Raw genomic sequence first — 57,384 nt, 5'->3', positions numbered from 1 at the left:
GCCACGCGTTCGGTTGCTTCGACTTCGTCGACAGACGGGAAGTCGTTGGCCGGCAACGTTGCCAGGGTGAAGCGGCTGCGCCCGGCCTGGACGGTGATCTTGTCACCGGCCTGCGAGACGGTGATCCGGCTGCCGTCGGGCAGGGCGCGGATGATCTCGAACAGCTTGCGGGCGGGGATGGTGGTCTCGCCGTCCTGGGCATCTTCCACCGCGATCCGCGACACCATTTCCACTTCCAGGTCCGTACCGGTCAGCGAGAGCTGTCCGTTCTGGACCTGAACCAGGAAATTAGCCAGAACCGGCAGGGTCTGGCGGCGTTCGACCACGTTGACGACTTGTGCCAACGGCTTGAGAAAGGCTTCGCGCTGCAGTGTGAAACGCATGTGGTTCCGTGCCCCTATGCTTTAAAAAAATGTGGAATAAATCAAAAGCTTGGTGGTGCTGGTAGGGCCAGAATCGCGGGAAAACACGACTAAGCCTTTGTAAACAATAGGGTTTTTGACCGCGAAACCCTCTGCATTACTAGCCCCCAAGGGGTGGGGAAAGGTGTGGATAACTTTACCGTCGAATCAGCCGGCTTTTTTATCCACACCCTATACCTCGCTTACTACCGGATTCTGCACCGTTTTATGCGATGACGCCTTAGCGGCGTACATGCATCATTCGCTCAACTTCCGGATCAGCTTGTCCCAGTCTTCCCGCAACTTGCCGTCCGCTTCCATCAACGTCCGGATCTGCCGGCAGGCATGCAGCACCGTGGTGTGGTCCCGGCCGGCAAAGGCGTCGCCGATTTCCGGCAGGCTGTGCTCGGTCAGTTCCTTGGTCAGGGCCATGGCGACCTGACGGGGACGGGCCAGCGACCGGGTCCGACGCTTGGACAGCAGATCCTTGATCTGCAGCCCGTAGTAGTCGGCCACGGTTTTCTGGATGTTGGGAATGCTGATCGCCTGCTGCTGGGCGCGAAGCAGGTCGCGCAGGGTTTCCTGGGCGAAATCAGTGGTGATCGCACGGCCGGTGAAGTTGGCGCGTGCGGCCAGGGTATTCAACGCACCTTCGAGGTCGCGGACATTGGAGCGCATCTTCTTGGCAATCAGAAACGCCACATCGTCGGGGATATCGGTGCCACGCTCGCGGGCCTTGGCCAGCACGATCGCTGCACGCGTCTCGAAGTCCGGCGGCTCGATCGCCACGGACAGGCCCCAGGCCAGGCGCGACTTCAGCCGTGCTTCCAGGCCCTCGACTTCGCGCGGGTACCGGTCGCAGGTCAGGATGATCTGCTGCTTGCCGTCGAACAGGGCGTTGAACGTATGGAAGAACTCTTCCTGGGTACGGTCCTTGCCGGCGAAGAACTGGATGTCATCGATCAGCAGCGCGTCGACCTGCTGGAACTGGCGCTTGAACTGGTCCATGGTTTTTTCCTGCAGCGCACGGATCATCGCGCTGAAGAACTGTTCCGAACGCAGGTACAGCACCTTGGCCGCCGGGTTGGCCTGACGCATCGCATTGCCGGCCGCGAACATCAGGTGGGTCTTGCCCAGGCCGGTCCCGCCGTACAGCAGCAAGGGGTTGTGGGCGCGGTCGCCCGGCTTCTGCGCCGCCTGGAACGCCGCGGCCAGCCCCAGCTGGTTGCTGCGGCCTTCCACGAAGTTGGCGAAGGTGTAGTGCGAATCCATGTTGCCGGCGAACGGCACCAGGGGTTCGGCCGGCGCCGCCGGTGCGGACAGGCCCGGAATCGGCGCGATCTGCGCCTCTACCGGACGCGGACGCGAGCCGATTTCAAGAAAAACGTCGCCGAAACCGGCGAAGTGCGCCAGCAGCTCCTTGATGCGCGGCAGATACAGCTCGCGCACCTGGTCGACGATGAAGGCGTTTGGCGCATAAAGCACCAGGCTGTCCGCGCGCAGATCTGCCTGCAGCGGCTTCAACCAGGTGTGAACATCCTCGGGCGGAAACTCCGCTTCAAGGCGTTCGAGAGAACGAGACCAGGCATCCATCGGCAATAATCGTCTGGGGCCAGCGGATAGGCGAACAAAAGCGCCGCACCGCAGGCCGGAAGGGGGGAAGAATGGATGGCGCAGACTACCACCGACGAGGGGGGCCGGGAATGGTTGTCCCAAAGTTATTCACAAAACGATCCACAGCTATTGCACAGCCCGGTGAATTCCCGTAGTGACAGACACTTGACGGGACCTCGATGAGGTCTATAGAATTTCCGGTTCTTTCCGTCCCCTTCATATAGAGGCCCGCATGGCCACCAAGCGCACTTTCCAACCCAGCAACCTCAAGCGTAAGCGCGACCATGGCTTCCGTGCCCGTATGAAGACCGCTGACGGCCGCAAGATCCTGTCGCGTCGCCGCGCCAAGGGCCGTAAAGTCCTGAGCGCTTGATTGCAATGCCGCTTTCCGCGGCAGACGCAATCCTGACTGTGAGCAGTTCCGACCCGCGCAAGCGATTTCCTCGCTCTGCGCGGGTTCGTACGCGTGCCGAATATACAACGGTCTTCAACGGCGCCCGCCGTGTGTCCGATCCGCTGATGACCCTGCACTGGCTGAAGAGCGATACGCCAGCCAGGTTGGGTCTTGCCGTGTCGCGCAAAGTCGATCCCCGAGCCGTGGGTCGCAACCGAGTGAAGCGTGTGTTGCGCGATGCCACACGCCACGTACGGCCGTGGATGAGTGCCGGCGATTACGTCGTCGTTGCCCGCAGTGCCGCCCGTACCGCCAGCAATTCAGATATCCGCCAGGCCTTTGAACGCCTGCTGCGCCGCCTTGGCGCATTGCCCATGCCGGGCGCGGACGGCACAATGCCGCCGCCCCTGGGCGTTGCACCCCTTTCCCAGTCCGAGCCGGCATTGCGTGCCGGCCCCGTCGAGCCTGCACGCTGATGAACCAGACCCGCGTTTTCCTGATTTTTGCCTGGCTGATGGTGGCCGTGTTGCTGTGGATGGAGTGGGGCCGCGATAAAGCCGCGCCGCCGACCCCGGCCGTGGCCACCCAGACCACCCAGGCCAGCGTGCCGGGTGCGGCTGCCGGGAGCATCCCCGGTGCGCCCGTGCCCCAGGCTGACGGCTCCCTGCCGGCGGCACAGCCGGCCGCGCAGACCGAGGCCGGTCCGGCCCGCGTGACCATCACCACCGACGTGCTGCGTCTGGTGCTGGACGGTGGCACGGTGCTGGATGCCGAGCTGCTGCAGTTCCCGCAGACCAAGGAAGAAGGCAGCCCGCCGGTCCGCCTGCTGACCGAAGAGGCGACCCACCCGTACCGCGCGGTGAGTGGCTGGATCAGCGAAGACAAGACCATGCCGGTGCCGGCCGCCAACGGCTTCAAGCTGGTCGGTGAGAACCACGACTTCGTGCTGGCCAAGGGCCAGGACGAGGTCACGGTGCCGTTCGAATGGACCGGCCCGAACGGCGTGACCATCCGCCGCACCTACTCGCTGGGTCGCAATGAGTACGCGATCACGGTGAAGGATGAAGTGGTCAACGGCGGCAGCGCCCCGTGGAGCGGCTACGTGTTCCGCACCCTGGACCGCACCCCGACCATCCTCTCGCGCAGCATGACCAACCCGGACTCGTTCAGCTTCAACGGCGCGACCTGGTTCAGCCCGCAGGACGGGTACGAGCGCCGCGCGTTCAAGGATTACCTGGACGACGGCCATCTCAATCGCACCATCACCGGCGGCTGGCTGGCGATGCTGCAGCACCACTTCTTCACCGCGTGGATTCCGCAGGCCGACCAGGCCGCGCAGTACTCGCTGGCGCAGAACAACGGCCGCGACCAGATCGAAGCGCGTGGCCCGGCCTTCACCGTGGCCCCGGGCCAGCAGGTCAGCACCGAAGCCCGCCTGTGGGTCGGCCCGAAGCTGGTCAACCTGATCGCCAAGGAAGACGTGAAGGGCCTGGACCGCGTGGTCGACTACAGCCGCTTCTCGCTGATGGCGATCATCGGCCAGGGCCTGTTCTGGGTCCTCAACCAGGTCCACAAGGTCGTCAACAACTGGGGCTGGGCGATCGTCGGCCTGGTGGTGCTGCTGAAGCTGGTGCTGTATCCGCTCTCGGCCGTGCAGTACAAGTCCGGTGCCAAGATGCGTCGCTTCCAGCCGCGCATCGCGCAGCTCAAGGAACGCTATGGCGATGACCGCCAGAAGTTCCAGACCGCGATGATGGAGCTGTACAAGAAAGAGAAGATCAACCCGATGGGCGGCTGTCTGCCGATCCTCATCCAGATGCCGATCTTCTTCGCGCTGTACTGGGTGCTGGTGGAATCGGTGGAACTGCGCCAGGCCCCGTGGCTGGGCTGGATCCAGGATCTGACCGCACGTGACCCGTACTTCATCCTGCCGGTGATCAACGTGGCGGTGATGTGGGCCACCCAGAAGCTGACCCCGGCGCCGGGCATGGACCCGATGCAGGCCAAGATGATGCAGCTGATGCCGCTGGTGTTCGGCGTCATGATGGCCTTCATGCCGTCCGGTCTGGTGCTGTACTGGGTCGTCAACGGTGGCCTGGGCCTGCTCCAGCAGTGGTGGATGACCAAGCGTCATGGCAGCGATCCGCTGCCGGTCGTCACCGCCAAGAAGTAAGCCACACAGGAGACCCGCCGCAAGGCGGGTTTCCTGCATCTGCGGCCCGGCCAACCGTGCGGTCCGTAGAATGCCCCCTGATTCCCCGCACGCTGCAGTGAGCCCGACATGACCCATGCCCCCGACACCATCGTGGCCATCGCGACCGCGCCCGGCGCGGGCGGCGTCGGCATGCTGCGGCTGTCCGGCCCGCAGGCGCGGCCCATCGCCGAGGCGATCGGCGTGCGCGCGATGCAGCCGCGGCACGCGCATTACGCGCGCTTGCGCGATGCGGCCGGCGAGGTGATCGACGACGGCATCGCGCTGTGGTTCCCGGCGCCGAACAGCTTCACCGGCGAAGAAGTGGTGGAACTGCAGGGGCATGGCAGCCCGGTGGTGCTCCAGCAACTGGTCGCGCGCTGCATCGCACTGGGGGCTCGGCAGGCGCGGCCGGGTGAGTTCAGCGAGCGGGCCTTCCTCAACGGCAAGCTCGACCTGGCCCAGGCCGAGGCGATTGCCGATCTGATTGCCGCCAGCGATACCCGCGCAGCGCGCGCGGCACGCCGCTCGCTGGACGGGGTCTTCTCGCGCCGCGTGGACGAGGTCGCAGAACAGCTTGTTCTGCTGCGGATCCACGTGGAGGCGGCGATCGACTTCGCCGACGAACCGCTCGACACCCTTGGCGGCGCGCAGGTCCGCAGTGGCCTGGTCACCGCGCTGCAGGCGTTGATCCGGCTCCGCGAGGATGCCGAACGCGGGCGCAAACTGCGCGACGGTCTGCATGCCGTCCTGGTCGGGCCGCCGAATGCCGGCAAGAGTTCGCTGCTCAATGCACTGGCCGGCAGCGAGCGGGCGATCGTCACCGACATCGCCGGGACCACCCGCGACACCCTGCGCGAGACCATCCGCATCGATGGCCTGGAACTGACCCTGGTCGACACCGCCGGTCTGCGCGAAGGCGGCGATGCGATCGAGCGCGAAGGCATGCGCCGGGCGCGCGCGGAGATGCAGCGCACCGACCTGGCCATCGTGGTGGTCGATGCGCGCGAGCCGCAGGCCGGCCGCGACGCAGTGGGCGACAGCATCGCGGACGTGCCGCAGCAGCTGTGGATCCACAACAAGAGCGATCTGCTGGCCGCGATGCCGTCCGACGCTCCTGCGGACGTGGTACATGTCTCGGCCGCGACCGGCCTCGGGCTGGATCAACTGCACGCACGCCTGCGCGCGCTGGCCAGCGGCAGTGCCGGCGACAGCGTGGACGGTGAGTTCTCCGCGCGTGCCCGCCATGTGGAGGCGATCGGCCAGGCGATCGGCCATGCCGAACGCGCCGAATCGGAGCTGGTCCACGAGCACCTGGAGCTGGCGGCGGAGGAGCTGCGCCTGGCCCATGAGGCGCTGGGCGAGATCACCGGACGGATGAGCGCCGATGACCTGTTGGGGCGGATTTTCTCGAGCTTCTGTATCGGGAAGTAGGCGGAGGCCTTTCTTCGCGCTGTCACACCCTTGCAGCAGACTGACCGTGATCTTTATCGACAGGGATTTGCAGTGTCCAAGCAGTTGTGGGGATGTGTGTTGCTGGTGTCGCTGGCCGTGGCACCATCGGTGGCCATGAGCGCTGAATCGTCTTCCTCCACGCCGGCCAAGGCCGCCGTCTACGGCCACCGCGGTGCCAGTGCGCTGCTGCCCGAGCACACGCTCGCCGCGTACGCGCAGGCCATCGCCGATGGCGCCGACTACATCGAGCCGGACCTGGTGATGACCAAGGACGGCGTGCTGGTATCGCGCCACGAGAACGAGATCGGCGGCACCACCGATGTGGCCGCGCACCCGGAGTTCGCCAGCCGCAGGACCGTCAAGAGCATCGACGGCGAGCGCATCGAAGGCTGGTTCACCGAAGACTTCACCCTGGCCGAGCTGAAGACGCTGTACGCCCGCGAGCGCCTGCCACAGCTGCGCAGCACCGCCTTCGACGGCCAGTTCCGCATCGCCACGCTGGATGAGATCATCGCCTTCCTGGTGCAGCAGGCCGGCCGCGCCAACCGCGGCATCGGGCTGGTACCGGAGATCAAGCACGGCACCTACTTCAGGAGCATCGGCCTGCCGATGGAAGACAAGGTGGTCGCCGCGCTGCAGGGCAACGCCTACACGCGCGTGGCGCCGGTGACGATCCAGTCCTTCGAGGTCGGCAACCTGCGGTACCTGCGCGGCAAGCTCGGCCGCGACAGCAACATCCGCCTGCTGCAGTTGCTCGGCGATTCCAAGCAGCAGCCCGGTGACGTACTCGCGGCCAAGGGCAGCCAGCGCTATGCCGACCTGATCACCCCGGCGGGACTGCGCGATGTGGCGACCTACGCCGACGGCATCGGCCCGAGCCTGCGCATGGTCATTCCACTGGATGCGCAGGGGAAGCTGGGCACCCCGACCTCGCTGGTGCGCGATGCACATGCAGCCGGGTTGATGGTGGTGCCGTATACGTTCCGGCCGGAGAACTCCTTCCTGGCCGCGGAGTTCCGCAGCGGCGAGCCGAATGCCCGCAATGCCGAAGGCTCGGTGGCCGAGATGCGGGCCTACCTGGCCACCGGCATCGATGCGTTCTTCACCGATGACCCGGCGCTGGGCCGGCGTGCGGTGGATGGGGATGGGGATGGCACGACCGCAGCCAATCCCTGAGCGTGTAGAGCCACGCCATCAGATGCGTTGCCGGTCAGTCCAGCGATGACCCTTCATCGCGCCGCCGGAACGGCAGCACCACGAAGTCGCGGCCCTCGCGCGGTTGCCACAGCACCGGCACGCCGGTCGGGGAGGGCGGCTCCAGATCGGCATCGCGCGCTGCCTCGATGTCATCCTCTTCCTCGTCCTCCCAGCTGTAGCGCTTGCGCGGCGCCATCGGGTCGGAGAGGCGGAACAGCAGCGCGCTGATGATGCCGGCGAAGGCACCGCCCATATGCGATTGCCAGGACACGCCCGGCTCGTGCGGCAGGATGGTCAGCAGCATGCTGCCGTAGAACAGGAAGGCGATCAGCCCGGCCGCGATCGCTGGCCGGTCGCGGCGCAGCAGGCCGAGCACGAACACCAGGAACATCAGGCCGTGGGTGATGCCACTGGCGCCCAGATGGCGGCTGCCCAGATCGCCGAGCAGCCAGGCACCGAGCCCCGAGCCGACCCACAACAGGGGCAGCGCGCGCACGGTGGCTTTGGGATAGACGCTGCCGGCCAAGGTGCCGAGGATCAGCAGGGCCGCCGCATTGGCGCCCAGATGCTGGATCGAGCCGTGCAGCAGCGGGGCACCGAGAATGCCGAGCAGGCCGGCCTTGTCCAGCGGGGCAACCGCCCACGGACGCCAGTCGACATGGCCCTGGGCGGTATACACCGCGACCAGCAGCAGCACGAAGGCCAGGCTCAGGTTGAACGCCCGCAGTACACCACCACGGTCGTTGCGGGACGGAACCGGCGGCGCGCCGGTGGGCTGGGGCAGGTTGGCGTTCATACCCTCAGGGATGGCGTCGCCCCGGATGAACACAAGGGCAACGTCGTGGGAGAGAGAGGTACCGCCTGCGGGACAATCCCGCAGGCGGCACGGTCGGTCAGGCGTGGCCGCCTTCCTTCGGCGGATTCTTCAGGCTCAGCACCACGGTCGCGGCGATGATCACCGCCACCACACCCAGCGAGATCGGGGTGGGGATCTTGAAGAGGTCGATCAGCATCATCTTGATGCCGATGAAGGCCAGCACCAGGGCCAGGCCGTACGGCAGCAGGTGGAAGCGATCGGCCATGCCGGCCAGCAGGAAGAACATCGCGCGCAGGCCCAGCACCGCGAAGACGTTGGAGGTCAGCACGATGAACGGGTCGGTGGTGATCGCGAAGATCGCCGGGATGCTGTCCACCGCGAAGATCACGTCGGTCACCGCGATCAGGATCAGCACCACGAACAGCGGCGTGAACCAGCGCTTGCCATCGCGCATGACGCTCATCGCGTTGCCGGCATAGTCGGGCAGCAGGCGCAGGTGCTTGCGCATCCAGCGCAGGGCGGGGTTGGTCTCAAGATCCGGCTCGCTGCCGGCCGAGAACCACATCTTCCAGCCGGTGAAGAGCAGGAACGCGCCGAACACATAGAGCAGCCAGTGGAACTTGGTCAGCAGCACGCTGCCGGCGAAGATCATGATGGTACGCAGCACGATCGCGCCCAGGATGCCGATGATCAGCACCTTCTGGCGCTGTTCCTCGGGCACCGCGAAGTAGCCCATGATCATCAGGAACACGAAGATGTTGTCCACGGCCAGGGCTTTCTCGACCAGGTAACCGGTCAGGAACTCCAGGCCGACCTTGTTGGCCACCACTTGGCCCGCAGTCTCGTTCAGGTAGTACCAGAGGCCACCGTTGAAGGCCAGGGCGAGGGCAACCCAGCCGATGGACCACCACAGGGCTTCCTTGAAGGTGACCTTGTGTGGGCCGCCGTGTCGCATCAAGACGAGGTCGACCAGCAGCGCGATGATCACCACCGCGCCGAAGCCGCCCCACAACCACACATTACCGATCGTCTGCATTGGGTTTATCCGTTGGAAAAATAGAGTGCCTCAAGCCGGATGGCGAGGATCTGCAACGGAGGATCGGGGGGATCCAGGGACAGAGCTTCGCCATACGGCGAAGGTCTCGCTCGCAGTCCCGATGGGTGGGACTGCCGTTGCACCGGAGCCTGCGGGCTCGAATTGACGGCGACAACGTCTGGGAGCTACTCCCCTTCTGAGGCCGATTCTGCGGGGTGCCGGGGCCGGCGTCAAATCCTTTCCATGCCCCGGTGCTGCTGAACCCAATGCCCCAACCGGTAGTGACGGCCGCTGGCCGTCAACCACGTAGCGGCCGGGTTTACCGCGCTGACGGCCAGCGGCCGTCACTACCAGAGCGCCAGCGGCGTCGCTCCCAGCGCCGAGGGCTGCAGGCTTCCTGTTTACAATACGCCCATGAATACCCCTGCCCCCGTTGTCCGCCTCAAGAACGCCTGGCGCTCCAGCCACCCGTGGATCTTCCAGAAACTGGTCGAAAAGCCGGCCGTCCGTCCCAAACCCGGTGCCATCGTCGACGTCGTCGGCGTGGACGGGGAGTGGATCGGGCGTGGCTTCTACAACGGTCATTCGCGCATTGCCGTGCGCATCCTGGAGACCGATCAGGCCATCCCGGTCGACGCCGGCTGGTTCTCGCGCAAGATCGCCCAGGCGGTGTCGCTGCGCCGTGAGGTGCTCAAGCTGGACGAGATCTCCGATGCCTGGCGCGTGGTCCACAGCGAAGGTGACGGTCTCTCCGGCCTAGTGGTGGACCGCTACGGCGATCTGGTCGTGGTCGAATTCTTCGCCGCCGGCATGTTCCGCCACCGCGAGTGGGTGTATGAAGCCCTGCGCGAACAGTTCCCGGGCTGCCGTTTCCACAGCTTCGCCGACGAACACGTGCAGAAGCAGGAAAGCTTCGACTTCCACGGCAACACCACCACCGAAGCCTCGGTGATCACCGAGTACGGCGTGAAGTTCCGCGCCGACCCGGCCGGTGCGCACAAGACCGGCTTCTTCGCCGACCAGCGTGAGAACCGCCAGTGGCTGAGCCAGCAGGTGGAAGGCAAGACCGTGCTGGACCTGTGCTGCAACACCGGTGGTTTTGCGGTGTATGCCGCCGCGCGCGGTGCGGCCGAGGTGGTCGGTATCGACATCGATGAAGACGTGATCGCCATCGCCAAGGGCAACGCCAAGCTCAACAACGTGCGCCCGAAGTTCATCCAGTCCGACATCTTCCCGTGGCTGCGCGATGCATCCAACCGCGGCGAGAAGTTCGACGTGGTGATCCTCGATCCGGCCAAGATGACCCGCGACCGCGACCAGGTCATCACCGCGCTGAAGAAGTACCTGGACATGAACAAGCTGGCGCTGGGGGTGGTCAAGCCCGGTGGCCTGCTCGCCACGTTCTCGTGCACCGGCCTGGTGGCCGAAGACCAGTTCCTGGACATGCTGCGCCGCGCCGCGTTCTACGCCGGCCGCACCATCCAGATCCTGAAGGTGGCCGGCGCAGGTCCGGATCACCCGTTCATGGCCCACGTGCAGGAATCGCGGTATCTCAAGGCCGTGTTCTGCCGCGTGGTGGATTGATCCGCACCGGAATTCCGGCCACGTTAGGCATCGGGTAGTGCCGGCCGCTGGCCGGCTCCTCCTGGTCTCCGATTGTCGCGGGGAGCCGGCCAGCGGCCGGCACTACCGTTTGTTGTCCTCTCGGCGCTATGGTCTGACGCTTCCCAACCAAGGTGAGGCGTCATGACGTTGCGCAGTCTGTCTTTGCTGGTCTCGCTGGCGTTGTGCACGCCGCTGGCCACCCACGCCATCGCGTTCACCCCGCAGGAACTGGCCAAGGCGTCCGCGTTGCAGCAGCGGCTGCTGACGCTGGACAGCCATCTGGATACACCGGCCAACTTCCACCGCGACGGCTTCGACATCACCCAGCGGCACGACCACAACGCGCTGTCGCAGGTGGACTACCCGCGCATGGTCGAAGGCGCGCTCGACGGCGGCTTCTGGGCGATCTACACCGACCAGGGCGACCGCAGCGCGCAGGCGCACCAGCATGATCGTGATGCCGGCCTGCTGCGGCTGACCGAGATCCGCGAGATGCTCGCCGCGCATCCGGACACCTTCCAGCTCGCACTGACCGCCGCCGATGCCGCGCGCATCAAGGCCGCCGGCAAGCGCGTGGTCTACATCAGCATGGAGAACGCCAGCCCGCTGGTCGACGATCCCACGCTGCTCAGTTACTACCACCTGGCCGGCCTGCGCCTGCTCAGCACGGTGCACTTCGCCAACAACGAGTTCGCCGATTCGGCCACCGATCCCAAAGGCGCCGAGTGGAAGGGCCTGAGTCCGGCCGGCAAGGCGCTGGTGGATGAGGCGGTGCGGCTGGGCATCGTCATCGATCAGTCGCATGCCTCCGATGCGGTGTTCGATGATCTGATCGAGCGCATGCCGGTGCCGTTCGTGCTCTCGCACAGCTCGGCCAAGGCGATCTACAACCATCCGCGCAACCTCGACGATGTGCGCCTGAAGCGGCTGGCCAAGGCCGGCGGCGTGATCCAGGTCAACGCCTATGGTGGTTATCTGATCGACACCGCCAAGAGCGAGGCGCGCAAGGCGGCCGAAACGGCGCTGATGGCGCAGCTGGGCACCGATTACGACGGCATGAGCATCCAGCAGGGTGTCGCGCTGAAGAAGGGGCTGGAGGAGATCGACCGGCGCATTGCGCTGCGCAAGGCCACGCTCGACGATTTCTTCGCCCACGTCGAGCACATCCTCAACGTGGTCGGCCCCGAACACGTGGGCATCGGGCTGGACTGGGATGGCGGCGGTGGCCTGGCCGATCTGCCCGACGTGAGCCAGCTGCCGAAGATCACCGCGTGGCTGCTGCGCAAGGGCTACAGCGAGAAACAGATCGCCGGCATCTGGGGCGGCAACCTGCTGCGCGTCATGCAGCAGGCACAGGATCACGCGGCCAAAGTTGCCGCCGCGAAGCCCTGAGGCCAGTGGCGCGTCGCGCGCTGCCCGGCAGGGCGGCGTCACCAGCGCCCGCAAAGAAAAAGGCAGGCCCAAGGCCTGCCTTTCTCACACCCGGTCATCGCCGGCCCGGTGGCCGGCGCGATCGCTCAGCGCTTGCCCAGCACCGCATTGCGACGCCCGTAGGCGAAGTAGGCGATCAGGCCCAGAACGTTCCACGCCAGGAAGTACAACTGCGTGGTGCTCGGCAGGCTGAAGAACAGGTACACGCAGCCGATCACCGCCAGCGGGCCGACCACGTAGGCCAGCGGCGTGCGGAACTTGCGCACGCGGTTGGGTTCGCGCTTGCGCAGCACCACCAGGCACAGGCCCACCGCGGTGAACGCGGCCAGCGTGCCGGCGTTGGCCAGCGCAGCGATCTCATCCAGACGTGCCACGCCGGCCAGCGCAGCAACCAGCACCGCGGTGAACAGCGTGGTGGCGACCGGCGTGCCGGTGCGCGCGCTGACCTTGGACAGACCACGCGGCAGCAGGCCATCGCGCGACATGACGAAGAAGATGCGGCTCTGGCCGTACAGGAAGGCCAGCAGCACGGTCGGCAGCGCGATCACCGCCGCTGCGCCGATCCACTTGGCCGCACCCGGGCTGCCCAGCTCGCGCAGGATCAGCGCCAGCGGCTCGGCGCTCTGGCCGAAGATCGTGTAGCTCATCGCACCCACGGCGGCCAGCGCCACCAGCACGTAGATGATGGTGCAACCGACCATCGAGCCGATGATGCCGATTGCCAGGTCGCGCTCGGGCTTCTTGGTTTCTTCAGCGGCGGTGGAGATCGCATCGAAGCCGTAGAACGCAAAGAAGATGATCGCGGCGGCCGCCATCACCCCGCGTTCCACGCCATCGGCGCCCAGCGACTTGACGAAGCCGAACGGCATGAACGGCTCCATGTGGCCGGTATCGAAGTGCGGCAGGGCGATCGCCACGAACACGGTCAGCGCGATGATCTTGATCACCACCAGGACTGCGTTGAGGGTCGCGCTTTCCTTGGTGCCGGCCATCAGCATGCCGGCCACCAGGAAAGTGATCAGCACCGCCGGCAGGTTGATGAAGCCGCCTTCCACGTGAGGGCCGGCGGTCAGCATCAAGGGCAGGTCGATCCCGAAGCCGTGCAGGAAGCCGACCGCGTAGCCGGACCACCCGACCGCGACCGTACTCACCACCAGCGAGTACTCCAGGATCAGGCTCCAGCCGACCACCCAGGCCACCACCTCGCCCAGGGCGGTGTAGCTGTAGGTGTAGGCGCTGCCGGCGGCCGGCATCATCGTGGCCAGTTCGGCGTAGGACAGGGCCGCGCAGGCGCAGACCGCGCCGGCGATGGCAAAGGAAATCAGCACCGCGGGGCCGGCCAGGTTCGCGCCGACACCGATCAGGGTGTAGATGCCGGTGCCGACGATCGCGCCGATGCCCAGCGCGATCAGGTGCGGCCAACTCAGGGTCGGGATCAGTTGCCTGCCGGCTTCATGGACGGTGACGGTGTCTAGGGACTTGCGCCGGAGCAATGACATGGGGCCTCGCGGTGGATGACTGTGAACGACAAGTCTGCGAGTTTTACCGAACGCGGCGCAGCATTACTACTGCCAAGCGTCGTAAGCGGCTGCACGGCCCGCATGACTGAGGCGAAGGTGACGAAACCGGCACAAAGGCCGGACGCTCATTCCCAGTGGCAGCCGGTGTCGGTGATCGCCTCGAAGTCTTCGCCGAAGGCGGTCTGCTGGCCGGTGCGCGCGTTGGTGTAGGAGAAGCCATAGATGCGCGCGCCTTGGGTGCTGATCGCGTAGTGGCCAATGACCTTGCCGTCCAGGTGCTCGTCCCACACCGTGTCGAACTGCCACGGGCGGTCTTCGGCCAGCACCGTGCTCTCCTGCGAGGCCAGGGTCAGCCGCAGCCACGCGGTCTTGCCGGCGTAACGCACATGGCTGACCCGCTCACCGTCCGCGGTGCCCTCGGGGAGTTTCCATTCGAGGTGGATCTGCTGGCGGCTGCCGCCGGTCAGGCAGCGGATGTCATCGGCGTGCGCCGGCGCGATGGCCAGCAGCAGCAACAGCGGGGCGAGCCAGCGCATGGGGCAGGGTTCATCCAGACAGAAAGAGGGCCATTGTCCTCCCGCGCGCGCGCTGCCGGCAGCATCAGCCGGATCGAGCATCCTGATCCGGCCGGTGGGCGTCAGCGGTTCAACGTCGCCATGGCCGCAGGGGCATAGCGCGGGCCGGCGGCGGCATGCGCCGGGAAGATCGCATCGATCCGGGCCAGCGCGTCGGCGCTGAGCTGCACCTGGAGCGCGCCGAGGTTTTCTTCCAGATAGGCCAGCCGCTTGGTGCCCGGGATCGGCACCAGGTCTTCGCCCTGCGCCAGCACCCAGGCCAGGGCCAGCTGCCCGGGGCTCACGCCCTGGGTCTTGGCCATCGCGGTGACCGCGTCGACCAGGCCCAGGTTGCGGTCGAAGTTCTCGCCCTGGAAGCGCGGCGATTGGCGGCGGTAGTCGTCGGCGTCGAAATCGGCCGGGCTGCGGATCGCGCCGGTCAGGAAGCCACGGCCCAGCGGCGAGTAGGGCACGAACCCGATGCCGAGCTCGCGCACCGTCGCCAGCACACCGTTGTCTTCCGGATCGCGCGACCACAGCGAGTACTCGGTCTGCACCGCGGTGATCGGATGCACCGCATGGGCGCGGCGGATCGTGCCGGCCGAGGCTTCGGACAGGCCCAGGAAGCGCACCTTGCCCTGTTCGACCAGCCGCGCCATCGCCCCCACGGTGTCCTCGATCGGCACCGTGCCGTCCACGCGGTGCTGGTAGTACAGGTCGATGTGGTCCACGCCCAACCGCTGCAAGCTGGCCTCGCAGGCGGCGATCACGTACTCCGGGCGGCCATCGACGCTGCGCGTGGCGGTGTCGCTCGGCTCCAGCTTGATCCCGAACTTGGTGGCGAGGAACACCTGGTCGCGGCGGCCGGCGATCGCCTTGCCGACCAGCACCTCGTTGGTGTGCGGGCCGTACATGTCGGCGGTGTCGAGCAGGGTGACGCCGCGCTCCAGCGCGCGGTGGATGACCGCGATCGCGTCGGCATCGCTGCCGCGGCCGCCATAGAACGCGCTCATGCCCATGCAGCCCAGGCCGAGCGCGGAAACGGTGGGGCCATCACGGCCAAGGGTGCGGGTCTGCATGCGGTACTCCGGGGAAGGGAAGGAACAGGACCAGCATCCTCCTGCGGACTATGTGGATAAACTGGCTGCTCCTGCATCGTCCTTGAAGCCAGCCTTCACAATGAGCGCTCAGCATCCTCTGCCCGCCGTGGTTGCCTTCGCCCGCGTCGCGCACCATGCCAGCTTCACCCGGGCCGCCGACGAGCTGGGCGTATCGCCCTCGGCGCTCTCGCAGACGGTGCGCGCGCTGGAGGCCCACCTTGGCGTGCGGCTGCTGCAACGGACCACGCGCCGGGTCGGCCTGACCGAGCAGGGCGCGCGCTTCCTGGCGCAGGTACGTGAGGGCCTGGCCCGGATCGATGCCGCGTTCGACGACCTGGACCAGCTGCGCGATGTCCCCGCCGGCAAACTGCGCATCAACGTGCCGAGGATCGCTGCCGAACTGCTGGTGCTGCCGCACCTGCCCGGCTTCCTGGCGCGTTATCCACAGATCGAGGTGGAGCTGTTCGTGGAGACCGCGCTGACCGATCTGGTCGCCGGCGGCTTTGACGCGGGGATCCGCTTGGGCGAAAGCCTGGCCCGCGGCATGATCGCAGTGCCGATCGGGCCGCTGGAACGCCAGGTGGTGGTGGCCACGCCGGATTATCTGGCCATGCATGGCGTGCCCGTGACCCCGGCCGACCTGGTCGGGCACGAGTGCATCGTGCACCGGCTCAGCACCGGACGGCGGATGGCGTGGGAGTTCACCGGTGAGGGGCGCGATTTCGAGGTCGAGGTCGCGGGCCGGCTGGTGTTCAACGATGCCGGGCTGATCCATGCGGCGGTCACCCGGGGTATGGGCCTGGCGCAGGGGTTCGAGGCGCTGTACGCCGGCGATGTGGCGGCCGGCCGCCTGCAGTGCGTGCTGCAGGACTGGCAGCAGCCGTTCGCCGGCTTCCACCTCTACTACCCGGCACGCGAGCAGATGGCGCCCAAGCTGCGGGTGTTCATCGACCATCTGCGTGAGGCGATGCGGCGCTGACGCGTGCGGCTCAGCCGGTGCCCGGCAGCAGGGCGCGTGCCCAGTCTGCCTGCGGTGGATGGCCCTGTGGATAGATCACCTGCGCATCCCCGGGGAAGCGCTTGCAGCACAACACGCCGTTGGCATCGAACAGACGCCAGCCCTGCGCCGCCGCTTCGGCCTCGGCGATGCGATGGCGCAGCCCAAGCACCAGGCTGGCGTGGCAGTCGAACAGGCACGTACGAAGATCGATCCGGTCCAGCGGCTGAAGCCCCGCGACGATGCGGGTCACGGCTGGATGGGCCAGATCGATGCGCCGGGTGTGCATGCCGAGCAGACGTTCGTCATGACCACTCAGGTGCTGCACGAAGTAGACAGGTGGCGGCATGGGTCCCCGCAGTGTTGCGCACGCGCCGGTGAGGCGACGTTGGACGATGGCGCCGATTGGACACCTCGCCGGTACGCAGGGGAATCTCAATGTTTGAATGAAAACCGAGCGTCGCGATGATGCTGCCTATCCGCGGCCGAACGCGACGCGCCCTGTCGTCGTGCACCACGCTTGCCTGCAAGGGCTCAGCCGCTCACGCCCAGCCGCACACCGAAGCCGACCAGAAACACCCCTGCCACCCGCCTCAGCCAAAGCCCGACACGCGGGTGCTGCAGAATCCGACGGCGCAGCAGGTTGCCCACCCCGATCAGCACCGAGCAGTAGGCCAGCCCCATGCCGAAAATGATCAGCCCCATGGTCGCAAACGTCACCACGCCCTGGTGCCGTGCCGGATCGATGAACAACGGCAGGAAGGCCATGTAGAAGATGATCGCCTTCGGGTTGAGCAGGTTGATCAGCACCGCCTGGCGGAAGTAGTGGCCCGGCGTGAGGCGGATGCCACCTTCCTCGCCCGGGGCGCGCGGCTGGCGCAGCAGGCCGATGCCGATCCACACCAGGTACCCCGCGCCGAGGTACTGCACCGCGTGGAACACCAGCGGGTTGGCCTTGAGCAGCGTCGCTACGCCGGCCACCGCCAGCCACATCAGGATCTGGTCGCCCAGCAGCAGGCCGAACAGCGCCGTGTAACCGCCGCGCACGCCGCCGCGGCCGGTGGCGGTGAGCAGGGTGAAGGTGCCCGGGCCCGGCAGTGCCAGGAACACCAGCACGGCAGCAACAAAGGTCCACAGATCCTGGATGCCCATCCACGGCATGGCGGCGACTCGACGACGGGGGAGGAGCATTGTCCGGCAGCCGCGCGCCGGGCGATAGCGTCAGCGCGCGCCGGCCGGCAAGCCGGCGAGCAGCGGCTGCAGCCGTTGCGCGAACATCGCATGCAGCTGCCGGATCGCCGGCGAGAACTGCTTGCGGTGCGGGCACACCAGGTTCAACGGCAGGCTGTCGCCGGCCCCGTCCAGCAGCACCTGCAGGCGCCCGGCCTGCACATCGGCACAGATATCCAGCCACGATTTGAACACGATGCCTTCTCCCGCCACTGCCCAGCGCCGGACCACGTCGGCATCGTCGCAGACCATGTTGCCGCGCACCGGGATCACCGTGCGCCGTCCATCGGCCTCGAAACTCCAGCGGTCATAGGCTCGCCCAGCCAGTTGATACAGCAGGCAGTGGTGCTCCTTCAGCGCCTCCAGGCTGTCCGGCGCACCGTGCCGGGCCAGGTAATCCGGTGACGCGGCCAGCACCCGGCGATTGCCGGGCAGCAAGGGCAGTGCGACGTAGCTGGCGTTGTCGAAGCGGCCCAGGCGGAAGGCGATGTCGACCGGGTCGCGGAATACATCGGCAACCTGGTCGGACACCTGCAGGCGCAGCTGCAGCTTCGGGTGCGCGGCGCGGAACTCGGTCAGCCATGGCAGCAGCAGGTTGCGGCCCAGATCCGAGGGCGCGGCGACCTGCAGCGTGCCGCGCAGTTCGGCATCTGCGCCCCGCACCCGGGCCTCGCCCTCGCGCAGCGCGGCCAGCACCTCCTGCGCGCAGGGCAGGTACAGCGCGCCCTCGGCGGTCAGGCGCAGGCTGCGGGTGGAACGCACGAACAGGCGCAGGTCCAGCTCGCGTTCCAGCCGCGCCACCGCCGCAGCGACCTGACCGGGCAGCAGGCCCGCCTCGCGCGCGGCGTTGGAAAAGCTGCCCAGCGCGGCGGTGCGGACAAACAGGGCGAGGTCATCGAACCGGACCATTTTCATTCCTGCAGTGAAAGTGCTGCCCGATTTTGCGCCTTTCTCTGCCAGGGCGTGAAGCGCAGGCTGTCCGTCTTCCCCAACGGATCTCCCCCGATGAAAGCCGTCGCCTATACCCAGCATGGCCTGCCGATCAGCGACCCCGCCGCGCTGGTGGACATCACCCTGCCGATCCCCACCCCCGGCCCGCGCGACCTGCGGGTCGAGGTCCGCGCGATCTCGGTAAACCCGGTCGATACCAAGGTCCGCACCGGCGTGGCGGTCACCGAGCCGCGCGTACTGGGCTTCGACGCAGTCGGCATCGTGGATGCGGTGGGCGACGCGGTGACGCTGTTCCAGCCCGGTGACGCGGTCTTCTACGCCGGCGCGATCGGCCGCGCCGGCAGCAATGCCGAGTACCAGCTGGTGGACGAGCGCATTGTCGGCCACAAGCCGGCCAGCCTGGACGATGCCGCCGCCGCGGCGTTGCCGCTGACCGCGATCACCGCCTGGGAGCTGCTGTTCGACCGTCTGCGCATCGCGGAAAACGGCGGCGAAGGGCAGACCCTGCTGGTGATCGGCGCCGCTGGTGGCGTCGGCTCGATCCTGGTGCAGCTGGCCCGCCAGCTGACCCGCCTGACCGTGATCGGCACCGCCTCGCGCCCGGATACCCAGGACTGGGTCTACGCGCTGGGTGCGCACCATGTGATCGACCACACCCAGCCGCTGAGCGAAGGCCTGCAGCGCCTGGGCATCGCCGAGGTCAGCCATGTGGCCAGCCTGACCCATACCGACCAGCACTACGATCAGATCGTTGCCGTGCTGGCGCCGCAGGGTCAGCTGGCGCTGATCGACGATCCCGGCCAGCTCGACGTGATGGCGCTCAAGCGCAAGAGCCTGTCCCTGCACTGGGAATCGATGTTCACCCGCTCCAGCTTCAACACGCCCGATGTGCAGCGCCAGCACGACCTGCTTGAGCGCGTCGCCGCGCTGATCGACGCGGGCGTGCTGCGCACCACGCTCGGCGAGCACTACGGCCGCATCAACGCCGCCAACCTGCGCCAGGCGCACGCCCTGATCGAGAGCCACCGCGCGCGCGGCAAGCTCGTGCTCGAAGGGTTCTGACGCAGCCAATGAGACCGCCGCGGCCTACACTTGGCGCATGCAAACCGAATTCCTCATCCTCGGCGGCCTGGTGTGTGCCGTCCTCGTGCTGCAGCTGCTCGCGCTGCTGCGGCGTTCCGGCAACGGCGGCCTTGAACAGACCCTGCGCGAGGAAGCGCGGGTCGGCCGCAGCGAACTGCGCGAGCAGCTCGAAGGCCTGGGCCGCCAGCAGGATGCCCGGCTGGAAAGTTTCGCGCGCGCGCTGACCGATCTCTCCACCCGTACCGACCAGCGGCTGGACCTGCTGCGCGATGCGCTCGGTGAAGACGCGCGCAAGGCCCGCGAGGAAAGCACGCTCAGCCAGCAGCGCACCGGCGACCTGCTGGCCCTGCGCATGCAGGAAGTGCGTGCGCAGCTGGAAGCGTTCGGGCAACAGCAGCAGGCGCGCATCGAAGCGTTCGGCCAGCAGCTGGTGGAACTGACCACGCGCACCGACAGCCACATGGCCGCGTTGCGCCAGGCCCTGGCAGAAGACGCTCGCCTGGGCCGCGAGGAAACCGGGCAGTCGCAGCAGCGCCTGGGTGAATCGCTGGGCCTGCGCCTGCAGGAGATGACCCAGCGCAACGAGCAGCGTATCGGCGAGATGCGTGCCACGCTCGAGCAGCAGCTCAAGAGCCTGCAGAGCGACAACGCCGAGAAGCTCGACCAGATGCGCGTGACCGTGGACGAGAAGCTGCAGACGACCCTGGAGACCCGCCTGGGTGCTTCGTTCCAGTTGGTCTCCGAGCGGCTGGAGCAGGTCCAGCGCGGGCTCGGCGAAATGCAGCAGCTGGCCACCGGTGTGGGCGACCTCAAGCGCGTGCTGACCAACGTCAAGAACCGCGGCAGCTGGGGCGAAGTGCAGCTGGACAACATCCTCGAGCAGACGCTCACCCAGGAGCAGTACGCGCGCGGCGTCAAAGTACGCCCGGACAGCAACGAGATCGTCGATATCGCCGTGCGCCTGCCGGGCCGCGGCCACGAAGACACGCCGGTCTGGCTGCCGATCGATTCCAAGTTCCCGCGTGAGGATTACGAGCGCCTGCTCGATGCGCAGGAGCAGGGCGACGTTGACGGTGTGCGCGTGCAGGGCGCGCAGCTCGAACGCGCGATCCGCATCCAGGCCAAATCGATCTGCGACAAGTACATCGCGCCGCCGCACACCACCGATTTCGCGGTGATGTTCCTGCCCACTGAAAGCCTGTACGCCGAAGTGATCCGGCGCCCTGGCCTGATCGACCTGCTGCAGCGCGACCATCGCGTGGTGGTGGCGGGCCCGACCACCGTCACCGCGTTGCTCAACAGCCTGCAGATGGGCTTCCGCACGCTGGCCATCGAACAGCGCTCCAGCGAAGTGTGGGGCCTGCTCGGTGCGGTCAAGAGCGAGTTCGGCAAGTTTGCCGGCATCCTGGAAAAAGCCGAGAAGCAGATCACCACGGTTGGCCGCAGCCTCGGCGAAGCCAGCCGCAAGACGCGCACCATCGAGCGCCGCCTGCGCAGCGTGGAAACGCTGGGCAGTGAACAGACCCAGGACCTGCTCGGCGACATGAGCGGCGAGGACGAGGACGTGGCCGGCGACGAGACCAGCCCCGCGCAGGAGTGAACGCCGACGCCGTGCATGCAGGTGATCGCGCATGCTGCGCGGCACGTCTTTTCCCTGCCGTCTTCAACCTTTCAAGGAACCGCCCATGCGTCTGACCCTGATGCTGTCCCTCCTGTTCGCCCTGGCCGGGTGCAGCAGCACACCGCCTGCCGATACCACCGCAACCACGCCTGCCACGCCCAGCGCCGCCGAATGCACCGCCGCCGGTGGCAGCCTGCAGCCGCTGGGTCGCCTGCAGCGCGTGCAGTGTGTGGTGCCCTACGCGGATGCCGGCAAGGCCTGCAGCGCCAAGGCCGACTGCACCGGCCAGTGCCTGGCCACCGGCGATGCCGCACCGGGAACGGCCGCGCGTGGCGTCTGCCAGCGCGATGTCAGCCAGAACTTCGGCTGCCGCCAGCGCATCGATGGCGGCGTGACCCTAGGCACGATCTGCGTCGACTGACCTCCCCACGGCACGGCTATGCTGTGCCTCCCCTGATCCAACGCAAGGAACCTGCCGTGAGCCAGACCGTCTACGACATCCCCGTGACCACCATCGAAGGTCAGCCGACCTCGCTGGCCGACTACCGCGGCAAGGTGCTGCTGGTCGTCAACGTCGCCTCCAAGTGTGGCCTGACCCCGCAGTACGAAGGCCTGCAGGCGCTGTACGCCGACAAGCAGGCCGCCGGCCTGGAAGTGCTGGGCTTCCCGGCCAACAACTTCCTGGCCCAGGAGCCGGGCAGCGAAGCGGATATCCAGCAGTTCTGCCAGCTGGAATACAACGTCAGCTTCCCGATGTTCGCCAAGATCAGCGTCGCCGGTGAGGACACCCATCCGCTGTACCAGCAGCTGACCGCCGCGCAGCCGGCCGCCACCGGCGAAGGCCCGATGCGCGAGAAGCTGCAGGGCGCCGTGGCCAAGTATCCGGAGCTGGTAGTCAACGCCGCCCCGGGCGTGCTGTGGAACTTCGAGAAGTTCCTGGTCGGCCGCGATGGTCAGGTCATCGCGCGCTTCGCCCCGGACGTGCCGGCCGATGACGCACGCCTGGTCGCGGCGATCGACGCGGCGCTGGCGGCCTGATCGGCGGACCCGGAAACACAAAAAAGCCCCGCTTCGGCGGGGCTTTTTCGTGGGGGTTCAGTTGCCCCAGTTCGGCATCGGCATCGCATCGACCGGAATCGGTGCGGTGTCGTCGGCGTCCTTGCCGCGCGCGTGCTTGCCACGCAGGTCGTTCTCGATCTGGTAGTTGCGACGTTGCAGCCACGCATCGCGGGTGAGGGCGTACTCGTCCACGGCGTTGTCGCGGATGTCATCCAGCGCCATCAACTGCGATCGCATGTCCACCAGCTGCAGACCCTGAAGACCGATACGAATCTTGTCTTCTTCAATGGTACGGATCGGCGAGAGCGGAATGTCGCCCGCCAGGCCGAACACGTCGCGCACGGTACGCGGGCCGAAGAACGGCAGCTCCACATAGCGCGAGCCGCGCCAGCCCCAGGCACCCAGGGTCTGGCCGAAGTCCTCGCTGCGTCGCGGCACCATCGCCTTGCTGGCCGGATCGAACAAGCCACCCACGCCCAGCGTGGAGTTCATCAGGAACCGCCCCAGACTGTCCCACGCATCGCCAGGGCGACCCTGCAGCACCTGGTTGGTGATGGTCACCGGTGCCCGCAGATTGCTGAAGAAGTTGGTCACGCCGGTACGGGCGAAACGTGGCACCACACGCGTGTACGCAGTGGCAAGCGGTCGTGCCACGGCGCGGTCGACCACGTTGTTGAAACTGTGCACCTTGCGGTTGAAGGGTTCCCAGGGATCGTAGGCCGTACTGCCGCCTTCACTGCCCTCCGCGGTCGGGGCCGGGCCACCATACAGCGCGGCAAAATCGTCCTCGGCATTGGTCGGTGCGGTGCCGCCACTGACTGGCGCGGTGGCCGGGTCGGTGCCGGCCTGAGCAGCGGGGGGCGTCGTGTCGGCGACGATATCGGCCGGTACGGCATCGACGTCGGCCGTCGCGGTCGTCGGTGCCGTCACGGGGGCGACCTCGACGCTGACCGGTGCGCTGTCGCGTGCGGGTTTGCCGGCACAGGCGCTCAAGGCCAGCGCCAGCACGAGGAGGGGGAGGGTGCGTATGACGTTCATGTCAGCTCGCCGCAGAAAGGGCATGGAAATCCAGGGTGGGTGCCAACCGGTAGGCGGCACTGAGGTCGGTGAAACCGTCCGGGCTGCCGACGATCGTCGGTGGGGTCCCGTCTGCACGCAGGCGTGCGGCCAGCTCGGCCAGCAGCGCCAGACCGGCGCTGTCGAGCCGGCTCACCGCCGCCAGATCCACCTGCTGCACGCCGTCCAGCGCGGTCAGCGAGGGCCACAGAGCCGTCACCGCCGCGCGGTCGAGCTCCCCGCTGAACACCAGCGAGGTGCCGTTGCGTTGCACGCTGGCGCTGTTACTTGCCACGCGGGGCCTGCCCGGCCTGCATGCTGCCGTTGCGCAGTTCGGTGGCGACCTGCTGGATCGACTTCTGGCGCAGCGGGGCGTCGAACTGGGTCTTGAAGGTCTGCACGTAGGAGATGCCTTCGATCATCACATCGAAGATCTTCCACTGGCCGTTGACGTTGCGCATCAGGTAGTCGACCGGGGTCGGCTCGCTGCCGGCGCGGATCAGCTCGGTGGACACGCGCACGCCACGGTTGCCCGGCAGCGGCGACTCGGTCTTCAGGCGGAAGGTCGGCTTGCCCTGGATCTCGAGCAGGGCCGAGCCGTAGCGCTGCATCAGGTTGTCGGCCATCGCATCGGCGAACAGCTTGACGTCGGCATCGGAGGCGCCGCGGCCGTGCACGCCCAGCACGAGGCGGGCGGCGTAGTCACGGTCGAAGGTCTTGTTGAGCTCGCTGTTGATGAAGTCACGCAGCACGGCCGGGTTGGCCCGGAACTCGGTGCGGCGCTGCTGCAGCGAGGTCAGGATGCGGGTGCTGGCGTCCATCACGGCCTTGCTGGCCTGGCCCTGCTGGGCGGCAGCGGCCGCCGGGGCGGCCTGGGCGAAGGAGAGAGAGGGCGTGGCGGCGAGCAGGGCCGAGGCCAGCAGTGCCGGGATCAGGGTCTTTTTCATGGTTGCGGTTCCGTTGCAGGCGCGGGCGCGCCGTTGCCATCGTGGGAGTCAGCGCCACCGGTGTTGGCCGGACCGCTGAACATGTACTTGCCGACCAGCTGCAGCAGGTCCACCGCCGGCTGGGTGAAGACGATCTCGTCGCCGGACTTGAGTACGTCCGGATCTCCGCCCGGCTGCAGTCCGATATAGCTCTCGCCGAGCAAACCGCTGGTGAAGATGCCGGCCGAGGTGTCGGCGGGCAGATCCTTGAACTTGCCGTCGAGCTTGAGGGTCACGATCGAGTCGAACTTCTGGGGATCCAGTTCGATGCCCGAGACCTGGCCGATGGTGACGCCGCCGATCTTGACCGGGGCCTGCTTGCGCAGCTGGCCGATCTGGGTGAAGCGCGCCTTGAGTTCGTAGCCGCTGCCACCGGTGCCCCACCGTTGATTGGTGGAGGCCACGGCCAGCACCAGCAGCGAGGCCAGCGCCAGCAGCAGGAACGCGCCGACGGAAAATTCGAGTCTGGGACCGCGGATGGCCATGGGATATCTCACTGTTCTTTGTCAGGTGCCTGGACAGGTGTCCGGGCGGGAAGTCTTTGCGTACCGACCCACGGTCGGTACCTACTGGAACATCATGGCGGACAGCACGAAGTTGAAGACCAGCACCAGCAGCGAGGCGTTGACCACCGCACGCGTGGTGGCGACCGAGGTGCCTTCGATGGTGGGTTCGGCATGGAAACCGACATAGGAGGCCACCAGGGCTGCCGTGCCGCCGAAGATCGCCGACTTCAGCATCGCCATGCCGAAGTCGTCCCAGAAGTCCACGCTGTTGCTCAGCGCCGACCAGAACACGCCATTGTCCAGGCCGAGCACGTGCACGGCCTCGAAGTAGCTGGCACTGATCGCCAGTGAACAGAAGATGCCGGTCAGCAGCGGCACGGTCAGTACCGCCGCCCAGAAGCGCGGGGCAACGACCTTGGCGACCGGGTCGATCGCCATCAGCTCCAGGGCCTTGATCTGGTCGGTGGCCCGCATCAGGCCCAGCTCGGCGGCGATCGAGCTGCCGGCGCGGCCGATGAACAGCAGCGCGGTGAGCACCGGGGCCAGTTCGCGGTACAGCGACAGGCCGAGCAGCGTGGACAAGGCATCGGCGGCACCGAAGGTGGTCAGCGTGCGGTAGCCCTGCAGGGTCAGCACCAGGCCCACGAAGGCACCGCCCACGGCGATGATCGGCAGCGAACGTGCACCGATCTTGTAGATCTCGCGGGTCAGCTCGGCCAGGAAATCGGCGGTCGGCAGCGAGCCGCGCAGCACCGTCAGCGAGAACAGGCCGGCGCGACCGAGCGAGCGGGTGGCGTCAACGAACGGCATCAGGCAACCCTCGCACGCGGTGCGGCATCAAACGGGATCGGGCCGTCCGGCTCACCATGCAGGAACTGCCGCAGCAGCGGGTCCTGGCTGGATTCGAGCGCGGCCGGGCTGCCCTGGAACACGATGCCGCCGTTGGCGATCGCGATCACCTGGTCGCAGATCGGCAGGGTCTCGTGCACGTGGTGGCTGACGATGATGCTGGTCAGCCCCAGGCTGTGGTTGAGGCGCTGGATCAGGCTCATGATCACGCCCGAGGCGATCGGATCCAGCCCGGTCAGCGGCTCGTCGTAGATCATCAGCGGCGGGTCCAGTGCCAGCGCGCGGGCCAGGGCCACACGGCGCGCCATGCCGCCGGACAGCTCGCGCGGCCAGGCATCGGCAGCGGCCAGCAGGCCGACCGCGTGCAGCTTCATCTGCACCAGGCGGCGCAATACGGGCTTGGGCAGGCGGGTGTGGGTGCGCAGCGGCAGCGCCACGTTCTCGGCCACGGTCAGGTCGGTCAGCAGGCCGTTGCCCTGCAGCAGCACGCCCACGCTCTTGCGCATCTCCAACAGCGCGCGTGCGCCGGTCGGGATGGGCTGGCCGAACAGGGTGACCTCGCCGGCAACCGGCCGCAGCTCACCGGTCAACGCGGCCAGCAGGGTGGACTTGCCACTGCCCGACGGGCCGAGCACGGCCGTGATGCTGCCGCGCGGAACGGTCAGCGAAACGTCGCGCAGGATCGTACGTCCGCCGCGGTCTATGCGGACGTTGGACAACTGCACCAGACTCTCTTCGGAAACCGTCATGAGCGCCATTAACAAAATTCCAACGTTGTAAGATCGTGGTGAACGGCTGAACATAACCGAACTGCACCGTGCAGTATTGTCGCACGGGCAGGTGAGGGCAGCGCCCCGGCAACCAGGCCGTGGGCTGCAACACAGCGTGTCGGGCCGGTATCGGCCACGGGCTTTTCCGCGTCCGGACACCGGCCAGCGCTGCGTTCGTGCGCGGGCTGCGGCACACTCCTGCGATGACCGACGCCGCTTCAGACTTCCGCCTGTACCACTCCAACTCGCTCGATGTGCTGGCCGCCCTGCTGGCCACGACGCTGCGCACGCCCGTGCCGGGCCAATCGATCCTGGTGCCGGAGGTGGTCCTGATCCCGCAGGTCGCGATGCGCCGCTGGCTGCAATCGACCCTGGCGGCCGAGTATGGCATTGCCGCCAACCTGAAGTTCCTCACCCCCGGTGAGCTGGTCGCCCGCGCCCTCAACGCCAACGTGCCCGGCGAACATGACGATCTCAATGCCGAGGGCCTGCGCTGGAGGCTGTACGCCGCGCTGCGTGACCCGGTGCTGATGGCGCAGCCGCCGATGGCGGCCCTGCAGGCGTATCTGTCCGCGGCCGATCCGCTCAAGCCGTGGGCGCTGGCCGCCGAGCTGGCCTCGGTGTTCGAGAAGTACCAGGCCTGGCGCCGCGATTGGCTGCTGCGTTGGGAGGCCGGCGCGGCACCGAACGACCCGCAGGCGATCCTGTGGCGGCATATCGCCAGCGGCAAGCAGTACCGTGCGCGCCGCATCGATGCCTATCTCGCCCGTTTCGAGGGCGCTGGCCAACCGCTGCCGCAGGGCCTGCCGGCGCGGGTGTTCGCCTTCGCCACGCTCAACATCTCCCCGGACGTGCTGCGGGTGATGGCCACCCAGGCCCGGGTCGGCACGATGCACTTCTATCTGCCCACACCGACCCAGGCCTACTGGGGCGATCTGCAGACCCTGGGCGAGAAGCTGCGCAGCGGCGCGCCCGATCCGTTCGGCGAGGCGGCCGGCGAGAACCGCCTGCTGCAGGCCTGGGGCGCGGCGGGCCGCGACTTCATGGCGGTGCTGGGCAGCTACGAGGTCGTGCACCCCTCCGGTGAGATCGCCGCCTACGATGATCCCGAAGAGGACGCGCGCCCGGACATGGACGCCGGCGGCCTGTCCGACAGCCTGCTGCATCGCCTGCAGCGCGACCTGTTCCACCGCCGCGGGCAGCCCGCCGGGCCTCTGCGCGAGGCGCTGCGCTACGACGACCCCAGCCTGCAGGTGCATGCCTGCCATACCCGCCTGCGCGAACTGCAGGTGCTGCACGACCAGCTGCGCGGCCTGCTCCAGGACCCGCGCTTCGATCCGCCGCTGCAGGCGCGCGAGATCGCGGTGCTGGCGCCGGACATCGATCCCTACGTGCCCTACCTGGAAGCGGTGTTCGGCGGGCGCGGCGGCGGCGATGACCACATTCCCTATGCGCTGGCCGACACCAGCCCGCTGGCGGGTGAGCCACTGGCCGATGTGTTCGTGCACCTGCTCGGGTTGCCGGTCTCGCGCTTCGGCTTGAACGAAGTGCTGGATCTGCTCGCCAGCGCGCCGCTGGCCGAAGCGGCCGGTCTGGATGCGGCGGCGTTCGACCGCCTGCACGACTGGCTGCAGGCCGCCGGCGCGCGCTGGGGGCTGGATGCGACCCATCGCGGCCAGCACCAGGCCCCGGCCGATGATGCCTTCACCTGGCAGTTCGCACTCGATCGCCTGCTGCTCGGCCATGCCAGCGGCAGCGACGGCGATATCGCCGGGGTCGCGCCGTGGCCGGAGCTGGAAGGCAGCGCGCTGGATGCGCTGGACCGCCTGCTCGGCCTGCTGCGGGTGCTGGCGCGGTACCAGAAGGCGTTGGGAGAGGCGATGTCGCCTGGCCAGTGGCGGCAGCGTCTGCTGGCGCTGCTCGATGCGCTGCTGCCGGAGCCCCCGCAGGCCGCCAACAGCCAGCGCGCGCTGGAGCGGCTGCGCAAACTGATCAACGAGTTCGCCCGTGACGCTGACACCGCCGGCTTCGAGGGCGACGTGCCGCCGGAGGTGCTGCGCGCGCATTTCGCCGGCGTGCTTGCGCAGGCCGATACGCGTGCGCCGCTGCTGACCGGCGGCGTCAGCTTCGGGCGGATGGTGCCGATGCGCCTGCTGCCGTTCCGGGTGATCTGCGTGCTCGGGCTGAACGATGGCGATTTCCCGCGCCGCGACCCGGCTGCGGGGCTCAACCAGCTCACCGCCGAACTGGGCACCGACAAGCGCCGGCATGGCGACCGCTCGCTGCGCGAGGACGACCGCTTCCTGTTCCTGCAGCTGTTCGCCTCGGCGCAGGACGTGTTCTACCTGAGCTACCTGGGCGCCGATCCGCGCGATGGCAGCGTGCGCGAGCCGTCGGTGCTGGTCAGCGAGCTGATCGATGCCGCCGCCGAGTACCACCTGGAGCCGCCCGCGGCCGCCAAGCGGATGACCGTGCGGCACTCGCTGCAGCCGTTCGCACCGGCGGCGTTCGGGGGCGGTGAGGAACCGCGACGTTTCAGCTACCGCCAGCAATGGCACCCGGCCGCCGGCTCGCTTGGCGGCACACGGCGTGCGCTGGCGCCCTGGTTCGCACGGCCACTGCCACCGATGGAGAGCGTGGTGGGCGAGGCGGAACTGAGCGTGGATGCGCTGCGTCGCTTCCTCACCGATCCGGCCAGCCAGTTCCTCTCGCAACGGCTCGGCCTGCGCCTGCCCGACGACGTGGACAACGCCGAGGATGTGGAGCCGTTGGTGATGGCGGCGCGCGGTGGCGATACCGTACTGCTGCAGCAGGCGGTGATCGAGGCCACCCTCGACGAGGATGCCGCGCCGCTGTACCCCCGGCTGCGCGCGCGTGCGCTGCTGCCCTCCGGTGCACTGGGGGAGCGTCAGTTCGCCCTGCTGCAGGCGCAGACCGAACCCTACGCACAGGCGCTGGCGCAGTGGCAGGCCGGTACCGCGGCCGGCAGCCGCCGCTACGAAGTGGATATCGACGGGGTGCGTCTGCACGGCCGCGTCGATGGCCTGCATCCGCATGGCCTGGTGCGCCTGCGCCCGGGCCCGCTCAATGGCCGTGCCGCGATCCGCCAGGGCCTGGACTGGCTGCTCGCCAACGCCGCCGGCGACCCACAGCCGCTGGTCCAGTTCCACGACGCGGGCGATGACGGGCTGGGCCCGCACACGCTGCCGCCGCTGGAGGCCGAACGGGCGCACGAGGTGCTGCGGCGCCTGCTGCAGCTGCGCAGCGAAGGGCTGCGCGCGCCGCTGTTGTACGGCCCGTCCACCGGCTGGGTGCTGTACACCGCCGCCGCGGCCAAGCGCGAAGCCGAGGGCCGCGCCAAGTGGCATGGCAGCGACCGCACCTGGGGCGAATCCACCGGCGCCGGCTACCAGCTCGCGCTGCGTGGCCATGATCCGTTCGCCAGCGCGGACAGCTACCGACAATTGCTGCACAACAGCTTCGTGGTGTTCACCGCGGTGCGCGAAGGCCGTGTGTTCCCGGGCTTTGACGAGGAAGGAGCCCTGCGATGATCGACCACGACCTGCTCAACGATCCCTATCTGGCGCTGCCGCTGGAGGGCGTGCGCCTGATCGAGGCCAGCGCCGGTACCGGGAAGACCTTCACCCTGGCCACGCTGTTCACCCGGCTGGTGGTGGAGAAGGGCTGGCGCATCGGCCAGATCCTGGCGGTCACCTTCACCGATGCCGCGACGCAGGAACTGCGCAAGCGCATCCGCGAGCGCCTTGCCTTGGCCGCACAGCTGGTCGAGCGCGCGCCGAGCGAGCAGGACAGCCCGGAGGTCGTCCTGACCCAGGTGATCCTCCACCGCCAGCTCGCCCTCGGCGAAGAAACGCCGGCCGCGCTGGCGCGCCGGCTGCAGACCGCCGCCGATGAAATCGATCTCGCCTCGATCTTCACCATCCATGGCTTCTGCACCCGCGTGCTGCGTGAGCATGCCTTGGAGAGCGGACACACCTTCGATCCGCCGACCCTGCTGCCGAGCGAACGCGCGCTGCACGAGGAACTCGCCGCCGACCTGTGGCGCGTGCATGCCAACGACGCGGCCACGGTCGATGCGCTGACCTGGCTGTGGTCCTCGCCCGAGGCGCTGGCCGGCGATCTCACCACGCTGATCAAGCCGTTGCCGTTGCTCCCAGCGCGGCCGACCCACACCTTCGACGACCCCGCGCCGCAGCTGCGGCTCGCCGCGGCCGCGTTGGCCGAGGCGATCGAGAGCCACGGCGAAGACGCGCAGGCACAGATCGCCGCCGCCTTCGATCGTAAGGTCTTCGACGGTCGCCGTGCCAAACGGCCCAGCTTCGACAAAGCCTTCGGCGAGCTGTTCGCCGGCCGCAGCGCACAGCACTGGCCGCGCGGTGACAAGAGCCACCTCGGCAAGCTGCTGCCGGTGCAGCTGCTGGCCTTCTGCAAGGACGGCATGGACGGCCAGTGCCCGGTCTCGCCGCTGTTCGATGCACTGCAACGCTGGTGGCACGCCGCCGACGCGCGCGAGCAGTGGCTGCGCCAGCAGGCCACCGCGTTCCTGCATGACCTGCGCGATGAAGCGCGTGCGCGCCTGGCCGAGCTCAAGCGGATCGGACGCGTGCAGACCTACGATGACCTGATCGACGGTGTCGCCGATGCACTCGACGGCCCGCACCGCGCCACCCTGGTGCAGCAGCTGCGCGCGCAGTACGCGATCGCGCTGGTGGACGAGTTCCAGGATACCGACGACCGCCAGTGGGGCATCTTCCAGCGCGTGTTCGGCGAGTCGGAGGAGACTCGCGAGGCCGGCCTGGCACCGGCATTGTTCCTGATCGGCGATCCCAAGCAGGCGATCTACGGTTTCCGCGGCGGCGATATCCACACCTACCTCAAGGCCAAGCGGCAGGCCGATGCCGCGCCCGCGCTGGACCGCAACTTCCGCTCGCGTCCGGCGGTGCTGCACGCGATCGAAGCGCTGTACGCCAATGCCGGCGAACGCGCCTTCCTCGAAGCCGACATCGCGTTCGAGCCGGTGCACCCCGGCAGCACCCGCGTGGATGCGGATTTCCTGCGCGACGGGATTCCCGCACCCGGCCTGACCGTGCGCGTGCTGCACAACACCGAGGCCGGCGATCTCAAGGCCGATCCCTCGCGCCAGCAGGCCAGCGACGCCTGCGTGGCCGCGATCCACCAGATCCTCAGTGAGGCCCGGCAAGGGCGCGCGCTGCTGCGCGACGTGCCGGTACAACCCGGCGACATCGCGGTCCTGGTGCGCTCGCACAAGGAGGCCACGCGCATCCAGCAGGCGCTCGGTGCGGTGGGTATTCCCGCCGTCGCCGCGGGCAAGCAGAGCCTGTACGCCACACCCGAAGCGCACGACCTGCGCCTGCTGTTGCTGGCCCTGCTGCAACCGGCCGATGAAGGACGGCTGCGCGCGGCGCTGTCGACCGTGTTGCTTGGCGAAGATGCCGAGGCGATCGATGCGCTGGAGCGTGAAGGGGATGCACAACGCTCGTTCCAGGTGCGGCTGCTGGAATGGCGTGAGCGCTGGCAGCGCGGCGGCCCGTTCGCGGTGATCGCCGATCTGTGTGCCGAGCACGCCGAGCGCCTGCTCGGCCTGCTCGATGGCGAGCGCCGCTTGACCAACTACCTGCAGCTGGGCGAACTGCTGCAGCAGGCGGCCGGGCAGACGCTGGGCATGCACGGCCTGCTCGACTGGCTGCAGGTGCAGATGGCGCACGCCGACCAGAACGACGAACAGCAGCTGCTGCGCCTGGAATCGGATGCGCGCCGCGTGCAGATCATCACCCTGCACAAGAGCAAAGGCCTGGAGTATCCGCTGGTGTTCCTGCCGTTCGTGGGCATCGGGGGTGGCGCGCCGAACACCGAGGCCAACTGCACGGTGTACGCCAACGGCCGCCGCGAACTGCACTGGAAGCTGGACAAAGATGACAGCTGGAGCGCGGCCAGCACGCGCAGCGCGCAGGAACAGGAGGCCGAAGACGCGCGCCTGCTCTACGTCGGGTTGACCCGCGCCGAGCACGCGCTGTGGATCGCCGCGGGTGATCTGGCCGGCCTGGCGAAGACCCGCCTGGCACCGATGCTGTCCAACATGGCCGCCCTGCGTGACCACCCGGACATCGCCGTGATCGAAGGCCCGGTGGAGACCCGGCCGGCACAGCTCGCCTTCGAACGCGAGGGCGAACTGCCGCCGGTACGCGCGCTCACCCGCCGCGTGCCGCACGATTGGTGGGTGTACAGCTTCACCCAGCTGGCGCATGCCGACGCCGGCCACGACACCGATGCCGCCGCGACCGAAGTGCCGGCCCCCGCGGCCGACGAACCGGCCGGCGTGGACCTCACCCTGGACGCCGAGCAACCGGCCGTGGCCAGCGACGAAGTCGACCCGCGTTTCATGGGCAGCCGCTTTGGCAATGTGCTGCACGATGCGCTGGAGAACACCGATTTCGCGCTGTGGGGCGGCTGGCAGGCCGGGCAGCCGGCACCCGGCGAGGAAGCCGAGGTCCTGCGTGCTTCGCTGCGCGCCGAAGGCTATGCCGAGGAAGATCTGGACGATGGCGTGGCCATGTTGACCGCGCTGGTCGGCCAGACCCTGACCGTGCCCCTGCCGGAAGGCGGCGCACTGCACGACCTGCCGGCCGATGCACGCCGTGCCGAGATCGAGTTCCACTTCGCGATGCAGCCGACCGCCGTTCCAGCGCTGCTGAGCCTGCTGCACGCGCACGGACTGGTGCGTGACCGCCATGGCTTCGGCACCCGCCGGCGGCTGGAGGGCCTGATGACCGGCAAGATCGACCTCACCTACGTGCGCGCGGACCGCTGGTACGTGCTTGATTACAAATCCAATCGCCTGCCCGGCTACGACGCAGCCCGGCTGGCCAGCGCCATGCAACACAGCGAGTACGACCTGCAGGCGCTGATCTACACCGTGGCACTGCATCGCTGGCTGCGCTTCCGGCTGGGCGCGCAGTACGACTACACCCGTGACATGGGCGGCATCCGCTATCTGTTCTGCCGCGGCCTGGATGCAGGCCGCGACGACAGCGCCGGCCTGTACGCGCATCGCTTCGATCCTGCTCTGGTGGATGCACTGGATGCGCTGTTCGCCGGTGGCGAACACGCCCAGGCCCGCATGGCCGCCCGCGCACGGGGGGACGCATGAACCTGCTCACCACGCTGTACCGCGGCAACGCGCTGCGCACACTCGATCACGCGCTGGCGCAGAGCCTGCGCAGACTGCGCCCGGACACGCCCGAGGCGGTGCTGCTCGGTGCTGCACTGGCGTCGCTGGCGGTTTCGGACGGGCACGCCGGTCTGGATCCGACCCAGCCGCAGCGCTTGATCGAGGCCGATGTCGACTGGCCCGCGCCCGAGGGTTGGCTGGCGCAGCTGCGCGCCTCGCCGTGGGTGGAGGTGCCGCACGCAGATGACGTGGTCGCCGGCGATGCACCGCTGGTGCTGGAAAACGGGCTGCTCTATCTGCGCCGCTACCGCGAATACGAGCGTCGGCTTGCGCAGGGCCTGCAGCGGATCGCCGCGCATCCGCTGCCCGCGGCCGATCCCGGTACCTTGGCCACGCTGTTCGGCCAGCTGTTCCCGCAGGCCCGCGACGGGATCGATCATCAGGCCCGTGCGGCGGCCGTCGCCCTGTGCCATCCGCTGGTGCTGGTGACCGGCGGCCCCGGCACCGGCAAGACCACCACCATCGCGCGGCTGCTGGTACTGCTGGCCGCACAGGCGGTGCAGGCGGACCAGGCATTGCCACGGGTCGCGCTGGCCGCGCCGACCGGCCGTGCCGCCGAACGCATGGCCGAGAGCCTGCGCCTGGCCGTGCAGCGGCTGCGGCTGGTCGGCATCGCGCCGGCCCTGTGTGATGCGATGCCGAGCACCGGCACCACCCTGCATCGCCTGCTCGGGGTGATCCCCGACTCGCCGCGCTTCCGCCATCACGCCGACAACCCGCTGCCGTATGACGTGGTGGTGGTGGACGAGGCCTCGATGATCGATCTGCCGTTGATGACCAAGCTGGTCGAGGCGGTCGCCGATGGCAGCCGGCTGGTGCTGCTCGGCGATCCGGACCAGCTGCCCTCGGTGGAAGCCGGCGATGTGCTCAGTGCGATCCTGCGCGCCAGTGGCGATGGCCTGGGCACCCAGGCCGACGACGCGCAGGCATTACGCGCGCTGCTCGCGCCCGAGGCGCTGCAACCGCTGGCACCGCCACGCCGGTTCGCCGGCCGGCGCGTGCAGCTGCAGCGCGGCTACCGGCAGACCGACGCGCTCGATCTGGCGCCGCTGGCGCATGCGGTGCGCGAGGGCAACAGTGCCACCGCACTTGCCCTGCTACGCGTGGGCACGCTGGCCGGTGTGCACTTCCACGAGGACCAGAGCGACCCGCTGCAGCATCATCGCGAGCACCTGCTCGGGCATTGGCGTGGCCTCGGCGAAGCCGCCGATCCCGGTCAGGCGCTGGCCAATGCCGGCCGCATCCGCCTGCTCACCGCCGTGCGCGAAGGCCCACAGGGTGCACGCGGGCTCAACGCGCGCATCGAAGCACTGCTGGCCGGTGTGCCACGGCCGGGCATGGCGCCGGGCTATTTCCACGGTCGGCTGCTGCTGATCACTGAAAACAGCTACCGGCACCGCCTGTTCAACGGCGACATCGGCATCTGCCTGATTGACCGGCACGGCAGCGTGACCGCGTGGTTCCCCGGCGAGACGCCGGACCAGCCGCGCGGTTTCCACCCGGGTGCGTTGCCCGCACATGAGAGTGCGTTCGCGATGACCGTGCACAAGGCGCAGGGTTCGGAGTTCGATGAGGTCTGGCTGCAGCTGCCGCGGCGCGACAACCGCGTGCTGTCGCGCGAGCTGATCTACACGGGTATGACCCGTGCGCGGCAGTCGCTGCACGTGCTCGGCAGTGCGGAAGTGTTGGAGGCCGCGCTGGCGCGGCATGCCAGCCGTTTGTCGGGCCTGGCGGCACGCCTGCAAGGCGGCCAGGGGGGCGCAGTGGCCGACGCCGTCGTGACGGCGCCGGCCCAGGGGCAGTTGTTCTAGCCCCCGTTGCCGGTCTTACTCCGGAATCACCACGGTGCCATCGGGGAACACGATGGCGCCGTCACCGCTGACATCGAAGAAGCCCAACTGGTGGGTGTTGGCCAGCACCTGCACCAGGCCGTGCGCGTTCTCGGCCACCTCGTCATCGAACGAGGCATAGACCACGTGCTGGCCGATGCTGTAGTCGGTCACTTCCGGGCGGTCATCTTCCTCATCGGACAGCGGGCCGTCCATCGGCGGGTAATGCTCGGCGAGCGCAGCGAAGAACGCCTGAAGCGCCGGCACCGACACCTTGGGGTCGTCGTAGTCGTGCGTCTCGTTCCATTCGGTCTGCGCGTCGTACCACTGCAGGAAGGCCTCGGCCTCGCGCGGGGCGACGGCGGGGTCGAACACCATCAGGTCGTAACTCATCGGAAATCACCTTGATCCATGCGCAAATGCATGCGTCAGGATAGCTCTGATCGGTGTGGGCCGGCCGGTCTGCGGCCAAGCCGGTTCAGCGCGGCGCGGGCAGGCCGGGTGCCGCTGCGGGGGTCTCGGCAGGGGTATCGACCACCGGCGCGTCGGGGAACAGGGCATAGCGCAGCCCGATCAGGCCCATCAGCGCCTCATCGCGGGCCTTGCCGGCCGCCACGGTCTGCACGCGCTTGAGCGAAGCCTCCAGCCGGGCCTGCAGCCCGGTGGGGGCGGGCACCGGCCGGCGCTGCGCGGCCTGGGCGCGGTAATGGCGGGCGATGTCGTCCAGGATCGCGTCGATCGCGGCCACGCTGGCCGGCGGCAGGCCGTGCCGTGAGCGGCGCAGCTGCAGGATGTTCAGGCCGATCCGCGCTTCGGTGAGCATGTCCACCGAGGCGATATCGCTGCCTTCCGGCGTCGCCGCCAGCCGCGGTGCCAGCAGGCCGAGCAGATCGAGCATGCGCGCGGCGAACTGCTGGCGGTCCTGCTGGCCGCGGCCCTCGGCCGCATCGGCCAGCGTGTTCCAGCCCTGGCGTACGAGCCGGCGTGCGGTCCACTCGGCACCCACCGAGCGGAACAGCCGCGTCATCACCACCGCAAAGCCGATCCCGATGAACATCGCCACGGCAGAATTGATGAAGCTCTGGATGTTGGCGCTGTAGGTGTTCTGCACGTTCAACAGCGCGACCAGATTCACCGTGAGCGGCAGACCGATCAATGCGGTCTTGGGCCGATGCAGCAGCAGGCCCAGCGGCAGGAAGATCACCGCCAGCACCAGCACCAGGCTGCCGAAGTCGTGCACGGCCGGGAAGATCCCGAACAGGTACACGCCGGCCACCAGGCTGGCCACGATCGCCCAGAGCAGGAAGGACAGCATGCTTGGCGCCGGATCATCCTGCGCGGCGAAGAATGCGGCAGCCACCGCGGCCATCATCGCGCCGTTGCCGCCGCCCTCCCAGCCGAGCCCGATCCACAGCACGCAGTACGTCATCAGGGCGACGCCGGCACTGGCGGCCGAGAACAGCGCCATGCCGTAGTCCACGTGGCGCACGTGGTCCACGCGCTGGGTGCGCACGCGGTAGTGCGCGGTATCGCTCGGCGCGGTGCCGGCATCGATGGCGGCGTGCAGGGTGGTGCAGTCCTGCCAGAGGTCCACCAGTTCTTCCAGGCGCAGCAGCAGGGTCACCAGCAGCAGGTGATCCAGCTCGCCGTCCACCGCCGGCTTGAGCGCGACGATGCGGGCGCGCAGTGTGGCGTACGTGCTGGCGCTGGAGCGGCCGGGCTGCTCCAGCCACTGCGCCAGATCGGCGATCAGCGTCTCCAGCCCAGGCGGCAGCGCACGGCCACCCGCGCGCAGCGCCCCCAGCCGGTCGGCGATCGAGGAGAGCACCGGCAACATCAGCAGCATGCGCTCGCGCAGTCGCTCCATCGAGACCGCCGCACCGGCATGGCGCGGGTCGTCGCGACGCATGAATTCGATCAGCGCCTCGAACTGGACCAGATCGGCGGCCAGCCGGTTGCGCGGGCCATGCGCGTGGCCGCGCGTCAGGATCTGCCGGCACCAGTCGGCGGCATCGCCCATCCAGTTGCCGATCCGCGCGCGCAGCATCGGCCGCACCGAGGCGGGGAAGAACAGTGAGGCAAACAGCACCGCCACCACCGTGCCGAGGATGATCTCCTCGCTGCGCGCCACTACGGTGTCGAAGATGGTGTCCGGCGAGGTCACCGCCGGGAAGCCGATGAAGGCGGTGGTGTACCCGGCCAGCAGGAACGCGTAGCCGCGCGGGCCACGGTTGAGCAGGGCGATGAACAGACACCCCGACAGCCACAGCGACATCGCCGCGCTCAGCAGCAGCGGCGTTTCCACCAGGTGCGGCAGCATCCACAGTGTCGCCGCACCGGCGATCAGCGTGCCGAGGATGCGGTAGGCGCCCTTGGCACGGGTCGGGCCCAGCATCGGCTGGGTCACGATGTAGACCGTGGCCATCGCCCAGTACGGCCGCGAAAGATTGCCGGCCAGGCCGATGTACAGCGCCGCGATCGCCGCCAGGAAGGTTTTGACCGAGAACAACCAGGCCTGTCTGTCCAGCAGCAGCATGGCTTACCTCGCGGCCGTGCCGGTGGCGACGGCGTCGGCATTCCAGCCGCCGCCGAGCACCAGGAACAGCTGGATCTGGTCGCGCGAGACCTGCGCCTGCGCGTCCGCCAGGGTCGCATCGGCGCTGGCCAGGCTGCGGTCGGCATCCAGGCTGGCCAGGTAGGGCGTGCGCCCGCCCTGATAGAGGCGGCGGTTCTGGCTGGCAGCCAGATCGGCCTGCTGCTGTGCCTGCTGCAGGAACTGCAGCCGCTGCAGATCCTGGGCATAGCGGCTCAGCGCGGTCTGGGTTTCGCGCAGGGCCTGCAGCACGCTGTGATCGAACTCGGCCAGCGCGGCATCGGCACCGGCTTCGGTGGCGTGGATGCGCGCATGCGTGCTGGAAGAGGGCAGCGTCCAGGAAATCAGCGGGCCGATCGACCATTGCTGGGTCAACGGCGTACCGAAGTCTTCCAGCAGGCCGGCCGCACCGACCGAGGCGCCCAGGCGGATGTCCGGGTAGAGCTCGGCGGTGGCCACGCCGATCCGCGCGGTGGCGGCGGCCAGCTTGCGCTCGGCCTGGCGGATGTCCGGGCGGCGTTGCAGCAGCGCGCGGCCATCGCCGATCGGCAGGGCCTGGGCCAGGGTCGGGGCCTGGCTGCAGTCGCTCACGCCCTCGGGCAGCTGGCCTGGCGTTCGGCCGAGCAGGGCGGCCAGCTGGTATTCGGAGGCCTGGCGGTGTGCACGCAACGGCGGCAGCGCGGCCTGCAGCATCGCGACCTGGGCATTGGCGCGGGCCAGCTCCGGCGGCGTACCGCGGCCGGCCGTGATCAAGCGCTGGGTGACCTCGCGGCTGCGCTGCTGCAGCTGCAGCGAGTGCTCGGCCACGTGCAGCTCATGGTTGGCGTGGCAGATGTCGGCGTAGCTGCCGGCCACCTGCGCGACCAGCGACACGCGCGCCAGGTCCATCGCGGCGGCGGTGGCCTGCTCGTCGGCATGCGCGGCCTCGGAGGCGCGCTTGAGCTTGCCGAACAGATCGAACTGATAGGACACCGCGAATTTGCCGTCGGCCAGGTTGATCGGCGGCAGTTCGTGCTCAAGCAGGAACGATTCGGCCGAGAGCTGCGCGCGGCTGACTCCGGCCTCGGCCTCGTACTCGAACCCACCCGCATCCAGCGCCTGCTCGTACACGGCGGCGGCGCGGCGCAGGTTGGCATCGGCCACCTTCAGTTCCACGTTGTCGCGCAGCGCCTGCTGCACCAGCGCGTTTAGGGTGTCGTCCTGGTACAGCTCCCACCAGCGTGCGGGCAGCGCGGCGCCAGCGGCGACCTGCGGGTTGCCGGTGTCCAGGAAGGCGGCGTTCGCCTCCGGCCGCTGGAAGGCGGACCCGGCCGGCACCGCGTAGTCCGGGCCGACGGTGCGGCACGCGGCCAGCGTGGTCAGTGCCACCCCCAGGGCGATGCGGTGAAGCGCCGGGCGGTTCACAGCGCCGTCCGTGCCGGTTGCGCTGGCGTGGCCTGCGCGGTGCCCGGCTGGATGGTGACGGTGGCGGTACGCCCTGCGATCAGGTTCACGCCGGCCGGCACGCGGTCGATATGGATGCGCACCGGGATGCGCTGGGCCAGCCGCACCCAGTCGAAGGCAGGCGTCACGTTCGGCAGCAGGCTGCTGCCTTCGCTGCGGTAACGGTCTTCGATGCCGGCGGCGATGCTCTGCACGTGGCCCTGCAGCGGCTGCGCTTCGCCCATCAGGCGGATGTCGACCTTCTGCCCGGCATGCACGCCCTGCAGGCGGGTTTCTTCGAAGTAGCCGTCCACGCGGAACGAGCCGGTATCGAGCACGGCCATCACCGGGCGCCCGGCGGTCACGTAGTCGCCCGCGCGCACGGTGCGGTCGTTGAGGTGGCCATCGCTGGGGCTGCGCACTTCGGTACGCGCCAGGTTGAGCTTGGCCAGATCGACGGCGGCCTGCGCGGTGGCCATCGAGGCCTGCGCGGCGAGCAGCTTGGCGCGGCGCACTTCGGCATCCTCGGCGGCGACCAGATCCTGCAGGCTGCGGTCGCGCGCGATCTCGCGGCGCAGCTGGTCCAGCGTAGCGCGGCGTTCGCCCAAGGCGGCCTGGGCCTGCTCCAGCGCTATCTCATAGCGTGCCCGGTCCACCACGAACAGCACCTCACCGCGCTTGACCGGCTGGTTGTCGGCCACCTTCACCGCCTCCACCAGCCCGGACACGTCCGGCGCGACCTGCACCACGTCGGCGCTGACATGCGCATCACGCGTCCACGGCTCATCCATGTAATAGGCCCACAGGTGGCGCAGCACCAGCACGGCGGCCAGTACGGCCACGGCGGTCAATACGACCGGGAATGTCTGCTTGAGGATCTTGTTCACGATTGCATCCAACGCATCAGGGAAAACAACCCGCCGAGCACGATCACGTACACGGCCAGGTTGAACAGGGCGGGGTGCCAGATGTGGCGGTAGGCGCCGGTGCGCTGCAGGACCACGCGTAACCCGCTCTTGAGCAGGTAGGCAAGCAGCATCAACCCGAGCAGGGTCGGGACGAACACACCATAGAGACTGAATTCACCGTACATCGAGGCAAAGGATTCACAGGGGAGCGGAAAGGGGATCGCCCGGCGTCGAGGGACGACACCGGGCGGTACAACGGGGAACAGGCTTACGTCACGCGGTCGGCCGCATCGGCCAGCAGCTGCCACAGCTTCAGGACGGTGCGCAGTTCATCCAGGGTCAACTCGCCGAACACATCCTGGCGCAGGCCGATCAGCTGGGTTTCCAGCTCGCTGACCAGGGCCTCGCCCTTGTCGGTCAGCCACAGCAGGTTGGCGCGGCGGTCGCTGGCGTCGCATTCGCGGCGGACCAGGTCGCTGGCGGCCAGCTTGTCCAGCAGGCGCACCAGCGAGGGCCCTTCCATGCCCAGCTGGTGGGCCAGCGCCACCTGGCGGATACCGCCGCCGGCGCGCCCGATCATCAGCAGCGGCATGGTGCAGGCAGCGGAAATGCCGTAGCTGCCCAGGGCCTGGTCGGCCAGGCGCTGCCACTGCCGCCCTGCATAGAGCAAGCCGGAACTGAGCTGCATCTGCAGCTGGGTGCGTTCGTCGAGGGATCGGTTCATCAGAATAGATAGGATACTACTAATTCGCCTCCTATCAATACCCGTGGCACAACCGCGGCCCAATGAATGCCTTTCCGGGCGGGGCCCGGGCGCCCCGGCGCAGGACGCCCGAGGGGTCTGTCGGGTACGATGCTCGCCCCCCTTCGGGTGCTGTATGTAATGAGCAAGCAAGACAACGACGCCAACCCCGTCACCCAGGCCGAGGCCGAATCGGCGGTGCGCACCCTGCTGCGCTGGGCCGGTGAAGATCCGACCCGTGAAGGCCTGCTGGATACCCCGCGCCGCGTAGCCGAAGCCTATGGCGACTGGTTCAGCGGCTACCGCGACGACCCGCGCGCCTACATGGAGCGGACCTTCGAGGAAGTGGCCGGCTACGACGAACTGATCGTGCTGCGCGACATCGAGTACGAAAGCCACTGCGAACACCACATGGCGCCGATCATCGGCCGCGTGCACGTCGGCTATCTGCCGGCCGGCAAGGTGGTGGGCATCAGCAAGCTGGCCCGCGTGGTCGAGGCGTACGCGCGCCGCTTCCAGGTCCAGGAAAAGATGACCGCGCAGATCGCCCAGTGCATCCAGGACGTGCTGCAGCCGGTCGGCGTGGGCGTGGTGGTGGAAGGTGCGCATGAGTGCATGACCACCCGTGGCATCCACAAGCGGGGCGTCAGCATGGTCACCTCCAAGATGCTGGGCAGCTTCCGCGAGGACGCGCGCACCCGCGCCGAGTTCCTGCGTTTCATCGAAGTGGGCGGCAAGCGCTGATTCCCCGCGCTGTCGCGCGCGGCCGGCAGGCGCCGGGCTTCGGCCCGGCCCTGCGGGTGCGTGCGCGTCCCGTTTCCCTCCCGGCCGCCGCGACCCGCGCGGCCCGTCTTCCTGTCCCCGGTCTCGAATGAAACATCGCGAGCGCATTACCCGTTACCGCCACCTGCGCGAACAGTCGCAGTGGAAGCTGCTGGCGGCCGATCACGCGCCGGAGATCATCGGCCTGCTGCAGAGCCTGCTGATGCAGGACGAGCGCACCCTGTCCACCGCGGTGCTGCACGAACGCCTGCAGCGCGCGCTGGATGACCTCAAGGCCGATGAGCTCTCGCGCGACCTGCCTCGCACCGCACAGGCCTACATCGCGCACTGGCTGGCCCAGGGCTGGCTGGAACGTCGCCTGCCCGAAGGCGCCGACCAGGAACAGTACGAACTGTCCACCCAGGCCGCGCAGGCGATCCGCTTCGCCGACAGCCTGGAGCAGGCGCGCGCTGCCGCCACCGAGAGCCGGCTGGCGCTGGTGATCGAGCAGCTCTCGCAGCTGGCCGCGCTGACCGAATCCAACCCGGATGCGCGCCTGTCCGCGCTGCGCGACGAGCGCGACCGCATCGATGCCGAGATCGCCCGTGTCAGCGGCGGCAAGGTCTCCTCGCTGGACGGCAAGCGCGCGCTGGAGCGGACCCGCCAGATCATCGGCCTGGCCGACGAGCTGACCGAAGATTTCCGCCGCGTGCGCGACGACTTCGAACGCCTCAACCGTGAATTCCGCGAACGCATCATCGATGATGAGGGCGAGCGCGGTGACGTCCTGTCCAAGCTGTTCGAAGGCGTGGACGTGATCGGCGACAGCGACGCCGGGCGCAGCTTCGAGGCGTTCTGGCGCCTGCTCAATGATGCCGAACAGAGCGCCCAGCTCGATGCCGCGCTGGAGACCGTGCTCGCGCGTGGTTTCGCGCGCAAGCTGGATCGCAACGAGCGCACCTTCCTGCGTGGCTTCACCACCACCATGCTTGAGCGCGGTGGCCAGGTCCACGACGTGCTGCAGCACTTCGCGCGCAGCCTGCGCGGCTTCGTGCAGAGCCGTGGCTACCTGGAACAGCGCCGCCTCAACCAGCTGCTCAAGCAGGCCCAGGGTGAGGCGCTGGGCCTGCGCGACCACATCCCGGCGCAGCGCGGCATCGGCCGCGACCTGCAGCTCACCACCAGCCGGCTGCGCTCGCTCTCGCAATGGAAGCTGCACGATCCGCGCCAGGCGCAGGTGGATGGCAGCGTGCAGCGCAACGACACCGCCGCGATCTCGCTGGAGAGTGTCGGCGACCTGGTGGCCGCCTCTGAAATCGACTTCCGCACCCTGCGCCGCGATCTGCACGAGCTGCTCGGCGCGCAGCCGCGGCTGTCGATCGCGCAGGTGCTTGAACACCGCGAGGCCCCACAGGGGCTGGGCAGCATCATCGGTTACCTCTCGCTCGGCACCCGCCACGGCGAGGTCGCCACCGATCAACAGGAGATCGCGCAATGGCGCGGCGGCGATGGCCAATGGCGTCGCGCCCGCATTCCGCTGATCTGGTTCACCCAGGAGAAACGCCATGAGCTGGCATGAACAATCCACCGACACCCCGATCGACGGCGGCGCAGACGAGCACGACGACGAGCCGGTCGTGGTGACGCCCGTCCTGCGGCGTAACAATGACGTCTTCTACATGGGCGACACCGGCCGGCTGCCGCTCGATGGCCGCCGCGCGCTGTGCCAGCTGCTGATCGGCCCGAGCATCGACCAGCTGCGCCACGCCAAGCTGTGGCCGGCGCTGATCCGCAGCGAAGCGGCGATCCGCTCGGCGCTCTCGGACCTGTTCCTGGAACTGGTGCTGGACCGCGAGAGCGGCGTGGCCTTCACCCGCCAGGCCGACACCGAAGATATCGATGCACCGGTGCTGCTGCGTACCTCGCCGCTGACCTTCATCGATTCGGTGCTGCTGCTGCACCTGCGCCAGCAGTTGGCCGAAGCCGATGCGCGCGGCGTGCGCGCGGTGGTCGAGGATGCCGAACTGGCCGAAGCACTGGCCGTGTACGAGCGCCACCTGTCCACCGACCGCGCCGGCTTCAACCGCCGCGTCGCCAGTGCCGTGCAGAAGATGAAGGACAACCACATCCTCACCCGCCTCGGCGGTGACGATGCGCGTCATGAAGTCTCGCCGGCACTGAAACTGATGTTCTCCGCCGAAGATGTCGCCGTCCTGGCCCAGGTGTACCGCCGCCTGCGCGAAGCGCCGGCCGACCTCGACGCCTGAGCGCGCGCCCGCGCGCCGCTGCCCTGCCTGGATTGCTAGCCCTGCCATGACCGTCCACATTCCCGCACCTGCCCTGTTCCCCGGCGACCAGCCCGACCCGCGCGCGCAGCAGTTCCGCATGCGCCGCCTGCAGGTCCACAACTGGGGCACCTTCTCCGGCCTGACCGAAGTGCCGATCGCCGAACGCGGCTTCCTGTTCGTCGGCCGCTCCGGCTCGGGCAAGTCGACCCTGCTCGATGCGATGTCCGCGCTGCTGGTACCGCCGGCCCTGGTCGACTTCAATGCCGCCGCGCGCGAAGCCGAACGCAGTGGCCGCGACCGCAACCTGGTCTCCTACGTGCGTGGCGCCTGGGCCGACCAGCAGGACAGCGGCACCGGCGAAATCGCCACCCAGTACCTGCGTAAAGGCGCTACCTGGACCGCGCTGGTGCTGGAATACCGCAGCAATGACGGCCGCATCGTCAGCCTGGTGCGCCTGTTCTGGATCGCCGGCAACGGCGCGGCGGCGGCCGATGTGCGCAAGCACTACATGGTGGCCGAGCGCAGTTTCGACATCGCGCGCGACCTCGGCGGCTTCGACCTGGACCTGCGCAAGCTCAAGCAGCGCCTGGGCGATGTGCATCACTTCGACAGCTTCGCCAGCTACGCCGAACGGTTCCGCCACGTGCTCGGGATCGAGAACGAGATGGCGCTGCGCCTGCTGCACAAGACGCAGTCGGCGAAGAACCTCGGCGATCTGAACGTGTTCCTGCGCGACTTCATGCTCGATGCACCGCGCACCTTCGATGCCGCCGAGCGGCTGGTCGATGATTTCGCCGAACTCGATGGCGCCCATCAGGCCGTGGTCACCGCGCGCCGCCAGGTCGAAACCCTGCTGCCCGCACGCGGCCACTACGCCGATCTGCAGGCACTGCGCCGCCAGCGCGAAGACCTGGATGAGATGAAGCTGGGCATCGACGGCGTGCGCGAGCAGCGTCGCCTGGCCCTGCTCGAGGCGCGCCTGCTGGAACTGGATACCCGTGACCGCGGGCTGTCCGGCGAAGAAGGCCAGCGCCGCAGCGCGCTGGACAACCATGAAAGCCACCTCGCCGAACTGGAAGCGCAGCGGCGCCAGCAGGGCGGCGAGCGCATCGAAGAGCTTGAGCGCGAGCAGGGCCGTGTCGCCCAGGAGCGCGACCGCCGCCTGGCCAAGCGCAGCCAGGCCAACCACGCCAGCCGCGAACTGGGGGAAACCCTGGCCGAGACCGCGCACGGGTTTGCCGAGCAGCTCGCCCGCGCCCAGGCCCGCCTGGACGATGGCCAGCGCGCTGCGGCCGAGCTGGATGAAGCCATTGCCGAGCGCATGGGCGGCAAGCGCGACGACGAACGCCGCTTCGCCGAGGTGCGTTCGGAACTGGAGGCGCTCAAGCGCACCCCGTCCAGCATCCCTGCACCCATGCAGCAGCTGCGCGCACGCCTGAGCAGCGATACCGGCATTCCCGAGGCGGCACTGCCGTTCGTGGGCGAACTGCTGCAGGTCCGCGACGAAGACGCCGCATGGCAGGGCGCCATCGAGCGCGTGCTGCACGGCTTCGCGCAGTCGCTGCTGGTCGATGAGCGCCACCACGCCCAGGTCTCGGAGTGGATCAACCAGACCCACCTCGGTACCCGCCTGGTCTACTACCGCGTACGCCGCAACGACGATGCGCTGCATGGCCGCGAGCCGGGCGCACGTTCGCTGCTGCACAAGCTGGTGCTGCGCGAGCACGGCTATGCCGGCTGGCTGCGCCGCGAGCTGGGCAAGCGCTTCGACTACGAATGCGTGGATGCACGCCACCTGCGCGATACCGACCGCGGCATCACCAAGGAAGGCCAGGTCAAGCACCCGGGCGAGCGCTTCGAGAAGGACGATCGCCACAACATCAGCGATCGCCGCCGTTGGCTGCTGGGCTTCAACAACCGCGACAAGCTGGACCTCTACGAGCGCGAAGCGATCGAACTGGCCCAGCGCATCGCCGCCTGCGACAGCGACGTGGCCGGCCTGCGCGCGCAGCGCGAACAGGACGGCAAGGCCCGACTGGCCTGCCATCAACTGTGCACGCTGGGCTGGGACGAGATCGATGTGGCCGCACCGCTGCAGCGCCTGGACGACATCGCCCAGGCCCTGCACGACCTGCGCGAAGGCAATGCCGATCTGCGCAAGCTGGGCGAACAGATCGAGAAGACCCGCGCCGACGTGGCCCAGGCCAAGCGCACCTATGAAGACGTGCGCGTGGAGCGCGGCCAGCTTGGCCGTGAACACGAACGCCTGGAACGCCTGCACGAGCAGTGCGCGCCGCTGGCCAAGCGCGTGGTCACCCCCCTGCAGCAACAGGGCCTGGACGAACGCCTGAAGGCACTCGGCGTGCTCAGCCTGGAGAACCTGGAAGCCCACTTCCGGCAGATCAGCAACACCCTCAATGAACAGCTCGGCGGTTCCCAGGCCGAACACAACCGCCTGGAGAGCCTGCTGCTCGGCTGCTTCCGCCGCTACTGCCAGGCCTGGCCCGAAGACAGCGGCGACTTCACCGTCAGCTTGTCCAGCGCCGAGGATTTCCTGGCCCGCCTGCAACGGCTGGAGAACGATGGCCTGCCGCAGCACGAGGCACGCTTCTTCGATCTGCTGCAGAGCCAGAGCAAGAACAACCTGCTGGCCCTGCAGCGGCACACGGCCGAGGCGCGCAAGTCGATCGCCCAGCGCCTGGACGAGGTCAATGCCTCGCTGGAGCAGGTGCCGTTCAACCGCGGCACCCTGCTGACCATCGAACTCACCGATCGCCGCCTGCCTGAAGTGCTGGAGTTCCACCAGCGCCTGCGCGACGTGCTGTCCCAACAGCAGACCGACCAGCGCGAACTGGCCGAAGCACAGTTCGCGGTCCTGCGTGAGCTGGTCGCCAAGCTCGGCTCGCAGGAGGGCGAGGACAAGCGCTGGCGCGAGCTGGTGCTGGACGTGCGCCTGCATGTGGAATTCGTCGGCGTCGAGCTCGACGCCGCCACCCGCCAACAGGTGGAGATCTACCGCAGCGGTGCGGGCAAGTCCGGCGGCCAGCGCCAGAAGCTGGCCACCACCTGCCTGGCGGCCGCGCTGCGCTACCAGCTCGGTGGCGCCGACGGCCAGCTGCCCAGCTACGCGGCGGTGGTGCTGGATGAAGCCTTCGACAAGGCCGACAACGAGTTCACCGCGCTGGCGATGAACATCTTCGACAACTTCGGGTTCCAGATGGTCGTGGCCACCCCGCTGAAGTCGGTGATGACGCTGGAGCCGTTCATCGGCGGTGCCTGCTTCGTGGAGATCAGCGGTCGCCACGACTCCGGCGTGCTGCTGATCGAGTACGACGACGAAGGCAAGCGCCTGAAGCTGCCCGAGCGTGCCCGCGCCGGCGAGACGACGGCGGCACGGGCACCGGCCGTGATCGCCGCGCCTGCCGTGGTGGATGCCCCCGAGGTGATGGCTGCCTCGGTCGACGAGGACGCCAACGTCGAGGCCGAGGCCGAGGGCGTGGAGGCACCGGCAGCCGTGCCGGCATCCCGCGCGAAGAAGGCTGCGCCCCAGGTACCGGCGAAGAAAGCGGCAAAGAAGACGGCCACCAAGGCCGTACCCAAGGCGGCCGCAAAGAAGCCGGCCAAGCCCAGGCGCTGAGCAACCAACGGGTCAGCCCCAGGGCTGGCCCGTCCGGCTAACCGCCGAAGGTATCCCAGCCCATCCGGGCGATCAGCACCACCACCAGGCCGACGAACAGCTTGCGGATGAAGGGCGTGCCACCGCGCAGCGCCATCCGCGTGCCGACCACCGAGCCGATGATGTTGGCCGCGGCCATCGGCAGCGCGAACAGCCACAGGATGTTGCCGGTCGGCACGAAGAACGAGATCGCCGCCACGTTGGTCGCGAGGTTCACCACCTTGGAGGCGGCAGACGCACGCAGGAAGTCCAACCCGAAGAAGCGCACGAACAGGAAGATCAGGAAGCTGCCGGTGCCGGGCCCGAAGAAGCCGTCATAGAACCCGATCACCGCACCGATCGCCAACGCGGTGACCAGCTCCTTGCGGCCGATCTCGCGCGGGCGGTGCAGGGCACCGAAGTCCTTCTTCCACAGCGTGTAGCCGAGCATCGCCACCAGCAGCACGAGCACCAGCGGGCGCACCGCATCCTTGGGCAGCAGGCTGACCGCCGTGGCCCCGGCGAAGGAGAACACGAAGGCCGTGCCGGCCGCGAACAATACCGGCCGCCACGGGAAGCGCACATTGCGCGCGTAGCGGAACGCGGCGGCGGCCGTGCCGAACATCGAGCTGAACTTGTTGGTGCCGAACAGCATCGCCGGCGTGTGCTGCGGCAGGACCGTGAACAACCCGGGCAACTGCACCAGTCCACCGCCGCCGACGGCGGCATCCACCAGGCCGGCGATGAAGGCGATCGCCACCAACCACAACAGTTCAGGGGGAACCAGCTCAAGCACGGCGGCACATCGCGGCAGAAGGCGCGCCAGCATACCCCCGGTCATCGCGCGACAATACCCCCATGACCACCGCCCTCTCCGATCCCTGTCCCTGCGGCCACCCACTGGCCTACACCGCCTGCTGCGGCCTCTACCACGCCGGCACCCCCGCGCCGGATGCCGAAGCGCTGATGCGCTCGCGCTACAGCGCCTACGTGCGCCACCTGGCCGAGTACCTGCTGGCCAGCTGGCACCCGTCCACGCGCCCGGGCGAGCTGTCGCTGGACGAAGCACCCGGCCAGCGCACCCAGTGGCTGGGGCTGACGATCCACGCACATACCCGCTCAGATGCCGACCACGCCCAGGTCCGCTTCACCGCGCGCTACAAGGTCGGCGGCGGCAGTGCGGTGAAAATGCTCGAACACAGCCGCTTCGTCCGCGAAGACGGCCGCTGGTTCTATCTCGACGCGTTGCCCTGAGCCAGCGCGTTGGCGCGCACCGGCACGGTGCCCTGCTGCCCAAGCGCACGCACACAGTTGCGGCCGGCGTCCTTGGCTGCATACAGGGCCTGGTCGGCGGCCTTGAGCACTGCCTGCGGGCTGTCGGCGACCCGGCTGTCGGCCACGCCGATGCTCACCGTCACCTGCACCACCTCGCCACTGCCACCGCGTCCACGCTGCAGCTGCCCCACCGCATCGTCGCGGCTGCGCGCGGCCCGGTCACGCAGATGCATGCGGACGCCTTCGATCCTGGCGCGGATTTCCTCCACCGACGCCACGCAGGCCGGGGCAGGGCGATCCAGGAACACCAGCGCGAACTCTTCGCCGCCGTAGCGGAATGCGCGGCCACCGCCCCCGATCTCGGACAGGCGCGCGGCCACCAGCTTGAGCACGTCATCGCCGGCATCGTGGCCGTGGGTATCGTTGAAGCGCTTGAAGTGATCCACGTCCACCATGGCGATGGTGTAGGTGGCCCCGACCCGCTGCAGGCATTCATTGAACGCGCGGCGGCCGGGCAACCCGGTGAGTTCATCGCGGAAGGCCATGTGGAAGGCTTCCTGCAGCATCGCCGAGATGACCAGCAACAGCGCCATGCAGCTGACGGCGGGCAGCAGGGCCGGCGAGACGAACACCCGTGGCAGCATCCACCACAGGCAGAGCAGGGCGATCAGCAGGGCGGTGTGCAGCGGCCGGGGCTGGCGCCAGGCCTGTACCGCCAGCGCGACCGTCGTCACCGCGAACAACAGCGCAGGCAGCTGGGCCAGCGCATTCCAGCCACTCGGCAGCCACGGCAGGTGGCGGTCCGACAACAAGGCATGCATGCCGACCGGGCCTTGTGCGGCCATCAGCAGGAAAATGCCGAGGGCCGTCCCGCTGACCACGCCACGCAGCAACAGGTCCTGGCGCAGCCGTCCGCGTTCGGGCCACAGCCCATGCAGCAGGAACAGCAGTGGCAGCCACCACGACACCGCGTGGAAGATCAGCGGGGTCAGCGCCGAAACAACGCCATCGCGCAGGAACGTGCCGACCACACCATGCAGCAGGGCGAACGCCGAGGCGATGGCCAGCATCAGGCACAGCGCCCGGACGCGGTTGTAGATCAGCGCTAGGCCGACACCCAGGCAGGCCAGCACCATCGGCAGCAGGCGATGCACCGAACTGCCGGCTTCCGCCGCGGGGGTGGCGGCCCACAATCCCAGCGCCACCAGTACTGCAGGCAGCACGAACAGATAGTGACTGGGCTGGCGTAGCAGATGCGTCCGCAAGAAGGGGTCCACGTGGTGGCCGGCGCGCCGTGGCTGCAGCGTGCAAACCGGACTACACAGGCGATGGGTCTTCCCCGGTAGCGGCCTGCGCGTATTCAACTTGAGCAATGTCACCGGATCGATGCGGTGCCATGACGTGGCACTCACCCCGGCTGGTCGATCCTCACCGCAATGAATACCGCCGTCGCTGCCGCACTACCGCACACTGCCGCCCCGCCATCGCCGCTGGCCGTCCGCTACGCCACCGTGCGTGCACGCACGCTCGCGCTGGCCGCACCGCTCAGTGCCGAAGATGCCATGGTCCAGAGCATGCCCGACGCCAGCCCGGCGAAATGGCACCTGGCCCATACCACGTGGTTCTTCGAGCGCTTCGTGCTGGCGACCCGCCCCGGCTACGCTCCGATCGATGCGGACTGGCACTACCTGTTCAACAGCTACTACCAGAGCATTGGCCCGGCCCATGCACGCCCACAGCGCGGCCTGCTCTCGCGCCCGACGCTGGACGAGGTGCTGCACTTCCGCGCGGAGATCGATCAGCGCGTGCTCGCCGCACTGCAGGCCGGCAATCTGAGCGAGCAGGCCCAGCATCAGCTTCTGCTCGGCCTGCACCATGAGCAGCAGCACCAGGAACTGCTGCTGACCGATATCAAGCACGCGTTCTGGTCCAACCCGCTGCAGCCGGCCTATCGCGAGGATCTTGTCGCGGCGCCGGCCCGTGCGCTGCCGCTGCGGTGGCTCAGCAGTCCCGAACAGATCGTGGAGATCGGCGCGCCGGTCTGGCCCACCCGCCCCACGTTCGCCTATGACAACGAATCGCCGGTCCACCGCGCCTTGGTGCCCGCGCATGCGCTGGCCAACCGCCCGGTCAGCAATGAGGAGTACCGCCAGTTCGTGCAGGCCGGTGGTTACCGCGAGCCGCGCTGGTGGATGAGCGAAGGCTGGACGCTGTGCCAGGAACAGCAGTGGCAGCACCCGCTGTACTGGGATGACGCGCTGGCGCGCGAGTTCACCCTCGGCGGCTGGCGTGCGCTCGACCCCCACGCACCGGTCTGCCATCTCAGCTATTTCGAAGCCGACGCCTACGCGCGTTGGTGCGACGCCCGCCTGCCCACGGAGTTCGAGTGGGAAGCGGCGACGGCCGGCCGCGCCCTGCGTGGTCGCTTTGCCGACGCCGATGCGCTGCACCCGGGCGGCGCGGAGGAGGAGGGCGACATCGTCCAGCTGTTCGGCGATGTCTGGGAATGGACCAGCAGCGCCTATGGGCCGTATCCAGGCTTCCGCACCTTCCCGGGCAACCTCGGCGAGTACAACGGCAAATTCATGTGCGGGCAGTGGGTGCTGCGCGGGGGCAGCTGCGCCACCCCGGCCGATCACCTGCGCGCCAGCTACCGCAATTTCTTCGCGCCGTCGGCCCGGTGGCAGTTCGCCGGCCTGCGCCTGGCCCGGGACGCCGCATGAGTTCGGTCCGTGATGCACTCCAAGCGCTGACCGATCTGCAGCCGGATCGGGACCAGATCACCGCCGACATCCTGCGTGGCCTGTCCTCCACACCGCGGCAGCTGCCTTCCAAGTACTTCTACGATGCGCAGGGCTCGGCGCTGTTCGAGCAGATCACCCAGCAGCCGGAGTACTACCCGACCCGCACCGAGCTGCAGCTGCTGCAGGACTGCGCGCGCGACATTGCCAAGGTGGTCGGCCCACGCCTGCATGTGGTCGAGCTCGGCAGTGGCAGCGGGCGCAAGACCGAACTGCTGCTGCATGCGCTGCGCGACCCGGTCGCCTACACGCCGATCGAAATCTCCCGCGCTGCGTTGCTGGACAGCATCACCCGGCTCGCGCCCTCGCTGCCAGAGATCGAAATGCTGCCGGTCTGCGCGGATTTCACCCAGCCGGTGCAGTTGCCATCGCCGCAGCGCGATCCGGCCCGCCACCTGGTGTTCTTCCCCGGCTCGACCCTGGGCAACTTCGCCCATGACGACGCCATCGCACTGTTGAAGGCGATGCGCCAGACCATGGGCCCGGATGGCATGGCCCTGATCGGCATCGACCTGCACAAGGACGCGGCGCTGATCGAAGCGGCGTACAACGATGCCGCCGGGGTCACCGCCGAGTTCACCCTCAATCTGCTGCGCCGGCTCAACCGCGACATCGGCAGCGATTTCGATCTGGAGGGCTTCCGCCACCGCGCCCGCTACAGCGTGCCGCGCCTGCGCATCGAAACCGAGCTGATCAGCCAGCGCGACCAGCGCGTGCAGCTGGATGGGCAGAGCTTCGATTTCGCCGAAGGCGAAGCGATGACCGTGGAGTACAGCCACAAATACACCGATGCGGTGTTCGCCCGGATGGCCGCGGATGCCGGGCTGCAGGTGACGGCGCACTGGAACGCGACCGATCCCGCCTTCGGCCTGCGCCTGCTGCAGCCGGCCTGACCTGCGCGGCATTGCCGCTATGATGCAGGTCCACTGGCTGCAAGGATTCCGCCAATGCGATGGTCGCCCCTGTTGTTGTCCGGGCTGTGGCTCGGCGTACCCTCGCTCGCGGTCGCCGCGCCGGACGCCTTCTCCACGTGCCTGGTCACCCTCAAGGCCCAGGCCGGCAAGCAGGGCATCCCGGCTGAGCGTTTCGACGTGCTCACCGCCGGGCTGACCCCCGATCCCAGCGTGCTGCCGCTGCTGGATGCGCAGCCGGAGTTCACCACCCCGTTGTGGGACTACCTGGCCGCGCTGGTGGATACCCAGCGCGTCGATGACGGGCGCGCCCGTCTGATCGAGCACCGTGATCTGCTGGCCCGTGTTTCGGCCGAGTACGGTGTCGATCCGGCCACCATCGTCGCGGTCTGGGGCGTAGAGAGCGATTACGGGCGCGTGTTCGGCAAGCGCCCGCTGCTGCAGTCGCTGGCCACGCTCTCCTGCGAAGGCCGCCGCCAGCCCTTTTTCCGCGGTGAACTGCTGGCCCTGATCAAGCTGATCGATGCCGGCGACCTGCGCGCCGAGGGCCTGACCGGCTCGTGGGCCGGCGCCTTCGGCCACACCCAGTTCATGCCGTCTACCTATGCGCGTATCGCGGTGGATGGTGACGGTGATGGTCGTCGCGATCTGGTCGCCTCCATTCCCGATGCGCTGGCCTCCACCGCCAACTATCTGAAGAAGGCCGGCTGGCGCACCGGGCAGCCGTGGGGCATCGAGGTGAAGATCCCGGCCGGCTTCAACACCGCCCAAGCCGGCCGCACCCAGCGCAAGCCATTGGCCGACTGGCGCGCGCTGGGCATCGTGCCGGTTGCCGGCGGAACGCTGGCGCCGGCCGGGCTGCCCGCCGACAGCACTGCCGCATTGCTGCTCCCGACCGGTGCCAAGGGCCCGGCGTGGCTGGTGTTCCGCAACTACGACGCGATCTACGCCTACAACGCCGCCGAGAGCTATGCCCTGGCGATCGCCACCCTGGCCGATCGCCTGCGGGGTGGCCCGGGTATCGTCGCCGCCTGGCCAACCGATGATCCTGGCATCGGCCGTACCGAACGCCGAGAGCTGCAGACCCTGTTGCTGGCCCGCGGCCACGACATCGGTACGGCGGACGGCATGATCGGTACCGCCACCCGCCGCGCCATCCAGGCCGAGCAGCAGCGCCTGGGCTGGGCCCCCGCCGATGGCCGTGCCGGCCAGCGCATCCTCACCGCCCTGCGCGGTGCTCCTCCTTCTTCCACACCGACCATGCCCGCATCCACCGTGTTCACCCTGCCGCCCAACCATGCCCAATACGTCCAGTCGCCGGCCGCGCCGCGCGCTGCCCTGCCCAAGGTGCCCGGACTCAGCCTGGCCGACATCCAGGGCTTCCCCGCGTGGAGGGTCGAGACCCCGTTCGCCACCGCTGCGATCAGCGTGTTCGGTGGCCAGCTGCTGTCCTATGTGCCCAATGGCGGGCAGGACGTGATGTGGCTCTCGCCGAGCGCCCAGCCGCTGCCGACCCCGATCCGTGGCGGCAGCCCCGTGTGCTGGCCGTATTTCGGCCGCCAGGGGCAGGGCAGTGACGTCCCTTCGCATGGCTTCGTCCGCAACGTGCCATGGACCCTGCAGCAGGCCCGTCGCGAGGCCGATGGGACCATGGTGCTGACCCTGGCCCCGCCGGTGCTGGAGAACCTGGATCTGCGCCTGCGCATGGAACTGCGGATCGGCCGCACCCTGGAACAGCGCCTGATCACTGAGAACACCGGCCGCCAGCCGGTCGCCTTCACCCAGGCCCTGCACAACTACTTCCATGTCAGCGATGCGATGCAGGTCAGCGTGGAAGGCCTGGATGGCCTGTCCTACCTGGACAAGTTCGAGAACTACGCGACCCCGCGCCAGCAGCAGGGCGACTGGAGCCTGCGCGACCCGCGCGATCCCGGCCGCAGCGACCGCATCTATACCCAGGCCGGTGGCCGCTATCTGCTCAAGGACCCGGGCCTGAAGCGCCGCATCGAGATCACCACGAGCGGCAGCCGCTCGCTGGTCGCGTGGAACCCGGGCGAGGCGGGCGCCAGCAAGATGGCCGATGTCGGGGCCGGCTGGCGCAACTATGTGTGCCTGGAGGCGGCCAATGCCGGCCCGGATGTGGTGACCCTGGCGCCGGGTGCGCAGTACGTGTTGCAGCAGACGCTGGCGGTTCGCCCGCTATGAGTACGGTTCCGCCCCCGGCCCGGATCGACGAGAGTGCCGGGAATCCTTATCGCGCGCCCAGCACCGCCATGCACGAGGCCATGATCGACGCCCAGATCGATGCGGCCGTGGCGGTGCATGACCGCCATCCGCTGCTGGCGAAGGCGGTGGGCGACAACTTCGCGTTGTATGCCCGTCGCTGGCATCTGGATGACGCCGGTGGCCGCTGGCCGCGCCCGTGGCACTGGCCGGCCGTCCTGTTTGGCTTCCACTGGCTCATGTACCGGCGCATGTACCTGGTGGCATTGGCGGTGCTGATCGCCGATTTCGCCATTGGCATGGCGATGGTCCTGCTGGACCTGGCGGTGGGCGGCGTCGTGTTATCGCTGGGTGTGCAGCTCTCGCTGGGCATCTTCGGCAATGCGCTGTACCGCTGGCATTGCCGCCGCATGGTGGCGCGGGCGCAGGCCCGTTTTACCGGGCAGCCGGAGCGGATCAACGCGGAACTGGTGCGCCGCGGGGGGACCAGCCGGCTCGCGCTGGGTGTGGGCCTGGCGCTGTTCGTCGTGCTGCGGGTAGTTGAAGGCGCGTGACCCGTCAGTGGGCGACCGGGCGCGGTCGCAACGCCACCAGGCAGATGCCGCCGGCCACCAGCCCCCAGAAAGCCGAGCCGATCCCGGCCAGCGACAGGCCCGAGGCGGTGACCAGGAAGGTCACCAGGGCCGCCTCGCGATCGGCCTCCTCACGCAGGGCCATCGCCAGGCTGTTGGCGATGGTGCCGAACAGCGCGATCCCGGCCACGCAGGCCACCAGTTCCTTGGGGAAGGCGGCGAACACGGCCGCCACCGTCGCCCCGAACAGCCCGACCACGATATAGAAGGCGCCCGCGGCCACGGCTGCGGTGTAACGCCGCGCAGGATCCTCGTGTGCTTCGCGCCCCATGCAGATCGCCGCCGTGATTGCGGCCAGATTGAGCCCAAAGGCGCCGAAGGGGGCGAGCAGCGTATTGACCACCCCGATCCAGCCGATCACCGGCGATACCGGCGTGTCGTAGCCGGAGGCGCGGATCACCGCCACGCCCGGGATGTTCTGCGAGGCCATGGTCACCACGAACAGGGGCAGAGCGATGCCGAACACCGCCGACCACGACAGCGTTGGCCAGGTGAACACCGGCGTGGCCAGCTCCAGCCGCACGTCCTGCATATGAAGCAGCCCCTGACCGGCCGCCACCATGACACCGACAAGCAGCGTGGCGATCACCGCATAGCGCGGGAACAGCCGTCGCCCGATCAGCCAGGTGGCGAACATCGCCAATGCCATGCCCAGCTGGGTGCCCATCGAGACGAACACATCCAGACCGAAGCGCAGCAGTACGCCAGCAAGCATGCCCGCGGCCAGCGCCATCGGCACACGCTTCATCAACTTCGCGAAGATCCCCGAGAAGCCGGCGAGCATTCCGAGCACCGCGGCAAGGACGAACGCACCGATCGCATCGCTGTAGCCGACCGCGCCCGCACCCACCACGAGCATTGCCGCACCCGGCGTGGACCATGCAGTGACGACCGGCATCCGATAGCGCAGTGACAGACCAATACAGGTCACGCCCATGCCAAGGCCCAACGCCCACATCCACGAGGCGATCTGCGCCTGGTCGGCGCCAACCGCGCGTGCGGCCTGGAACACGATCACCGCCGAACTGGCGAAGCCCACCAACACCGTAATGAAGCCCGCCATCACCGCAGGCAGGGAGAGATCGCGCCACAACGAACGTTTGCCTACCGCGGACATCGCATGCATTCCTGATGACTAGAGATGCATTGTTAGCAAGCCAGCGGCAGCACGCGCAACGCGCGTGCTGCCGCGCTTGTTGATGAGCAGCACGTATGGATGACGCGTTGATGAAAAAGATCGACGAAAACGCTTGACGAATTTTCAGAAGTCTTTAGTATTCGCTCCCTCGCTGCGACGCGGTCTTCACCCCGGTGAACACCCACCCGCAGCGACGGCAACAACCTTCGAAAGAAGGTGTTGACGGAAACGAAAAGCCTGACATAATAGGCGGCTCGCAACGACGAAAGCCTCTGAGGCGAACGACGAAGCGGCATCGGCAACAACGGTTCACTTCGGTGAAGCGGCCTTGAAAAAAGGTGTTGACGAAGCAGATAAGCCGGTCTATAATGGGCGGCTCGCAACGACGGAAACGTCGGGGCACACGGAAGAAGGCGCTGAGGCCGATTCCAAAGTTCTTTGACAGTATGCGCAGGTATCTTGTGAAGGCGCCTGCAGGAAGGATGTATGTCCATCTTGCAGACGTTTGATCA

The 57,384-nt window shown here is 68.3% G+C and carries 48 protein-coding genes and 1 pseudogene (1 of these 49 only partly in view); 24 read left to right on the top strand and 25 right to left on the bottom strand.

Going from position 1 to position 57,384, the window contains the following annotated elements:
• Positions 1-383 carry the 5' portion of a DNA polymerase III subunit beta gene (dnaN, locus tag BCL79_RS18140; protein ID WP_121043728.1) on the bottom strand. 718 nt of this gene lie to the left of the window's left edge, so the window shows 383 of its 1,101 coding nt (coding positions 1-383); the start codon lies at positions 381-383; its stop codon lies off the left edge, out of view.
• Positions 384-659: 276 nt separating this feature from the next.
• Positions 660-1,994 (bottom strand): chromosomal replication initiator protein DnaA, encoded by a 1,335-nt coding sequence (gene dnaA, locus BCL79_RS18135; protein WP_046272260.1) that lies wholly within the window; start codon positions 1,992-1,994, stop codon positions 660-662.
• Positions 1,995-2,247: 253 nt separating this feature from the next.
• On the opposite strand from dnaA, the gene rpmH reads away from it, so the two are divergent.
• The 5 genes from rpmH (at position 2,248) to BCL79_RS18110 (ending at position 7,231) form a co-directional block, all read left to right on the top strand.
• Complete coding sequence (gene rpmH, locus BCL79_RS18130) at positions 2,248-2,388, top strand: 50S ribosomal protein L34 (RefSeq protein ID WP_006404565.1); 141 nt, start codon at positions 2,248-2,250, stop codon at positions 2,386-2,388.
• A 5-nt stretch (positions 2,389-2,393) separates the two neighbouring features.
• Entirely contained in the window at positions 2,394-2,885 is a 492-nt protein-coding gene (rnpA, locus tag BCL79_RS18125; RefSeq protein ID WP_121043725.1) for a ribonuclease P protein component, read from the top strand.
• On the top strand, positions 2,885-4,582 hold the full coding sequence (gene yidC, locus BCL79_RS18120; RefSeq protein WP_121043722.1) for a membrane protein insertase YidC: 1,698 nt from the start codon (positions 2,885-2,887) through the stop codon (positions 4,580-4,582). Before rnpA ends, yidC begins: the two co-directional genes overlap by 1 nt.
• Before the next feature lie 108 nt (positions 4,583-4,690).
• A complete protein-coding gene (gene mnmE, locus BCL79_RS18115) occupies positions 4,691-6,034 on the top strand; it encodes a tRNA uridine-5-carboxymethylaminomethyl(34) synthesis GTPase MnmE (RefSeq protein WP_121043719.1) in 1,344 nt (447 codons plus the stop codon).
• A 135-nt stretch (positions 6,035-6,169) separates the two neighbouring features.
• On the top strand, positions 6,170-7,231 hold the full coding sequence (locus BCL79_RS18110) for a glycerophosphodiester phosphodiesterase (RefSeq protein ID WP_121044019.1): 1,062 nt from the start codon (positions 6,170-6,172) through the stop codon (positions 7,229-7,231).
• 34 nt (positions 7,232-7,265) lie between these two features.
• Here the strand turns inward: BCL79_RS18110 and BCL79_RS18105 are convergent, their stop codons facing one another.
• Positions 7,266-8,048 (bottom strand): rhomboid family intramembrane serine protease, encoded by a 783-nt coding sequence (locus BCL79_RS18105; RefSeq protein WP_121043717.1) that lies wholly within the window; start codon positions 8,046-8,048, stop codon positions 7,266-7,268.
• Between the two features lie 97 nt (positions 8,049-8,145).
• A complete protein-coding gene (locus BCL79_RS18100; protein WP_070474178.1) occupies positions 8,146-9,105 on the bottom strand; it encodes a TerC family protein in 960 nt (319 codons plus the stop codon).
• 414 nt (positions 9,106-9,519) lie between these two features.
• Between BCL79_RS18100 and BCL79_RS18095 the strand changes: the two genes are divergently transcribed.
• Entirely contained in the window at positions 9,520-10,689 is a 1,170-nt protein-coding gene (locus BCL79_RS18095; protein WP_121043714.1) for a class I SAM-dependent rRNA methyltransferase, read from the top strand.
• Positions 10,690-10,851: 162 nt separating this feature from the next.
• Positions 10,852-12,102: a dipeptidase gene (locus BCL79_RS18090; protein WP_121043711.1), complete on the top strand. Its 1,251-nt coding sequence runs from the start codon at positions 10,852-10,854 to the stop codon at positions 12,100-12,102.
• Between the two features lie 125 nt (positions 12,103-12,227).
• On the opposite strand, the gene BCL79_RS18085 is transcribed toward BCL79_RS18090, so the two are convergent.
• The 3 genes from BCL79_RS18085 to BCL79_RS18075 form a co-directional block, all read right to left on the bottom strand.
• Positions 12,228-13,640, bottom strand: a complete 1,413-nt coding sequence (locus BCL79_RS18085) for an amino acid permease (RefSeq protein WP_121043708.1) — start codon at positions 13,638-13,640, stop codon at positions 12,228-12,230.
• Positions 13,641-13,786: 146 nt separating this feature from the next.
• Positions 13,787-14,197, bottom strand: a complete 411-nt coding sequence (locus tag BCL79_RS18080; RefSeq protein WP_121043705.1) for a hypothetical protein — start codon at positions 14,195-14,197, stop codon at positions 13,787-13,789.
• A gap of 101 nt (positions 14,198-14,298) precedes the next feature.
• Positions 14,299-15,294, bottom strand: a complete 996-nt coding sequence (locus tag BCL79_RS18075; protein ID WP_121043702.1) for an aldo/keto reductase — start codon at positions 15,292-15,294, stop codon at positions 14,299-14,301.
• A 100-nt stretch (positions 15,295-15,394) separates the two neighbouring features.
• Between BCL79_RS18075 and BCL79_RS18070 the strand changes: the two genes are divergently transcribed.
• Positions 15,395-16,294, top strand: a complete 900-nt coding sequence (locus BCL79_RS18070) for a LysR family transcriptional regulator (RefSeq protein ID WP_121043699.1) — start codon at positions 15,395-15,397, stop codon at positions 16,292-16,294.
• 10 nt (positions 16,295-16,304) lie between these two features.
• On the opposite strand, the gene BCL79_RS18065 is transcribed toward BCL79_RS18070, so the two are convergent.
• The 3 genes and pseudogenes from BCL79_RS18065 to BCL79_RS18055 form a co-directional block, all read right to left on the bottom strand.
• Positions 16,305-16,661, bottom strand: coding sequence for a hypothetical protein (locus BCL79_RS18065; RefSeq protein ID WP_121043696.1), 357 nt, complete (start codon positions 16,659-16,661; stop codon positions 16,305-16,307).
• Between the two features lie 185 nt (positions 16,662-16,846).
• Entirely contained in the window at positions 16,847-17,473 is a 627-nt protein-coding gene (gene leuE / locus BCL79_RS18060; RefSeq protein ID WP_121043693.1) for a leucine efflux protein LeuE, read from the bottom strand.
• A 16-nt stretch (positions 17,474-17,489) separates the two neighbouring features.
• Positions 17,490-18,457 (bottom strand): annotated as a pseudogene (locus BCL79_RS18055) (LysR family transcriptional regulator); the annotation flags it as partial.
• 90 nt (positions 18,458-18,547) lie between these two features.
• Between BCL79_RS18055 and BCL79_RS18050 the strand changes: the two are divergent.
• The 4 genes from BCL79_RS18050 to BCL79_RS18035 all read left to right on the top strand — a co-directional run bounded on the left by BCL79_RS18050 (position 18,548) and on the right by BCL79_RS18035 (position 22,235).
• Entirely contained in the window at positions 18,548-19,555 is a 1,008-nt protein-coding gene (locus tag BCL79_RS18050; RefSeq protein WP_121043687.1) for a zinc-binding alcohol dehydrogenase family protein, read from the top strand.
• A gap of 37 nt (positions 19,556-19,592) precedes the next feature.
• On the top strand, positions 19,593-21,176 hold the full coding sequence (gene rmuC, locus BCL79_RS18045) for a DNA recombination protein RmuC (protein WP_121043684.1): 1,584 nt from the start codon (positions 19,593-19,595) through the stop codon (positions 21,174-21,176).
• An 85-nt stretch (positions 21,177-21,261) separates the two neighbouring features.
• Positions 21,262-21,618, top strand: coding sequence for a hypothetical protein (locus BCL79_RS18040; protein WP_121043682.1), 357 nt, complete (start codon positions 21,262-21,264; stop codon positions 21,616-21,618).
• A 56-nt stretch (positions 21,619-21,674) separates the two neighbouring features.
• Positions 21,675-22,235 carry a glutathione peroxidase gene (locus tag BCL79_RS18035; protein ID WP_121043679.1) on the top strand — a complete coding sequence of 187 codons (561 nt, stop codon included), beginning with the start codon at positions 21,675-21,677 and terminating at the stop codon, positions 22,233-22,235.
• A 57-nt stretch (positions 22,236-22,292) separates the two neighbouring features.
• Here BCL79_RS18035 and BCL79_RS18030 read toward each other — a convergent pair whose 3' ends face one another.
• The 6 genes from BCL79_RS18030 to BCL79_RS18005 form a co-directional block, all read right to left on the bottom strand.
• Entirely contained in the window at positions 22,293-23,294 is a 1,002-nt protein-coding gene (locus tag BCL79_RS18030; protein ID WP_121043676.1) for an MlaA family lipoprotein, read from the bottom strand.
• 1 nt (position 23,295) lies between these two features.
• Positions 23,296-23,607: an STAS domain-containing protein gene (locus BCL79_RS18025; RefSeq protein ID WP_121043673.1), complete on the bottom strand. Its 312-nt coding sequence runs from the start codon at positions 23,605-23,607 to the stop codon at positions 23,296-23,298.
• The gene (locus BCL79_RS18020; protein WP_121043669.1) at positions 23,597-24,259 is read right to left on the bottom strand and encodes an MlaC/ttg2D family ABC transporter substrate-binding protein; all 663 of its coding nucleotides are present in this window, start codon (positions 24,257-24,259) and stop codon (positions 23,597-23,599) included. Before BCL79_RS18020 ends, BCL79_RS18025 begins: the two co-directional genes overlap by 11 nt.
• Positions 24,256-24,783: an outer membrane lipid asymmetry maintenance protein MlaD gene (gene mlaD, locus BCL79_RS18015; RefSeq protein WP_019183994.1), complete on the bottom strand. Its 528-nt coding sequence runs from the start codon at positions 24,781-24,783 to the stop codon at positions 24,256-24,258. Before mlaD ends, BCL79_RS18020 begins: the two co-directional genes overlap by 4 nt.
• An 81-nt stretch (positions 24,784-24,864) precedes the next feature.
• On the bottom strand, positions 24,865-25,614 hold the full coding sequence (locus tag BCL79_RS18010; protein WP_121043666.1) for an MlaE family lipid ABC transporter permease subunit: 750 nt from the start codon (positions 25,612-25,614) through the stop codon (positions 24,865-24,867).
• A complete protein-coding gene (locus tag BCL79_RS18005) occupies positions 25,614-26,402 on the bottom strand; it encodes an ABC transporter ATP-binding protein (RefSeq protein WP_019183992.1) in 789 nt (262 codons plus the stop codon). The genes BCL79_RS18010 and BCL79_RS18005 overlap by 1 nt, the downstream gene beginning before the upstream one ends.
• Before the next feature lie 224 nt (positions 26,403-26,626).
• Between BCL79_RS18005 and recC the strand changes: the two genes are divergently transcribed.
• Genes recC through recD form a run of 3 tightly spaced genes read left to right on the top strand, consistent with a single transcriptional unit; the run spans position 26,627 to position 35,504 of the window.
• Positions 26,627-29,974, top strand: a complete 3,348-nt coding sequence (recC, locus tag BCL79_RS18000) for an exodeoxyribonuclease V subunit gamma (RefSeq protein ID WP_121043663.1) — start codon at positions 26,627-26,629, stop codon at positions 29,972-29,974.
• Complete coding sequence (gene recB / locus BCL79_RS17995) at positions 29,971-33,612, top strand: exodeoxyribonuclease V subunit beta (protein WP_121043660.1); 3,642 nt, start codon at positions 29,971-29,973, stop codon at positions 33,610-33,612. Before recC ends, recB begins: the two co-directional genes overlap by 4 nt.
• Positions 33,609-35,504, top strand: a complete 1,896-nt coding sequence (recD, locus tag BCL79_RS17990; protein ID WP_121043657.1) for an exodeoxyribonuclease V subunit alpha — start codon at positions 33,609-33,611, stop codon at positions 35,502-35,504. The genes recB and recD overlap by 4 nt, the downstream gene beginning before the upstream one ends.
• A 15-nt stretch (positions 35,505-35,519) precedes the next feature.
• Here the strand turns inward: recD and BCL79_RS17985 are convergent, their stop codons facing one another.
• From BCL79_RS17985 to BCL79_RS17960, 6 genes are all read right to left on the bottom strand, one after another.
• Positions 35,520-35,915 (bottom strand): hypothetical protein, encoded by a 396-nt coding sequence (locus BCL79_RS17985; RefSeq protein ID WP_088435243.1) that lies wholly within the window; start codon positions 35,913-35,915, stop codon positions 35,520-35,522.
• A gap of 85 nt (positions 35,916-36,000) precedes the next feature.
• Entirely contained in the window at positions 36,001-38,058 is a 2,058-nt protein-coding gene (locus tag BCL79_RS17980; RefSeq protein ID WP_121043653.1) for an FUSC family protein, read from the bottom strand.
• Between the two features lie 3 nt (positions 38,059-38,061).
• Positions 38,062-39,519, bottom strand: a complete 1,458-nt coding sequence (locus BCL79_RS17975; protein WP_121043650.1) for an efflux transporter outer membrane subunit — start codon at positions 39,517-39,519, stop codon at positions 38,062-38,064.
• The gene (locus BCL79_RS17970) at positions 39,516-40,424 is read right to left on the bottom strand and encodes an efflux RND transporter periplasmic adaptor subunit (RefSeq protein ID WP_183073823.1); all 909 of its coding nucleotides are present in this window, start codon (positions 40,422-40,424) and stop codon (positions 39,516-39,518) included. The genes BCL79_RS17975 and BCL79_RS17970 overlap by 4 nt, the downstream gene beginning before the upstream one ends.
• Complete coding sequence (locus BCL79_RS17965) at positions 40,421-40,630, bottom strand: DUF1656 domain-containing protein (RefSeq protein ID WP_019183984.1); 210 nt, start codon at positions 40,628-40,630, stop codon at positions 40,421-40,423. Before BCL79_RS17965 ends, BCL79_RS17970 begins: the two co-directional genes overlap by 4 nt.
• An 83-nt stretch (positions 40,631-40,713) precedes the next feature.
• On the bottom strand, positions 40,714-41,169 hold the full coding sequence (locus tag BCL79_RS17960) for a MarR family winged helix-turn-helix transcriptional regulator (RefSeq protein WP_121043644.1): 456 nt from the start codon (positions 41,167-41,169) through the stop codon (positions 40,714-40,716).
• 159 nt (positions 41,170-41,328) lie between these two features.
• On the opposite strand from BCL79_RS17960, the gene folE reads away from it, so the two are divergent.
• The 4 genes from folE to BCL79_RS17940 all read left to right on the top strand — a co-directional run bounded on the left by folE (position 41,329) and on the right by BCL79_RS17940 (position 47,874).
• Positions 41,329-41,931, top strand: a complete 603-nt coding sequence (folE, locus tag BCL79_RS17955; RefSeq protein WP_019183982.1) for a GTP cyclohydrolase I FolE — start codon at positions 41,329-41,331, stop codon at positions 41,929-41,931.
• Between the two features lie 127 nt (positions 41,932-42,058).
• Positions 42,059-43,528, top strand: coding sequence for a DUF3375 domain-containing protein (locus BCL79_RS17950; protein ID WP_121043642.1), 1,470 nt, complete (start codon positions 42,059-42,061; stop codon positions 43,526-43,528).
• Entirely contained in the window at positions 43,515-44,216 is a 702-nt protein-coding gene (locus BCL79_RS17945) for a DUF4194 domain-containing protein (RefSeq protein WP_121043639.1), read from the top strand. Before BCL79_RS17950 ends, BCL79_RS17945 begins: the two co-directional genes overlap by 14 nt.
• Positions 44,217-44,262: 46 nt before the next feature.
• Positions 44,263-47,874 (top strand): ATP-binding protein, encoded by a 3,612-nt coding sequence (locus BCL79_RS17940; protein ID WP_121043636.1) that lies wholly within the window; start codon positions 44,263-44,265, stop codon positions 47,872-47,874.
• A gap of 37 nt (positions 47,875-47,911) precedes the next feature.
• Here BCL79_RS17940 and BCL79_RS17935 read toward each other — a convergent pair whose 3' ends face one another.
• Positions 47,912-48,688: a sulfite exporter TauE/SafE family protein gene (locus BCL79_RS17935; RefSeq protein WP_121044016.1), complete on the bottom strand. Its 777-nt coding sequence runs from the start codon at positions 48,686-48,688 to the stop codon at positions 47,912-47,914.
• Between the two features lie 62 nt (positions 48,689-48,750).
• On the opposite strand from BCL79_RS17935, the gene BCL79_RS17930 reads away from it, so the two are divergent.
• Entirely contained in the window at positions 48,751-49,146 is a 396-nt protein-coding gene (locus BCL79_RS17930; RefSeq protein WP_121043632.1) for a YchJ family metal-binding protein, read from the top strand.
• Here the strand turns inward: BCL79_RS17930 and BCL79_RS17925 are convergent.
• On the bottom strand, positions 49,125-50,432 hold the full coding sequence (locus BCL79_RS17925) for a GGDEF domain-containing protein (RefSeq protein ID WP_121043629.1): 1,308 nt from the start codon (positions 50,430-50,432) through the stop codon (positions 49,125-49,127). The genes BCL79_RS17930 and BCL79_RS17925 overlap by 22 nt on opposite strands.
• Positions 50,433-50,603: 171 nt before the next feature.
• On the opposite strand from BCL79_RS17925, the gene egtB reads away from it, so the two are divergent.
• Genes egtB through BCL79_RS17905 form a run of 4 tightly spaced genes read left to right on the top strand, consistent with a single transcriptional unit; the run spans position 50,604 to position 55,656 of the window.
• Positions 50,604-51,890, top strand: a complete 1,287-nt coding sequence (egtB, locus tag BCL79_RS17920) for an ergothioneine biosynthesis protein EgtB (RefSeq protein WP_121043626.1) — start codon at positions 50,604-50,606, stop codon at positions 51,888-51,890.
• Positions 51,887-52,861: an L-histidine N(alpha)-methyltransferase gene (egtD, locus tag BCL79_RS17915; protein WP_121043622.1), complete on the top strand. Its 975-nt coding sequence runs from the start codon at positions 51,887-51,889 to the stop codon at positions 52,859-52,861. The genes egtB and egtD overlap by 4 nt, the downstream gene beginning before the upstream one ends.
• A gap of 54 nt (positions 52,862-52,915) precedes the next feature.
• Positions 52,916-55,084, top strand: a complete 2,169-nt coding sequence (locus BCL79_RS17910; RefSeq protein WP_121043619.1) for a lytic murein transglycosylase — start codon at positions 52,916-52,918, stop codon at positions 55,082-55,084.
• Positions 55,081-55,656, top strand: a complete 576-nt coding sequence (locus BCL79_RS17905) for a DUF2628 domain-containing protein (protein WP_121043616.1) — start codon at positions 55,081-55,083, stop codon at positions 55,654-55,656. The genes BCL79_RS17910 and BCL79_RS17905 overlap by 4 nt, the downstream gene beginning before the upstream one ends.
• Positions 55,657-55,660: 4 nt before the next feature.
• Here the strand turns inward: BCL79_RS17905 and BCL79_RS17900 are convergent, their stop codons facing one another.
• The gene (locus tag BCL79_RS17900; protein ID WP_121043613.1) at positions 55,661-56,851 is read right to left on the bottom strand and encodes a benzoate/H(+) symporter BenE family transporter; all 1,191 of its coding nucleotides are present in this window, start codon (positions 56,849-56,851) and stop codon (positions 55,661-55,663) included.
• Positions 56,852-57,384 lie beyond the last annotated feature (533 nt).

Source organism: Stenotrophomonas rhizophila, from assembly GCF_003651185.1.
Lineage (GTDB): Bacteria > Pseudomonadota > Gammaproteobacteria > Xanthomonadales > Xanthomonadaceae > Stenotrophomonas > Stenotrophomonas maltophilia_Z.
The sequence above is the reverse complement of the archived record's forward strand: the minus strand, read 5'-3'. Positions and strand labels throughout refer to the sequence as shown.

Coding starts and splice junctions, on each gene's coding strand:
- dnaA (WP_046272260.1), bottom strand. CDS start 1,994: ATGGATGCCTGGTCTCGTTCTCTCGAACGCCTTGAAGCGGAGTTTCCG.
- rpmH (WP_006404565.1), top strand. CDS start 2,248: ATGGCCACCAAGCGCACTTTCCAACCCAGCAACCTCAAGCGTAAGCGC.
- rnpA (WP_121043725.1), top strand. CDS start 2,394: ATGCCGCTTTCCGCGGCAGACGCAATCCTGACTGTGAGCAGTTCCGAC.
- yidC (WP_121043722.1), top strand. CDS start 2,885: ATGAACCAGACCCGCGTTTTCCTGATTTTTGCCTGGCTGATGGTGGCC.
- mnmE (WP_121043719.1), top strand. CDS start 4,691: ATGACCCATGCCCCCGACACCATCGTGGCCATCGCGACCGCGCCCGGC.
- BCL79_RS18110 (WP_121044019.1), top strand. CDS start 6,170: ATGAGCGCTGAATCGTCTTCCTCCACGCCGGCCAAGGCCGCCGTCTAC.
- BCL79_RS18105 (WP_121043717.1), bottom strand. CDS start 8,048: ATGAACGCCAACCTGCCCCAGCCCACCGGCGCGCCGCCGGTTCCGTCC.
- BCL79_RS18100 (WP_070474178.1), bottom strand. CDS start 9,105: ATGCAGACGATCGGTAATGTGTGGTTGTGGGGCGGCTTCGGCGCGGTG.
- BCL79_RS18095 (WP_121043714.1), top strand. CDS start 9,520: ATGAATACCCCTGCCCCCGTTGTCCGCCTCAAGAACGCCTGGCGCTCC.
- BCL79_RS18090 (WP_121043711.1), top strand. CDS start 10,852: ATGACGTTGCGCAGTCTGTCTTTGCTGGTCTCGCTGGCGTTGTGCACG.
- BCL79_RS18085 (WP_121043708.1), bottom strand. CDS start 13,640: ATGTCATTGCTCCGGCGCAAGTCCCTAGACACCGTCACCGTCCATGAA.
- BCL79_RS18080 (WP_121043705.1), bottom strand. CDS start 14,197: ATGCGCTGGCTCGCCCCGCTGTTGCTGCTGCTGGCCATCGCGCCGGCG.
- BCL79_RS18075 (WP_121043702.1), bottom strand. CDS start 15,294: ATGCAGACCCGCACCCTTGGCCGTGATGGCCCCACCGTTTCCGCGCTC.
- BCL79_RS18070 (WP_121043699.1), top strand. CDS start 15,395: ATGAGCGCTCAGCATCCTCTGCCCGCCGTGGTTGCCTTCGCCCGCGTC.
- BCL79_RS18065 (WP_121043696.1), bottom strand. CDS start 16,661: ATGCCGCCACCTGTCTACTTCGTGCAGCACCTGAGTGGTCATGACGAA.
- leuE (WP_121043693.1), bottom strand. CDS start 17,473: ATGCCGTGGATGGGCATCCAGGATCTGTGGACCTTTGTTGCTGCCGTG.
- BCL79_RS18050 (WP_121043687.1), top strand. CDS start 18,548: ATGAAAGCCGTCGCCTATACCCAGCATGGCCTGCCGATCAGCGACCCC.
- rmuC (WP_121043684.1), top strand. CDS start 19,593: ATGCAAACCGAATTCCTCATCCTCGGCGGCCTGGTGTGTGCCGTCCTC.
- BCL79_RS18040 (WP_121043682.1), top strand. CDS start 21,262: ATGCGTCTGACCCTGATGCTGTCCCTCCTGTTCGCCCTGGCCGGGTGC.
- BCL79_RS18030 (WP_121043676.1), bottom strand. CDS start 23,294: ATGAACGTCATACGCACCCTCCCCCTCCTCGTGCTGGCGCTGGCCTTG.
- BCL79_RS18020 (WP_121043669.1), bottom strand. CDS start 24,259: ATGAAAAAGACCCTGATCCCGGCACTGCTGGCCTCGGCCCTGCTCGCC.
- mlaD (WP_019183994.1), bottom strand. CDS start 24,783: ATGGCCATCCGCGGTCCCAGACTCGAATTTTCCGTCGGCGCGTTCCTG.
- BCL79_RS18010 (WP_121043666.1), bottom strand. CDS start 25,614: ATGCCGTTCGTTGACGCCACCCGCTCGCTCGGTCGCGCCGGCCTGTTC.
- BCL79_RS18005 (WP_019183992.1), bottom strand. CDS start 26,402: ATGACGGTTTCCGAAGAGAGTCTGGTGCAGTTGTCCAACGTCCGCATA.
- recC (WP_121043663.1), top strand. CDS start 26,627: ATGACCGACGCCGCTTCAGACTTCCGCCTGTACCACTCCAACTCGCTC.
- recB (WP_121043660.1), top strand. CDS start 29,971: ATGATCGACCACGACCTGCTCAACGATCCCTATCTGGCGCTGCCGCTG.
- recD (WP_121043657.1), top strand. CDS start 33,609: ATGAACCTGCTCACCACGCTGTACCGCGGCAACGCGCTGCGCACACTC.
- BCL79_RS17985 (WP_088435243.1), bottom strand. CDS start 35,915: ATGAGTTACGACCTGATGGTGTTCGACCCCGCCGTCGCCCCGCGCGAG.
- BCL79_RS17980 (WP_121043653.1), bottom strand. CDS start 38,058: ATGCTGCTGCTGGACAGACAGGCCTGGTTGTTCTCGGTCAAAACCTTC.
- BCL79_RS17965 (WP_019183984.1), bottom strand. CDS start 40,630: ATGTACGGTGAATTCAGTCTCTATGGTGTGTTCGTCCCGACCCTGCTC.
- BCL79_RS17960 (WP_121043644.1), bottom strand. CDS start 41,169: ATGAACCGATCCCTCGACGAACGCACCCAGCTGCAGATGCAGCTCAGT.
- folE (WP_019183982.1), top strand. CDS start 41,329: ATGAGCAAGCAAGACAACGACGCCAACCCCGTCACCCAGGCCGAGGCC.
- BCL79_RS17950 (WP_121043642.1), top strand. CDS start 42,059: ATGAAACATCGCGAGCGCATTACCCGTTACCGCCACCTGCGCGAACAG.
- BCL79_RS17945 (WP_121043639.1), top strand. CDS start 43,515: ATGAGCTGGCATGAACAATCCACCGACACCCCGATCGACGGCGGCGCA.
- BCL79_RS17940 (WP_121043636.1), top strand. CDS start 44,263: ATGACCGTCCACATTCCCGCACCTGCCCTGTTCCCCGGCGACCAGCCC.
- BCL79_RS17930 (WP_121043632.1), top strand. CDS start 48,751: ATGACCACCGCCCTCTCCGATCCCTGTCCCTGCGGCCACCCACTGGCC.
- egtB (WP_121043626.1), top strand. CDS start 50,604: ATGAATACCGCCGTCGCTGCCGCACTACCGCACACTGCCGCCCCGCCA.
- egtD (WP_121043622.1), top strand. CDS start 51,887: ATGAGTTCGGTCCGTGATGCACTCCAAGCGCTGACCGATCTGCAGCCG.
- BCL79_RS17910 (WP_121043619.1), top strand. CDS start 52,916: ATGCGATGGTCGCCCCTGTTGTTGTCCGGGCTGTGGCTCGGCGTACCC.
- BCL79_RS17905 (WP_121043616.1), top strand. CDS start 55,081: ATGAGTACGGTTCCGCCCCCGGCCCGGATCGACGAGAGTGCCGGGAAT.
- BCL79_RS17900 (WP_121043613.1), bottom strand. CDS start 56,851: ATGTCCGCGGTAGGCAAACGTTCGTTGTGGCGCGATCTCTCCCTGCCT.